Below are 57671 nucleotides of genomic sequence, written 5' to 3'. Positions count from 1 at the left end.
CAGGGCCGCGTTGACGGCTTCGTCAGCGTCGTCGGGTCCGGCGGCACCCTGGCGGGGATCGGGAGCTTCCTGAAGGAACGCAATCCGGCGATACAGACCGCCCTCGCCGATCCGGCCGGGGCCTCGCTCTACAGCTGGTTCACCCGCGGCGAGATGAAGTCAGAAGGCTCCTCGATCACCGAGGGCATCGGGGTGGGCCGGATCACCGGAAACCTCGAAGGCTTCACGCCGGATCACGCCTTCCGGATCGAGGACGCGGAATTCCTGCCGATCCTCTTCGACCTGATCCAGGAAGAGGGCCTCTCCCTGGGGGGATCGAGCGGCGTCAACCTGGTCGGCGCCGTGCGGCTGGCCCGGGAGCTCGGCCCCGGGAAGACCATCGTCACCCTGCTGTGCGACCCCGGCATCCGCTACGCCTCCCGGCTGTTCAATGTGGAATATCTGTCGGCGCGCGGTCTGCCCATCCCGAACTGGCTGAACCCGGATCGGACGCCCGTCTGATGGAAGAGTTCCTGCTATTCGCCGCCGTCGGCTTCGCCGCCCAGATCGTGGATGGGGCGCTGGGCATGGCCTTCGGGGTCATCTCCTCGACCCTGCTGCTCAGCCTGGGCACGCCGCCAGCCGTCGCCTCGGCCAGCGTCCACGCAGCCAAGGTGTTCACCGGAACCGCGTCCGGCCTGTCCCACCTCGCCCACGGCAACGTCCGCTGGTCGCTGTTCTGGCCTCTCGCCGTCGGCGGCGTGATCGGCGGCGTGATCGGCGGCGTCTTCCTGACCTCCATCGACGGCGCCCTGATCAAGCCCTGGGTGCTGGCGTGGCTGGCGCTGATGGGGGTGATCATCCTCGTCCGCGCCACCCGAGAGATCCGGCTCCGACATGCGCCGATCAAGGGCGCCGCCCCGCTCGGCGTGGTGGGCGGCTTTCTCGATGCGCTGGGCGGCGGAGGCTGGGGTCCGACGGTGACGACCACCCTGGTGAGCGTTGGGGAACCGCCGCGTCAGGCCGTCGGCACCGGCAACGCCGCCGAAGCCGTGGTCGCGGCGGCCGTCTCGACCACCTTCATCGTCGCCCTGGTCACGGGCCACTGGGAGGAGGTCGACGGGCTAAAGCAGTACGGGACCTCGGTCGCGGGCCTGATCGTCGGCGGCGTCATCGCCTCGCCCCTGGCCGCCTTCATCTCCCGTATCCTTCCGGTGCGGCCCTTCGCCTGGCTGATCGGGGTGCTGATCCTGGCGCTCGCAGGCTTCCAGCTCCTGGGACCGCTGCTCGGGCGCTGATCCGCCCGTTCTCAGTCGGGCGCGAGCAGGATCTGGAGGGTATCGGAACCGGTGCGAACGAAGCCCCGGGGCAGAAGGGCGGTCAACCGCGCCGGATCGATATCGGCCTTGTTCAGGCGAACGCAAAGTCGCCCCGCCTTGCGCTGGACGCTCTCGACATTGCCGGCGCCGCCCAGGGCCGCCAGGACGTCCGGCGCCAGGTCCGGCGTTCCTTCCGCGACGGCGGTAAGCGGGTCCTGCGGGCGTGGAGCATCCCCTGCGCCAACGACCGCCTTGATCTCGTCCGCAACGGCGTCGGCGATCGGCCCCAGCACGACCTGAAGCTGGTCCGGGGCCGGCGCGATGACGCCGCGCGCGCCCAGCCGCTTCAGCGCCGCCTCGTCCACCGCCTCACGCGTCCGGATATGCAGACGCAGGCGGGTGGTGCAAGCGGCGACGGAGGTCAGATTGCCCGCGCCGCCCAGGGCCGCGACGAAGCGCTCGGCCCGACTGCCCGCCACATCCGAGATCGGCGCAGCCGCCACAGGCTCGTCCTCCCGTCCGGGCGTCTTCAGGTTGAAGATCGAAATGGCGCCCCGGAACAGGCCGTAATAGAGGCCGCCGTAGACCAGTCCGACCGGCAGCAGCATCCAGGGCCGCGTCGCGCGGCCATAGTTCAGCACATAGTCGAACAGGCCCGCCGAGAAGGTGAAGCCCAGCCGCGATCCCAACAGGTCCATCGCCACCATCGACACCCCGGTCAGCACCGCGTGGATGGCGTAGAGGACCGGCGCCAGGAACATGAAGGTGAACTCGATCGGCTCGGTCACCCCGGTCAGGAAGGCGGTCAGCGCCAGGGAGAACAGCATGCCCCCGACCTCCTTTCGTCGGTCCGGGCGGGCGGCGTGGTACATGGCCAGGCAGGCGGCGGGCAGGCCGAACATCATGACGGGGAAGAAGCCGCTCATGAAGACGCCCGCGCTCGGGTCGCCGGCGAAGAAGCGGTTCAGGTCGCCGGTCGCCCCGTTGTAGTCGCCGACGATGAACCAGGCGACGTTGTTCAGGATGTGGTGAAGGCCGGTGACGATCAGCAGCCGGTTCAGGAAGCCGTAGACGAACAGGCCGATCTCGCCTGACCCGACCACGGCGCGGCTGAAGACGTCGATGGCGTGGTCGATGCCCGCGAAGGTCAGCCCGACGGCGGCGGCCACCACCAGGCCGGCCACGCCCGCGACGATGGGCACGAAGCGGCGACCGGCGAAGAAGCCCAGATAGTCCGGCAATTTGAACGTCGAGAAGCGGTTGTAGCAGGCTCCGGCGATCAGGCCGGCGACGATGCCGATGGGCACGCCCAGCCGCGACAGGGCCTGGTCCTTGAAGGCCTTCGACGCCGCATCGACGGCGTCGCCGCTGAGACCCGCGACCACCTCGGGCGGCACGCTCAGCAGGACCTTGGACGCCTCGACCGAGATCAGGAAGCAGACCACGCCCGCCAGGCCGGCGGCGCCGTTGTTGTCCTTGGCCAGGCCGACGGCCACGCCGACCGCGAACAGCAGGCCCAGGTTGGCGAAGATCGCCTGCCCCGCCGCCGAGATGAAGGCGATGTCCATGAGGTCCGGCTGGCCCAGACGCAGCAGCAGACCCGCGACCGGCAGGACGGCGATGGGCAGCATCAGGGCCCGGCCGAGCGGCTGCAGGCTGGACAGTCCGATCTTCATGCGACCGCTCCGACGACATGGGATTTGAGCAGGGCCGCCAGACGCTCGTCGGCCAGGGCGCGCACGGCCTCGGCGTTGTCCAGCGTCAGCGCCTGGGCTGCCAGTGCGCGACAGTCGGCCAAGGTCATGGACCGCACCACGGCCTTGATCTCGGCAACCATCGACGGCGTGGCCGACAGCTCGGTGACGCCGAGCCCGATCAGGATGGGCGCGGCCAGAACATCGGAGGCCAGTCCGCCGCAGACGCCGATCCAGCGGGTGTCTGCGGCCCCCGCCGCGGTCTGCGCGATCAGGCGCAGGACCGCCGGGTGCAGGCTGTCGAGCTGGGCCGCCAGATGGGCGTTCTGGCGATCCATGGCCAAGGCGTACTGGGTCAGGTCATTGGTGCCGACCGAGACGAAGTCGATGTGGGGCGCCAGCAGATCAGCGGTCATGGCCGCCGCCGGCGTCTCGATCATCACCCCCAGCAATGGCGTATGACCGCCGGTCTCGTTCGCAGCGATATCCAGCAGGGCGCGGACCTGACGCACCTCGGACGCCGAAGCGATCATCGGCAGCATGACGGCGACCGTTCCGGCCGAGCGCACCCGGCAGACGGCGCGCAGCTGGGTCAGCAGAAGGTCGGGCCGGTGCAAGCCCGCCCGGACGCCCCGCAGGCCCAGAGCCGGATTGTCCTCCTGCGGCATGGGCAGATAGGGCATGGGCTTGTCGCCCCCCGCATCGAGGGTGCGGATGACCAGAGGTCGTCCGTCCAAAGCGTCGGCGATGGCCTGATACTGGACCAGTTGCTCGTCTTCCGTCGGGGCGCTCTGGCGTTCGAGGAAGAGGAATTCGGTCCGCAGCAGGCCGCAACCCTCGGCGCCCCCGGCCACGGCGGGCGCGGCCTCGGTCACGGCGCCCAGATTGGCGAAGACTTCGATACGGACGCCGTCGGCGGTGCGGCAGTCTTCGGAGGCCAGGGCGTGCGCCTCGGCCCGCCGGCGGTCGCGGGCGGCGGCCCCGCTCTGGGCGCGCGCCTGACGGGCGGCGGAGGGGTTGGCGACCAGTCGCCGGCCGTCGGCGTCCAGCACCACCAGGGCCCCGTCCTCGACCCGGTCCAGACCCGGTCCCACGGCGACCAGGGCGGGCACGCCCATGGCCGCGGCCAGGATGGCGACGTGCGAGGTCGGTCCGCCGCGGGCGGTGCACAGCCCCGCCACCTTGACCGCGTCCAGCGCGATCAGTTGAGACGGCAGCAGGTCGTCGGCCAGGATGACCGATCCGGTCCCCAGCACCACGGGCGCCGGCGCGGCCTCGCCCGACAGTTCGATCAGGACCTGACGTTCCAGATCCATCAGATCGTCGGCGCGCTCAGCCGTGCGGGCGTCGCCCAGCGACCGGAACAGGGCCACTCCGCCCTGCGTCGCCTTGCGCCAGGCGAAACCGGCGCCGGCGCCCGCGTCGATGGCCTCCTGCGCCGCGGCGATCAGGCCGGGGTCATCAAGGAAGGCCAGATGGGCCGCCAGAATGGCGCGACGATGCGCGCCCCCGCCGGCCACAGAAGCCTCGATGCGGCCACGCACCGCGCTCAGCGCCTGTTGCAGGGCGGCCTGCTCCAGTTCGACGCCGCGCCCCTGTTCGGGCGTTTCAATCTCGGCCTGACGCAGACGAACGGCGCGGCCGATCGCCAGACCCGGCGCCGCCATGATGCCCGAGAAGATCAGTTCGCCGTCCTCGCCCGCGGCCGGACCGGCTGGAGCCTCAGGCGTTTCGGCGGCGTGGGCGACGGGCGCGCTCTCGCCGCCCTCACCCAGACCGGACAGGATCAGGGTGGCGATCGCCTCCAGCGCCGCCTCGGCCTGCGGACCGCTGGCGCTCAGGATCAGGTCGTCGCCATCCTTGAGCCCCAGGGTCATCATGGCCGTCAGGCTGGCGGCGTCAGCGCTGCGGTCGCCCAGGATCAGCCGGACCCGGGCATCGAAACCCTTGGCGGCGGCGGCGATGCGCGAGGCCGGGCGGGCGTGCAAGCCATGCGGCAGCGGCGCACGCACCGCTCGGGTCAGCGCTGCCTGTTCGTCGCCCGCCATCGCACCGAAGGCGGCCGCTGGACGCACCGCCATGATCGGCTCGCCCGCCACCACGAGACGGTTCAGGGGCAACAGGCGGACCTCGCCCTCATTAGCCAGCAGAACCGGCGAGATCAGGCTCTTCGCGCCTCCCACCACGACGTCCATGTCCAGCGACAGCAGGAGATCGCCGGTGCGCACCCGCGCGCCCTCCGCGACATGGGCGGTGAAGCCCGCGCCGTTCAGAGAGACCGTCTCCAGTCCCAGATGGATCAGGATTTCCGGCCCGTCGTCCGAACGCACGCTGACGGCGTGGCCGGTGCGGGCCAGGCTCGAGACTACGCCTTCGAAGGGCGCGCGGACCGTCAGGCCGGTCGGGTCGATGGCCAGTCCCTCGCCGACCATGCGCGCGGCGAAGGCGGCGTCCGGGACCTCGTCCAGTGAACAGACCCAGCCGTCGATCGGCGCGTGGACGATCAGTTCCGGCGTCATCATTCGTCCTCGGGCTTGGTCGGATCGGACAGACGCACCCAGTCGACGCCCCACATCGGATCCAAGTCTTTCTGCGTGAAGCGCAGGCACAGGTCGTGCGCGCCCGAGCGAACGGGCAGGAGTCCGGAGAGCGTGGTGATCCCGTCGTTCCCGGCGGCCGAGGCCAGGGGAATGATCAGCGCGGGTTCGCCCTCGCAGCCGTCGATGCGGACCTCCAGCTCGCCCTCCGGCGTGCGCGGGGTCCCCAGGCGGATCTTGTCGCGGTCAGCGCCGATCTGGAAGTTGAAGGGAACCTGGCCGACGGCGGCCTCGAAGCGCACGACATGGCGGAGGTCCGCCGACTGATAGATCCAGCAGGGATTGAGGATGTCCATCAGCAGGGCCGCGCGCTCGCCCTCCAGCGGGGCGTCATCGATCAGCGACAGCGGCAGGGCCGCACTGCACAGCTTCATCTGATGGTCGTAGCGGCGCTGGCCGTCGGCGGGCGGAACGGCGGCGGCCTCGGTCAGGCCGCTGGTCGCATAGTCGATGCCGAGCGTGCGATAGCGCGCCAGCTGCGGATCCAGCCGCGTGCGGAAGTCGGCGAAGTCCAGCCGCTCATGCGGGGTCCAGGCCATTTCGGCCAGGGCCGATAGACGCGGGAAGGCCTGGTATTCGACCCGCTCCTCATCGCGCATATGTTCGGTGAACAGGTTGGCCTGCACCCCGAGGACGCGGCGCGCCTGCTCCGGGGTCAGTTCGTCCGGTGTCGGATCAAAGGAATAGACGTCGCGCAGGGACGAGGTGAAGCCGCGGCCCGGCGCCCCGTCGTCGGCGCTCTGGCGGTTGTCCAGATAGAGGACCGGCGCCGGAGACATCACCGTGTCATGGCCCAGGCGCGCCGCCTCGATGGCTCCCTCGACGCCGCGCCAGGACATGACGCTGGCGTTCGGATTGATGCCGCCCTCGAGGATTTCGTCCCAGCCGATCATGCGCCGGCCGTGGTCGTTCAGTCGCTTTTCCAGACGGGCGACGAACCAGCTCTGCAGCTTCTCCTCGTCCGTCAGCCCGAGTTCCCGCATCCGCTCCTGAACGCGGGCCGAGGCCTTCCACTGATCCTTGACCGCCTCGTCGCCGCCGATGTGGACGTACTCGCCGGGGAACAGATCGACGACCTCGTCCATCACGTTCTCGAGGAAGACCAGCGTCGGCTCCTCGACGTTGAACAGGGTCGGATAGACGCCCCAGTCAGCGGGCACGACCGGTACGGAGCCGCCGGGCACGTCGGTCACACCCAGCTCGGGATAGGCGGCGACCGCCGCGCTGGCATGGCCGGGCACGTCGATCTCGGGCACCACCACGATATTACGGGCCGCCGCATAGGCGACGATGTCGCGTACCTGATCCTGTGTGTAGACGCCGCCGTAGAGGCGCGGGCGGCCAGTGGCCGGGTCGATGTCCTTCTGCGCCGCCGCGCCCGCATTGACGCGCCAGCCGCCGACCTCGGTCAGCCTGGGATAGCGTCTGATTTCCAGCCGCCAGGCCTGGTCGTCGGTCAGGTGCCAGTGGAAGACGTTGAGCTTGTGCAACGCCATCCAGTCGATGAATTCCTTGATGAACTCCGGCGACTGATAGTGGCGGGCGGAATCCAGCATGACGCCGCGCCAGCCGAAGCGAGGGGCGTCCTGGATGGCGACGGCGGGAATGGCCACCGGCCCCTGCCCCGCCTCGGCGGTGGCCAGCTGCCACAGGCTGACCGCGCCATACAGGAGGCCGCCGAAGTCGCCGGCGATGATCACCGCGCCCTGCGGAGTCACGTCCAGGCGATAGGCGTCAGCGGCCGATCCGGCGTCATGGCGGAAGACGACGGCGCCGGGCGCGGCCTCGCCTTCGCGCACCGTCAGGGTGAGGCCGCGCGTGCGCTGCATCAGCTCTGCGAAATGCGAAGCCGCCCGGGCGGCCTCGGCGTCGCCACGCGGCGTCAGGAGCGCCGTTCCCGCGGTGATCCGGAATGCACCGGGTATCGCCGTCACGGACTGGGGCCTGGGAATGATCGAGCCCGTCGTCATCTGCGCCAACGCCGGCGTCGCCGCCGCCAGAGTGCAGATCAGGGCGAACGCCGTCGCCGATCGCGCGATCAGGGTCATCGCAGTCTCGCAGCTGGAGAAAGGGCGCGCGGGACGTGGGACGCCCCGCGCCAGTCTGGCCTCAGGAGGAGACCTTGGCGACAGGCTTTTGCGAGGACGACGGATCATCGCCCTCGCAAAACCGGGTCCTAGAACTCGATCGCCAGGGTCGCCATCAGCTTGCGGCCCGTACGATAGACGCCGCGCGGCAGGTCCACCGTATTGGCGTAGGCGTAATACTCGCTGTCGAGCAGGTTCTGGCCGGACACGGTCAGGCTGACGCGGTCATTGAAGGCATAGCCCGCCGTGGCGTCCAGGGTGTCGACGTCACGCACATACATGGCGTCGCCGCGGTCCAGGCCGGTGAAGTACCGCGACCGCCACGTGTAGGTCACACGGGCCGAGAAGGCGCCGTTCTCATAGAAGGGGCTGAGATTGACCTGGTGCTTGGAGTTGAACGGAAGATCCTGGCCATTGTCCGCCTCGCCGTCGACCAGGGTGTAGTTGGCCAGCAGGCCGAAGCCGTAGGCGTAGTTCTGCTGATAGGCGAGCGACAGCCCCTTCAGTTCGGCCGAGCCCGCATTGGTCGGACGGCTGATCTGGTAGGTGGTGACGGCGTTCTGGGCCTGGTTGAAGTGCTGCTCAGGCGCGGTTTTCTGCAGGATGTAGTTGGAGATGTCCTTGACGAAGACTTCACCCGATAGGATGGCGTTCTCGCCGAAATACCATTCGGCCGCGACGTTCAGGTTGGTCGACTCGTACGGATCCAGGTCCGGATTGCCGCCGCCGCCGTTCAGGATCTGGTCCGACAGCCAGAAGTAGTTGGACATGTCGGCGTAGTTCGGACGGGCGATGACCCTGGACGCCGTCGCACGGATGAGCAAATCGTCCGAGACGGTGAACACCAGGTTCAGGCTGGGCAGGAAGTCGTCGTACTCCTTGGTCGTCACGTTCCAGGCCCAGTCGGCGGCGGTCGTTCCGCAGCCGGTGGCCGTCTGGTTGACGCAGATGTAGCCGCCACTGTCCGATTCCGTCCGGACGTAGCGCAGGCCGATGTTGCCCCGCACGAAGTCGTTTTCGAAGTTCGCCTGACCGTAGACGGCGTGGATCGTCTCCTGGACGTTCCAGTTCTGGGCCGTGAACTCGGCGTTGCCGAACACGGTCGGCGTCGGCGCGGCCTGCCACGGACGCAGGTAGCCGCCGGACTGGATGTAGTCCGCCAGGGCGCTGCCATCGATGCGGAAGCGGCCGGTCATCTGGCCGTTCACGCCGTCGAAGCCGTCCAGATAGTTGCCCGGCACCTGGCGCGGGTTGAACATCGCCGCGCTGTCCGGCGCGCCGAAGATCTGGACCGTCACGCCCGACATGCGCTGGTCGGTTTCGTGCTTGCGGTATTTGTAGCCGAACTGCAGGCGGTCGAAGAAGCCGTCGCGGTCCAGACCGAAATCGACCTGGCCGTAGGTCTCCTTGTCCGTGGTCGGCTTGGAAACGATGTTGCCGCCCCAGCCGGCGTTGTAGCCGGTCGGGCCGACGGACGGATCGCCCGCGCCCCAGCCGCCGTCGAACGAGAATTTCGAGGCGTTGGACAGCACGTCGTTGTTGGCCGGATTGGTATAGGTCAGGACGCCCGGCGAACCCGGCGCGCCCCGGAAATCAACGCTGTAGTCGGCCCAGTTCAGGAACTCTCCGAACAGCTGGCGCTGGGTGCCGCCGTCGGCCTTGCTGTAGCCGATGTCGCCGGACAGATCCCAGCCCTCGCCCTGCCACTTGCCGTCCAGGTGATAGGAGTCCGTCGTCAGGGCGGCCTCGCGGTACTGCACGTCCAGCACGCTCAGCGCGTTCTTGAAGGCGGCGTATTTGATGACGCCATCCTCGATCTGAATGTCGGTGAGGGCGCCCAGGCTGTTCCAGGTGTTGCCCTGGAAGGCGAACAGCGACTGGTTGGTGTTGTTGTAGGTCGCCTCGACGTGCAGCCAGTCGAAATTCAGGTCCAGCTGCTCGACCGGTCGCCATTGCAGGGCGACGGTATAGCTGTCGCGCTCACGGTCCTGCTCGAAGAAGTGGGTGCCGAACGAGTTCAGGCCGCGGGCGTTCGGATTGGCCAGCAGGGTCGAGGCGCAGGTCCCGGCGCAGTTGCCGTTGGTGATGGAGTTGGCGCCCGGGTTCTCCGGGTTGCCGCCGGCGTAGTAGTTGGCCGGGATGGTGCCGTAGGCTTCCAGACCGTCGCGGCGCAGGCCGTCCTTGGCGTGCTGATAGGAGACCAGGACGCCGAAGTTGCGGTCCTCGTTCCGCCAACCGGCCAGCAGCGAATACTGGGGATCGGACTCTTCGGACCGGTCATTGTAGAGCCAGGTCGCGGCGCCCGAGAGGGTCAGGCCGTTGCCCAGGTCCAGCGGACGGCGGGTCAGGACGTCGACCGTGCCGCCGATGCTGCCTTCGTCGATGCGGGCTTCCGACGACTTGAAGACCTCGACCCGGCCGACGATCTGCGGCGCCAGCAAGGCATAGTTGAAAGTCCGTCCCGGCTGATCGAGGATGAACCAGTCCGCCGAAGCGACCGTCTGGCCGTTCAGCAGGGTGCGGTTCAGGGCCGGGTCGGTGCCCAGGATCGAAACCTTCTCACCCTGGCCGAAGGCGCGGTCGATGGTGACGCCCGGAATGATGGTGATGGCTTCCGCCACGTTCGAGCTGGGGAATTTGCCCACGTCTTCGGCGGTGACGACATCGATGATGGCGTCCGCGTTGCGTTTGGTCTGCAGCGATTGCTGCAGCGAGGCGCGAATACCGGTGACGATCACATCGTCGATGACGGCGGGTTCCCCCGCGTCCTGTGCGGCGGCGGCGCCGGCGACAAGCGCCAGAGCGCTTACGGTTCCGGCCAGCAAGGCATGACGAAGACTCATGACGCCTATTCTCCCCTGATTGGACCTACCCCCGCAGGTCCAGAAAAGCCCAATTTAAGACCAATATGGTCCATTCCCCGACCGCGAATGCTGAATTGCGCCGCCGTTGACACGAGACTTTCATCAAACAATCACGACGCGCAAGACCAAAATGATAATTGGGCCTATTCTTTTATTATATTGGTACTTGATTGGTCGCATGACTTGCGTTCAGATGGGCGTATCAAACGGGCTGTTTGAATTGGACGGGGCGTAATGTCGTTTCTCGAAGCCATAGGCCCGCTGGACGCCCAGCGTCCGGCGCCGCTGTACCAGCAGCTGCAGCACGCCGTGCGCGAGGCGATCGAGCGTCACGCCCTGAAACCCGACGAGGCCCTGCCGCCCGAACGCGACCTCGCCTCGGGCCTGGCGGTGTCGCGCATCACGGTGCGCAAGGCGTTCGACGGCCTGGTCGCCGAGGGCCTGCTGACCCGCCGCCAGGGCGCCGGCACCTTCGTCGCCGCCCGGGTGGAGAAGAGCTTCTCCAAGCTGACGTCCTTCTCGGAAGACATGGCCGCGCGTGGCCGCAAGGCGACAAGTTCCTGGCTGAACCGCAGCGAAGGCGCCGTGACGCCCGAGGAATCGCTGACGTTGGGGCTCAGCCCCGGCACGCCGGTCTATCGCTTCAGCCGCATCCGCTACGCCGACGGCCTGCCGATGGCGCTGGAGTATTCGACCATCCCCGCGGCCTGCCTGCCCGGCCTCGATGCGGTCGGCGCCTCGCTGTACCGCGCCCTGGCCGACACCGGCTACCGCCCCAACCGCGCGCTTCAGCGCCTGCGGGCCGTCCTGTTCAACGACGAGCAGGCCGAACTGCTGGGCACGACCGCCGGGGCGGCCGGGCTGCTGATCGAGCGCCGCGCCTTCCACGCTGGTCAGGCGGTCGAGGTCACCCAGTCCTACTATCGCGGCGACGCCTATGACTTCGTCGCCGAACTGAACGACGGCCCCGCCTGATGCGCGCCGAAGGCACGAAAATGTTCGCCGAGGCCGCCGAGGCCCCGGCCGTGGTCGCCGCCCAGCTGCGTGACAACGCCGGGATCGTCGCCCGCGCCGCCGCCCATCTGCGCGCGCACCCGCCCACCGCCGCCCTGATCTGCGGCCGGGGCAGTTCGGACAACGCCGGGGTCTTCGCCCGCTATCTGATCGAGGCCGAGACCGGCGTCCTGACCAGTCCCACCCCTCTGGCTCTCAGCTCGGTCTACGGGCTCACGCCGCGCATTCCCGGCGGCGTCTGCTTCGCCGTCTCGCAGTCGGGCAAGAGCCCGGACCTGGTCGCCGCCGCCGCCGCCGCCAAGGCGGGCGGCGCCTTCGTCATCGCCCTGGTCAATGTTGAGGGCTCGCCCCTGTCGGACGTGGCCGACCTGACCGTTCCGCTGCGCGCGGGCCCGGAGCTGTCGGTGGCCGCGACCAAGAGCTTCATCGCCAGCCTCAGCGCCATCGCCCATCTGGTCGCGGAATGGAGCGGCGACCCCGACCTGTCCGCCGGACTGAAGGATCTGCCGCGACAGCTGGACGCCGCCTGGAAACAGGACTGGTCCGCCGCCCTGCCCGCCCTGACCGATGCGACCAGCCTCTATGTCGTCGGCCGCGGCGTCGGCTTCGGCGTGGCCCGCGAGGCGGCGCTGAAGCTGAAGGAGACCTGCGGCCTGCACGCCGAGGCGTTCAGCACCGCCGAGGTCCGTCACGGCCCGATGGCTCTGGTCAAGACCGGCTTCCCCGTCCTGCTGCTGCCCCAGTCGGACGCGACGCGCGACGACGCCGAGGATCTGGCCGCCGACTTCGCCCGGCGGGGCGCCCGGGTCTTCTTCGCCGGAGCCACGACCGCGCCCGGCGTCGTCGCCCTGCCCACCGTGCACAGCCATCCGTGGCTTGAGCCGATCCTGCTGATCCAGAGCTTCTATCGGCTGGCGGCGACGCTCTCGACGGCGCGCGGCTTCGATCCCGACCGACCGCCCTATCTCAACAAGGTGACCGAGACCGTTTGATGCCCATCCTGCTGTATAACGGGCGGATTCTGGCCGAGGACGCCTTTCACGAGGGCCTCGCCGTGGTCATTGACGGCGACCGCATCGCCGCCGTCGGACCGGAAGTCGCCGTGCGCGCCGCCTTCCCGGAGGCGACGGATCACGACCTGAACGGCGACAGGCTGGTTCCCGGCTACATCGACACCCAGGTCAACGGCGGCGGCGGCGTCCTGTTCAACGACGCCCCCACGGTCGAGACCATCGCCCGCATCGGCGCGGCCCACCGGCGCTTCGGCACCACCGGCTTCCTGCCGACCCTGATCAGCGACGACCTGTCGGTCATCGACCGGGCCATCGACGCGGTCGAACAGGCCATGGCCGAGGGCGTGCCCGGGGTGTTGGGCATCCACGTCGAGGGTCCGTTCCTGAACGTCGCCCGCAAGGGCATCCACGACCCCAACAAGTTCCGCACCCTGGACGCCGAGGCCGTACGCCTGCTGACCCGGATGAAGACGGGCCGGACCCTGATCACCCTGGCCCCGGAAATGACCTCGCCCGACATGATCGCGGCCCTGGTCGCGGGCGGCGCCGTGGTCGCCGCCGGCCATACGGACGCCGACCATGCGACGACCCGAACGGCGCTGGACGCCGGCGTGACCGGCTTCACCCACCTGTTCAACGCCATGTCGCCGCTGACCAGCCGCGAGCCCGGCGTGGTCGGGGCGGCGCTGGAGAATACTACCGCCTGGTGCGGGATCATCGTCGACGGCCACCACGTCGATCCGGTGGTGTTGGAGCTGGCGCTGCGCTGCCGTCCCGCCGACCGCTTCATGCTGGTCACCGACGCCATGCCCAGCGTCAATGCGGGCAGCGACCACTTCTACCTTCAGGGCCGCCGCATCTCGGTGAAGGACGGCGCCTGTCTGGACGAGCGCGGCGTGCTGGCGGGCTCCGACCTCGACATGGCCGCCGCTGTGCGCAACGCCCGCGACCTGCTGGACCTCGACCTGCCGACCGCCGTCATGATGGCCTCGGCCGCTCCGGCCGCCTTCCTGGGTCTGGAGCGCGAACGCGGCCGCATCGCGCCGGGGTTCGCCGCGGACCTTCTGATCCTCAACGAGGACCTGTCCGTTGCACAGAGCTGGATCGACGGCGCCCCGGTCCGTCACGTCTGACGCCGACGTCGGGCGACGCCCTTCGGTTCAACGCGCCAGCATTGTTCCGGAGATCGCATCGACCGAGGTCACCCCGGACAGGGCCATGGCGACGGTCATCTCGGCGGCCAGAAGCTCCAGGACGTGTGTCACGCCGGCTTCACCCCGCGCCGCCAGCGCATAGGCCCAGGCCCGTCCGATGAGGACGCCGTCGGCGCCGAGCGCGATCATCCGCACGACATCCAGCCCGCTGCGCACGCCGCCGTCCGCCAGGACCGTGACCTTCCCCTGAACCGCCTCCGCGATCGCCGGCAGCGCGCGCGCGGACGACAGGGCGCCGTCCAGCTGGCGGCCGCCGTGGTTGGACACCACAAGGCCATCGGCGCCCAGGTCCACCGCCGCCCGGGCGTCCTCGGGGTCGAGCAGCCCCTTGATGATCAGGGGGCCCTTCCACTGATCCCGCACCCATTCCAGATCGCTCCAGGTCACGGAGGGATCGAAATTGTTCCGCATCCAGGCGAAGAAGTCCTCCAGGCCGGAGCCGTCGCCCAAGACCGGGGCCACATTTCCAAGGGCGTGCGGGCGTCCGTTGATCCCCACGTCCCACGCCCAGGCCGACCGCTGCACCGCCTGCCAGATCCGCCTCACATCGCCCGCAAGCCCCGGCGCGCCGGCCAGGCCGGACCGAAGGTCGCGATAGCGCGATCCCGGCACCGGCATGTCGACCGTGAAGACCAGGGCGGGACATCCCGCCTCGGCCGCCCGCGTCAGAAGGTCCTTCATGAAGGCGCGGTCGCGGATCATGTAGAGCTGGAACCAGAACGGCGCCGGCGATCCTTTCGCCACCTCCCCGATCGGACAGGCCGAGACCGTCGACAGGGTGAAGGGCACGCCGAAGGCGGCCGCCGCCCGGGCCGCCTGAACCTCGCCGCGCCGGGCGTTCATCCCGGCCAGCCCGATCGGCGCCAGGGCGACCGGCAGGGCGCTCTTCTGGCCGAACAGGGTGGTCGACAGGTCGATGTTCGACACGTCGCGCAACACCCGCTGGCGCAGTGCGATGTCCTGCAGGTCCGACACGTTGCGGCGCAGGGTCGTCTCCGAATAAGAGCCGCCGTCGATGTACTCGAACAGGAAGCGCGGCAGTCGCCGCCGGGCGAGCTCGCGGTAGTCGCCGATGGATGCAGCCTTCATCGCCCGCGCCCTACTGGAAGTTCGCCAGGGCGCCACCATCGACCAGCAAGGCCGCGCCGGACATGTAGGACGCCATGTCCGAGGCCAGGAAGGCGACGACGCCGGCGATGTCCTCGGGGCGGCCCAGCCGGCCCAGGGGGATGCGGCCTTCCATGTAACGGCGCTTGTCCGGATCGGCGAGATCGTCCTTGTTGATGTCGGTCGCGACCGTTCCCGGCAGGACGGAGTTGCACCGGATGCCATGCCGGCCCAGGGCGACGGCGCAGGACTGCATCAGGCTGTGCACCCCGGCCTTGGTCGGCGTGTAGTGGGTCTGCATCTCGCCGCCCACCAAGGCGGAGATCGAGCTGATGGCGACGATGGAGCCGCCCCGGCCCTCGGCATCCCTGCCCTGCCTGACCATCTGGTTGGCCGCCGCCTGGACCATGAAATAGGCCCCGTGCAGATTGACCTCCATCGTCCGGCGCAGGGTCTCGACCGGCATGTCGAGGAAGGCGTGGAACGGGCAGATGCCGGCGTTGGAGACGAAGACGTCCACCCGCCCGAACGCCTCGACCGCCGCCGCCACGAAGGCCGGCGCGCTCTCGGGCAGGGCCACGTCGCCGTCGACCGCGATCGCCCGCCGCCCCAGAGCCTCAACCGCCGAGAGCACGGCGGCGGCTTCTTCGGCGTCGTTGAAGGTGTTGATGGCGACGTCCGCACCCTGCCGCGCCGCTTCGATCGCGGTCGCCCGGCCGATCCCGCGCGAGGCGCCGGTGACCAGCACCACCTTGTTTTCAAGCAGCATACGGACTCCGGCGGGGTTCAGGGTTTGGGCGACCAGCCGAGATCAAGGCTGATGGCGTTGGCGGCGTCCATGACCGTCACGGTCAGTTCGGCCATGCGGGCGTCGCTCATGTACTGGGCGGCGCTGGAGACGCTGATGGCGGCGATCACCTGGCCGTCCACCCCGCGCACGGGGGCTGCGACGCAGCGGATCTGGTCCTCGTTCTCCTCGAGGTCGAAGGCGTAGCCCTTGGCCGCATAGCCGCGCATCCGTTCCAGCCAGACGGCGCGGGCGGCGGAATCGAACGGCTGACCCTCCGGCGAATAGAAGTCCGTCCACTCCGCCTCGGTCTTGTCCAGGATCAAGGCCTTGCCCAGGCCCGTCGACGCGATCGGATGCCGCTCGCCCAGACGCGATCCGATGTTGATGCGCCGACGCCCGCCGACCTTGTCCAGGTAGAGGGCGTGGCGTCCGTCCAGCACGCCCAGATGCACGGTGTCCTCGGTGGCCGCCGACAGTTGCTCCAGCCATGGGCGGGCGATGCGCGGCAGATGCATCTGCTGGCTGGCCGCATGGCCGAGCTCCAGCAGCTTGGGTCCCAGGGTGTAGCCCTCGCGCGGGCGGAACGAGAGCAGGCGGCGATCCACCAGCGCCGACGCCAGGCGGTGGGTGGTGCTGCGCGTCAGCTGCAGGTGTTCCGACAGTTCGGCCAGCGACAGCGGGCCGTCGATCAGGGCGTCGATGACGTCCAGACCGCGCAGCAGCGTCTGGCTGCCGGAAGCCTTGGCGGCCTCCTCGGGCTCGCCCGTCTCGATTGACGCAGTTTGTCCCATCACGTAAGCACCTGTTTCAGAATGTAGCAAAACACGCAAGCAAAGCGGCGATTGAAAGCCAGTTTGACGTGGAGCACGGAGAAGCGCCAGTGCCATCCCGAAATATGGGAAACGATCACCGGAACCGCACCGCGTGAGCCGGCTGTCCAGGATCAAGGCCGTGCGCGCCTTCGTGGTGCGGGGCGGCGGCGCCGACTATCACGACCAGTCGGACGGCCACTGGATCGATGACCACATCGCCACGCCGATGTCGAAATATCCCGAGTATCGGCAGAGCCGCCGCAGCTTCGGCATCAATGTGCTGGGCACCCTGGTGGTCGAGATCGAGGCCGAGAACGGCGTCGTCGGCTTCGCGGTGACGACCGGCGGCGAACCGGCCGCCTATATCGTCGAGAAGCATCTGGCCCGCTTCCTTGAAGGCCGCGATCCCTCCGACGTCGAGACCATCTGGGACCAGATGTATCTCTCGACCCAGTACTATGGCCGCAAGGGTCTGGTCGTGAACGCCATCTCAGGCGTCGATCTGGCGCTGTGGGACCTGCTGGGCCGCCTGCGTCAGGAGCCGGTGTTCGCCATGCTGGGCGGACCGGTGCGCGACGAACTGACCTTCTACGCCACCGGCGCCCGCCCCGACCTGGCCAAGCAGATGGGCTTCATCGGCGGCAAGATGCCCCTGCACCACGGCCCGGCCGAGGGCGACGAGGGGTTCGCGAAGAACATCGCCGAGCTGGCCGAGATGCGGTCGCGTTGCGGCGACGACTTCTGGCTGATGTTCGACTGCTGGATGGCGCTGGACCTAGACTATGCGACCCGCCTCGCCCACGCCGCGAATGACCATGGACTGAAGTGGATCGAAGAGGCGCTGAGCCCCGACGACTACTGGGGCTATCAGGCGCTGAAGAAGGCCGCCCCTCCCGGCATGCTGGTCACCACGGGCGAGCACGAGGCCACGCGCTGGGGCTTCCGCATGCTGCTGGAGCTGGAGTGCTGCGACATCATCCAGCCGGACGTGGGCTGGTGCGGCGGCCTGACCGAGCTGATCAAGATCGCCGACATGGCCGACGCCCGGAAGGTGCTGACCATCCCCCACGGATCGTCCGTCTACAGCTACCATTTCGTGGTGACGCGCCATGACAGCCCGTTCGCCGAGTTCCTGATGATGGCGCCCAAGGCCGACGAGGTCGTGCCGATGTTCCATCCGCAGCTGATCGGCGAGCCCGTGCCCGTGAACGGCAAGCTCAAGGTTCCCGACCTCCCCGGGTTCGGCGTCGAGCTGAACCGGGACATCGCCCTTCACCGCCCCTACCCCCGCCAGGCGTCCTGATGAAATTGTTGCGTTACGGCCCCAAAGGCCTTGAGAAACCTGGCCTTCTGGACGGTGAAGGCCGCATCCGCGACCTGTCCGGCCTCGTCCCCGACATCACGCCGGACCTGCTGCACGGCGAAGGTCTGGCGAGGCTGAAGGCCGTCGATCCTGAAAGCATTCCGCTCGTCGAGGGCGAGCCCCGTCTGGGAACGCCGGTGAACGGCAGCCGGAAATTCATCGCCATCGGCCTGAATTTCGCCGACCACGCCGCCGAGTCCGGTCTGCCCGAACCGACCGAGCCGGTCGTGTTCACGAAGGCCATCACCTGCCTGACCGGTCCGAACGACGAGGTCATGATCCCGCGCGGCTCCGAGAAGACCGACTGGGAGGTCGAGCTGGGCATCGTCATCGGCAGGGCCGCTTCGTACGTCGAGCAGGCGCAGGCCCTGGATCACGTCGCCGGCTATGTGCTGATCAACGACGTCTCCGAGCGCGCCTTCCAGACGGAGCGCGGCGGCACCTGGGACAAGGGCAAGGGCTGCGACACCTTCGGACCCGTGGGGCCGTGGGTCGTGACCGCGGACGAGGTCGGCGATCCGCAGGACCTGGACATGTGGCTGGACCTGAACGGCAAGCGCATGCAGACCGGCAACACCCGCACCATGATCTTCGGCGTGGCCGAGATCGTGTCCTACGTCAGCCAGTTCATGACGCTGGAGCCCGGCGACCTGATCACCACGGGCACGCCTCCCGGCGTCGGCCTGGGCCAGAAGCCGGAGCCCTTCTACCTGAAGCCCGGCGACGTCATGACTCTGGGCATCGAGAAACTGGGCCAGCAACGGCAGACTGTCGTCGCCTGGCGCGCCGCCACCGAAGAGGCCGCCTGAATGTCCGTGTTTGAAGGCCGCTTTTCCGGTCGCCGCGCCATCGTCACCGGCGGCGCGTCGGGCCTGGGCAAGGCCGCCGCCGCCCGCATCGTCGCCGAAGGCGGCCAGGTCTCGCTCTGGGACCTGAACGCCGAGACCCTGTCCGCCGCCGCCGACGAGATCGGCGCGGCCCATACGGTCGCCCTGGATGTCTCTGACCCCGACGCGGTGGCTGACGCCGCCCGCGCCGCCAAAGAGGCACTGGGCGGCCTCGACATCCTGATCGCCTCGGCCGGAATCACGGGCGCAACCGTGCCGGTGAAGGACTTCCCGATCGACAGCTGGCGCCGGGTCATCGACATCAATCTGAACGGCGTCTTCTACTGCTGCCGCGCGGTCGTGCCCTATCTGCTCCAGAACGGCTACGGACGGATCGTCAACGTAGCCTCCGTCGCGGGCAAGGAGGGCAACCCCAACGCCTCCGCCTATTCCGCCTCCAAGGCCGGGGTGATCGGCCTGACCAAGTCGCTGGGCAAGGAGTTGGCCACCTCGGGCGTGATCGTCAACAGTTTGACGCCCGCCACCTTCGAGAGCCCCATCCTGGCCCAGATGCCGCAAAGCCAGGTCGATTACATGCGCTCCAAGATCCCCATGGGACGCCTGGGCGAGGTCGATGAGAGCGCCGCCATGGTCTGTTTCATGGCGTCCGAGGAATGCAGCTTCACGACCGCCTCGACCTTCGACACCTCCGGCGGCCGGACGACCTACTAGGGGCATGCAGCAGGTGGGCAAGGACATCCGCATCGTCGATCCGCATGTCCACCTGTGGGACCTGTCGCGCACGCACTACGCCTGGCTTCAGGAAGAGCCGCTGCCCCACAATCCGGCCGGCGACATGAGCCTGATCGCCCACCGCGACTACGGCCTGGCCGACTACAGTGCCGACACCGCCGGCTGGACAGTCGACAAGATCATCCATGTGGAATGCGGTCTGCCGCGCGGCGCGCAGCTGGCCGAGACGGACTGGCTGCAAACCCTCGCCGACGACAGCGGCTTCCCGCAGGGGATCGTCGCCGGCGCGGACCTGCTGGACCCCGATCTCGACGCCCTGCTGGAGGCGCACGCCGCCAGGCGCAATGTGCGCGGCGTCCGTCAGATCGTCTGCTGGCACGCTGATCCGGCCAAGACCTATACCGCCCGCGACCTGCTGCTGGACCCCGCGTGGGAGGCCGGCTTCGCCCGGTTGGCGCGGTACGGCCTGTCATTCGACCTTCAGCTCTATCCGTCGCAGATGGCCGCGGCGGCGGCGCTGGCCGACCGCCATCCGGACATTCCCCTCATCGTCAATCACGCCGGCCTGCCGACCGATCGCGACCCGGCGGGGATAGCGGCCTGGCGCGACGGCCTGCGCGGGCTCGCCGCCCGGCCGCAGGTCTCGATCAAGATCTCCGGCCTGGGCATCACCGACCGCGCCTGGACGACAGAGTCGATCCGGCCCGTGGCGCTGGAATGCATCGAGGCCTTCGGCGCCGGGCGCGCCATGTTCGCCAGCAACTTCCCGGTCGACAAGGTCCACGGCAGTTTCGACGCCGTATTCTCGGCCTTCGACGCCATCACCGCCGGCTTCAGCGACGACGAGCGGAAGCGGCTGTTCGCCGCCAACGCCGAGGCGACCTACCGCATCTGAAAAGCACACCAAGCCGCCGCGAAAGACGGGGCCGAGAGGGAGGATTTCATGGTCACCGAAACGGACGCGGCCCACACGCCGGGCGGACTGGCCCGACCGGGGGGAAGCCTGCGCGGCCCCCTGGCCTTCGCCATCGCCTGCTTCCTGATCTGGGGGTTGGCTTACGGCCTGCTGGACGTCCTGAACAAGCATTTCCAGGAAACCCTGAGCATCAGCCAGGCCGACAGCTCCTGGCTGCAGATCGCCTATTTCGGCGCCTATCTGCTGATCAGCTTCCCGGCCGGAATGCTGCTGCACGCCCGAGGCTACAAGATCGGAATCGTCTCGGGCCTGGTGGTGACCGCGTTCGGGGCGCTGCTGTTCATCCCGGCCGCGGCGGCCGGCGCCTTCCTGCCGTTCGTCGGATCGATGTTCGTCCTGGCCGCCGGCCTGTGCATCCTCGAGACCTCGGCCGACACCTACGTCAATGTGCTGGGAGACCCGGCCAAGGCGTCACAGCGGCTAAACCTGGCCCAGTCCTTCAACGCCCTGGGCGTTTTCTTCGGCCCGCTGATCGGCGGGGCGGTCTTCTTCAGCCCCAGCACCACGGCAGCCCTGGGCGGCGCGACCCGTTCGATCCAGACCGTGTATGGCCTGATCGCGGTGGCGGTGCTGGTCTTCGCCGTCGCCGTCTGGCGCGCCCGGCTGCCCGAGACGGGCCTGTCGGATCACGGCGACGCGGCCGCGGGCGACGCCCCTGCCCGCTCCCTCGCCCAACAGCCGCACTTCATCGCCGGCGTCGTCACCCAAGCCCTCTACATCGGCGCCCAGGTCGGCATCGGCGCCTATTTCATCAATCTGGTCACCCACACCTGGACGGGCCTGACGTCGCAGCAGGGCGCCTTCATGCTATCGCTGGCCGCCATCGGCTATCTGGTCGGGCGCTTCGCCGCGACGGCGCTGCTGCTGCGGGTCAAACCGCGCACCCTTCTGACCACCTACGGCCTGGTCAATGTGGCGCTGACCCTGGTGGTCGCGGCCGGGATCGAGCGGATCTCGCCCATCGCCCTGGTCGCGGTCTTCTTCTTCATGTCGACCATGTTCGCGACCATCTTCGCCCTGGGCACGACCGGACTGGGAAGCGGGACCAAGAAGGCCTCGTCGCTGATGGTCATGGCGATCGGGGGCGGCGTGCTGCTGCCCTGGCCCATGGGACGGATCGCCGACCTGTACGGCGCCAACGTCGCCTTCCTGCTGCCCGCGGCCTGTTTCGCCGTGGTGGCCTGGTACGGTTGGAAGGGCGCAGGACTGGGCCGGGCGCCGACCGCCGCCTGACCCTTGCCGCCGGCCTTCGGGGTTCGCGTCAGCGAACCTCGAAGGTGGTGTGCAGTTCGGCCCGGGAATCTCCGCCGATCCAGACGTCGAAGGCGCCGGGGTCCATCACCCAGCCGCGTTCCGCCGCGCTCCAGTAGCGGAGCTCGGCTTCGCCCAGGGTGAAGGTCACGGTGCGGCTTTCGCCGGGAGCCAGGGTGACGCGCTGGAAGCCCTTCAGCTCGCGAACGGGGCGCGTCGCCCGGCCCGCCTGCTGATGGATGTAGAGCTGAACGGTCTCGTCGCCCGTGCGGTCGCCGGTGTTGGTGACGACTGCCGAAACGGTGATGCGTCCGTCCCGCGCCACGACAGGCCGATCGATGGCGATGTCGGAGAAGCCGAACGTCGTATAGCTGAGCCCATAGCCGAACGGGTACAGCGGCGTGGACGCCTCATCCCAGTATCGGGTGGCGACGCCCGCGGGCTCCTTGGTCGCGTTGTGCGCGTAGTAGAGTGGGATCTGACCCGCTTCGCGCGGCCAGGTCACAGGCAGCTTGCCGCCGGGGTTCACGTCCCCGAACAGGACGTTGGCCACCGCCGCGCCGCCTTCGGACCCGGGATGCCATGCCTCCAGGATCGCGGGGACCTTGGCCTGGGCGTCGCGGATATCGAGCGGCCGACCGTTCATCATCACCATGACCACGGGCTTGCCCAGGGCGGCGACGGCGTCGATCAACGCCTGCTGGCGTCCCGGCAGGGACAGGGACACGCGCGAGGCCTGCTCGCCGCTCATGTAGAAGTCCTCGCCGACCACCAGCACGATCAGATCCGACCGACCGGCCAGTTCAACCGCCCGCGCGAACTCCTCGTCGGCCTGGGCTTCGGTCCAGCGTCGCGGCTGCGGCCTCAGGGCGGCGAACATCGACGCCGTCCCGCGCCGCAGCTGGACGCCAGGCGCGGTTTCGACCTCGGCCGCCCCGTTCAGTTCAGCTTTCACGCCCTCATAGAGGGTCACGGTCTCGTCCGGCTTGTCCGCGAATGACCACGGGCCGACGGTGTCGATGGGCGAGTCCGCCATCGGGCCGATCACGGCTACGCGCCGGTGCGCGCCGCGCTCGAGCGGCAGCAGGCCGCCGGTGTTCTGCAGCAGCACCATCGACCGTTCCGCCGCCACCCGCGCCAGATCGCGATGCGCGGGCGCCGACAGCACGCCCTCCGTCAGCGCGGGGTCGGTATAGGGCTGTTCGAACAGGCCCATCCGGAACTTGGCGACCAGCACCCGGCGCACGGCGCGATCAATGATCGCCTCCTCGAGCCGCCCCTGCCGGACCGCATCGACCAGCTGGCCGAAGGCGCCGGTCCCCAGCGACATCTCCATGTCGTTTCCGGCCCTGACCGACCGCACCGCGGCGTCCATCGGGTCCAGGGAGAAGTCCTGCGGGATCAGGCTGCGCACGGCGTTGGCGTCCGAGACCACGAAGCCCTCGAACCCCAGTTCGCCGCGCAACAGGTCGTTCAACAGCCAGTCGTTGGCCACCGCCGGAACGTCGTTCAGCTCCATATAGGCGCTCATGACATTGCCCGCGCCCGCCTCGATGGCGGCGACGAAGGGCGGCAGATAGACGTTGTACAGCTGGTTGTCGGACAGGTTGACGCTGTCATAGTCGCGCCCGCCTTCCGAGGCGCCGTAGCCGATGAAATGCTTGGGTCCGGCGATGACCCGACCGGGCGTTCCGATCGTCTCGCCCTGGAAGCCCCGCACCTGGGCGCGCGCCAGCACGGAGCCGAGATAGGGGTCCTCGCCCGGCCCTTCGACGATACGGCCCCAGCGCGGATCGCGGGTGATGTCCAGCATCGGGGCGAAGGTCCAGTGGATGCCCGTCGCGCGCGCCTCGGCGGCGGCGACCGCCTGCGACCGCTCGACCAGATCGGGGTCCCAGGTCGCGGCCATGCCCAGCGGGACCGGGAAGATGGTCCGGAAGCCGTGCACGACATCGTAGCCGAACAGCAGCGGGATCCCGAGCCGGGTCTCCTCCACCGCCATATGCTGCAGACGGTTGATGACGACGGGATCGCGCACGAACAACAGGGACCCCAGCCCGCCCGCCCGCACCCGCGCCTCGACCGGCGCGGCGCTGCCCAGCACGAACTGCTGGCTGATCTGGCCGACCTTCTCTTCCAGCGTCATGCGCGCGATCAGGGCGTCGGCCCGCGCCTCGGGAGACGCCAGGGGGACAGCGGCCTCGGACGCGGACGCCGGGACGGCCGAGGGCTGCGGCCCGGTCTGGGCCAGGACGCCGGTCCCGCTCCAGCTCACGATCGCGGCGCCGAGAAGAAGACGTTGGAGAAGTCGCGACCGCATCAGACACACACCAAAAAAATGGGCCGACGCGGAGGCTGATCCACGTCGGCCAGTCAAGTCGTCGCGGCCCGGGAGACCGCTCCGGCTCAGGATCAGAACGTCTTACGAATGCCCACCGAGATCATCCGCCCCAGGGTCGCACCGTTCGCCGTGCCGCCGGCCGCATTGTAGTACGGCGGCGTTTCGTCGAGCAGGTTGTCGAGATTGACGGTCAGCGTCGTGTCGCTCAGGACCCCGCCGAACGACAGGTCATAGGCGGAGAACAGATTGACCGTGGTGAAGCTGTCGATCTCGGTCTGGCCGACGATGCCCTGCACATCCGCCGCGGCGTTGTGATTGACCGTCAGTTCTACGGCGAACGCATCGATCGACACGCCCGCGGATCCGACCAGGGAATAGGGGCTGGATCCGTTGTTGAACTCGTCGGTCACCGGACCGCCGGCGATGGGGCGGCTGTCGCGGGTCAGGTTATAGGTCCCGGCCAGGCCGACGTGCCAGGCCCCGAAATCAGCGGGGCGGAAATACTGCAGATTGAAGTCGATGCCGTCGACATCGAGCGTGCCCAGATTGGTGCGGCGCGCGTCGATCAGGACGGCCGGCGTCAGGAAGCCGGTGTACAGGGCCGCGATGCTGGGTGCCCCCTCGACCCGCATTCCGGAAGTGGCCGCAAGCGCCTGGGCCTGGGTCGGATTGCGGATGAAGTAGGAGGCATAGGCGGGGTTGGCGAAGAAGGGCGCGCCGCTCAGGAACGGCGCCAAGCCGATCGCGTCGGTGAAGGCGACGTTGAAGTAGGTGACGCTGGCGCTAAAGCCGTCCAGCGCGCCCTCGGGCTTCCAGTCGAAGCCCAGCGACCAGGTGTCGGCCTCTTCCGGCTTCAGGTTGGGGTTGCCCCCCGCCAGAAGGATAGTGGGGCGGAACAGGTCGGTGAAGGGACTGCCGGCCGGCAGGAACGGACTGACGCTCAGGACCTGGGCGCGCGTATCGACCGCCTGGCCCATGTCCGCCAGGCTCGGCGCGTGGAACGAGGTCCCCCAGTTGCCGCGCACGGTCAGCGACGGAATGGGGCGGTAGTTGAACCCGATCTTGGGATTGGTCGTGTCGCCGACGTCGCTATAGGAATCGTAGCGCACCGAAGCGGACAGATCGAACGATCCCAGCGAGACGCTGTCGAACACCGGAACCAGCACTTCGCCGAAGACCGATTTGACGTCCCGCTTGGCGGAGGCTTCCCCCAGAACCAGGGCGGACGGCGCACCGGCCCCCTGCTCGGCGTCGATCGTCTCCTCGTGATACTCGGCGCCCAGGGCCACTTTCACGTCGCCGGCGGGCAGGCTCCACAGCACGCCGTCGGCGACGGCGCGCACTTCGCGGATTTCCTGGACCGAGTGCCCATAGCTCTGGAAGTTAATGATCCCGTCCAGCACCGCCCGGTTGGTGGCGCCGACATTGTAGGGATTGAGCGCGGTCGCGGTCGTCGTTCCCGCCAGCGCCGCGGCTTCCGCGGCGGTGTTGATCTGCCAGGTCCGCACCAGGTTGGTGCTCCGGCCCCAGTTCAGTGAACCGCGCAGGCGCCAGTCGTCGGTCAGCTGATAGGTCAGCGACGGCGTCAGACCGGCGGAGGTGAAGCGGCTGGTGTTCTCGGGCGCATCGACGCCCCAGGCCGCCGAATAGTTGAAGGCGACCGAGTGACCGAGCTCGCCCGCGACGGACTGGAAATAGGGGTTCGCCGCCGTGATTGTGCCGCTGCCCCGGATGCCGGTGCCTTCGGTGGCCGACATGCCCCGACGGGTGGTCTCGCGCTGGGCGTAATAACCGGTCGCTTCGAACACCAGACGGTCGCTTAGGTTATGAGTGACCGCGGCGAACAGGCTGTGACGCTCTTCTTCCGGATAGAAGTCGATGACATCGGCTTCGTCGCACAGGTTCGTCCCCGGCGTCCGGCTCGGCAGGGTGTAGTTCACGCCCGGCAGGAGCGGAGAGAAGGGATTGGGGGTCGTGATCGTGCCCGGCGAACAGGCGTTCGACCGCAGATCCGAGCCGCCCCGGCTGCGCAGGTCCTGGGTGAAATAGTCCCGGTCGGCGCCGATGATGTTGCTGTGCCGGGCGTAGGCGTAGGAGATGATGGCCGAACCGCCGGTCCAGTCGTGGCCCGCCGTCAGGTTCAGGTCGGACTGGTCGTAGCCGTCGGCGACGCCGTAGCGGCCGGTCAGCTCGACGCCGTCGAAGCGCTTGCGGGTGATGAAGTTGACCACGCCGCCGATGGCGTCGGAGCCGTAGATGGACGACCCGCCGTCAGGGATGACCTCGACGCGTTCGATCATGCCCGGCGGGATGATGCTCGGGTCCGGCGAGGTCTGCAGGACCCCGGCGCCGACCAGGCGGTTCCCGTTCAGCAGGACCAGCGTCGTCGAGCCGCCCGAGGCGCCAAGGTTACGGATGTTGGGCCGGTTGATCGGCAGGGCGATCGTGCCGCCGGGCTGGGGCGCGCCGTTGAACGAGTTCGAAATCTGCGGAATCCGCGCCAGCAAATCATTGGAAGACGCCACGCCGGTCCGGGTGATGTCCTCGCGATCGACGCTGACCACATTGGTGCCCGTCGGCGCGACGCCGCGCAGCAGAGTGCCGGTCACCACGACATCATCGATCGCGACCGGCTCGTCCTCGGGCGCGCTCGACGGAGAGGGCGCGACCTGCGCCGCCGCGGCTCCGGCCGCACTGACGCCGAGAACGACGAGAGCGGTCGTCGCCAGCAGTCTCATGGTCAAGGTCGCATTTCGCATATGTCATCCCCCCAGGCCTCGTGGACCTGTCCGCCTCGGCGGTTGTTTCCGGACATCGGCGCGACCGAGAAACGGGGGGCCGACTAATCACTCCCAGCGACAGTTGAACCTGTCGTCCCAGATTGTGAGCGGAGGTTCCGTTATTTCAAAAGTGTCGTCAACAATTATTTGAGCGATTGCATAACCAAACAGCGCGGGGCTAGCTATCCCGTGTCGCCGTCCGCACACGGACGCTCCGAAGGGCGAGATGATCGCCGCCGTCGCCGCCCAGGAGGTCTGTCCCATGTCGTCCCCGATCACCCGTCTCGGACTCATGTTCGCCGCCTGCCTGGCCCTCGCCCTCCCCGCCCGGGCCCAGTCGCCCGCGTTCGACGTCTGGCCGGGCGCGGCCCCGGGATCGGAACATGCGACTCAGGTCGAGGTGGTCAGCCCCTTCCCCACCGGCGCCTTCCAGGTGGTGCGCAACGTCACCCGGCCGACCTTGCAGGTCTTCCAACCCGCGCCCGGGACCGCGACCGGCGCCGCCGTCATCGTCGCGCCGGGCGGCGGCTTCCGCTTTTTGACCATGCAGGCCGAGGGCGTGGACGTCGCCCGGGCGCTGACCGCTCACGGCGTCACGGTCTTCGTGCTGAAGTACCGGACCATCGAGACGCCGGTCGACGACCACCAGCTCTGGCGCGAATTCTTCGTCTTCATGGCCCAGGCGAGCGCGCGCGGCGGCGAGCTGAACCTGGACGACGCCGCTGCACCCGGCGTCGAGGACGGCCTCCAGGCCCTGGCCCTGGTGCGCAGCCGCGCGGCGGACTGGGGCGTCGATCCGGCCAAGGTCGGCATGATCGGCTTCTCGGCCGGAGCGAGAGTGACCGCCGGCGCCCTGCTGACCCCGGACGCGGCCGCCCGTCCCGCCTTCGCCGGCCTGATCTACGGCGCCGCGTTCAACGACGCGCCCGTGCCCACGGACCTGCCTCCGGTGTTCCTGGCCGTCGCCGGTGACGACAAACTGGCCGCCCCGACGGTCCTGCGCTTCTACCAGGCCGCCTCGCGCGGGACCCGGCAGCCCGAACTGCACGTCTACGCCAAGGGCGGGCACGGCTTCGGCATGAACCATCAGGGAACCAGCAGCGACTTCTGGATCGACGACCTGCTCAACTGGCTGACGGTCCAGGACCTCGCCAGGCCCTGACGGGACTCAGCGGGCCGCCAGGTCGGCCAGCGCGGTCTTCAACACCTTGCCCAGGGCGTTGCGCGGCAGTTCGTCCAGGCGGATGACGGCGGACAGGCGCTGAACCGGCCCAAGCCGCTCATTGGCCCAGGCCCGGACGGCCTCAACATCAACATCCGACGCGCCGACCACGAACCCCACCGGGGTTTCGCCCCATTTTTCGTCCGGCACGCCCACGACGGCGGACTCGGTCACCGCCGGATGCTGATCCAGCTGCTTCTCAAGATCGACCGGGTAGATGTTGAATCCGCCCGAGATAATCATGTCCTTCTTGCGCCCGACGATCTCCAGGAAGCCGTCTTCATCGAACCGCCCCAGATCGCCGGTGCGGATAAAGGCCCGACCGTCCGCGGCCTCCCAGCGCCCGGCCGCGGTCGCCTCGGGACGATTGTGATAGCCGGCCATCATCATCTGTTCGGAGTAGCTGACGATCTCGCCGACCTCCCCGACCGCCAGTTCGAGGCCGACGTCGTCGATGATCCGCATGTCGGCGCCCGGTGCGGGCATGCCGACGGTGTGGAGCTTGTGCGGGAACAGATGGGCGGGCAGCAGACAGACGCCGCCGCCCTCGGTCATGCCGAACAGCTCCAGAAGGCCGCCAGGCCAGCGCCGCAGCACCTCGGACTTCAGCTCGACCGAGAACGGCGCGCTGGTGCATAGCTTCAGCAGGAACGCCGACAGGTCCGCGCCGTCGAACAGGGGGCTCGCCATCAGCCGCTGGTACTGCACCGGAACCAGCATGGTGTGGGTCGCCGCGTGCTGTTCCGCCAGGCGCAGGAATTCGCCCACATCGAATTTGCGCATCAGGACGACCGTGCCGCCCGACAGCAGGGCCGGCAGCAGGGTGACCAGCGTCGTGTTCGAATACATCGGCGTCGTCAGCAGGGTGACGGCCTGGGAACCGAACAGGCCGGCCAAGGCGCCCATCTGACGCTCGCGCATGGCGTGGGAGTGGATGATGCCCTTGGGGACCCCCGTGGTGCCCGATGAATAGATCAGGTTGAACGCCGCGCCCGGCGCGATCTCGACGGCGGTCGGCGCCGCGCCGGACGGCGCCAGCCAGGCCGGCCAGGCCCCTTCGTCCTCGCCGTCGCCGTCGAGGATGACGACCAGGGGGCCGCCTTCGGATGTCTCGATCCGGCCGAACTGGGCGCTGTCAGCGAACACCAGCGCGGGCCGGGCGTCGCCCAGCATGGCGGCCAGCACTTCGGCCGTGACGCCGGTCGCCAGCGGAACGGGCGTCATCCCGGCCCGCACGGCGCCGAGGAAGGCGACGGCGTAGGCCAGTCCCGGCTCACCCAGCAGGGCGACGCGATCCCCGACCGACAGCCCGTCCCGTTGCAGCGCGGCGGCGGTCCGGTCCATCAGCTGATCCAGGGCGGCGTAGCTCAGGACCGTCCCGCCTTGGATCAGCGCTGCACGGTCGCCCGCTTCCCCGGCGTGGTGGGTGATGGCCCCGGAAAGGGACGATGGTGCTGACATGTCCGGCGCGTCTCAGTTCGGCGTGAAGGTGAAGGTCGTGGCCCCGGAGCCCACCGCATAGACCGCGTGGCCGTCCTGGACCCGCAGGTAGCGCGCGCCGCGGGGCTGGCGAGCCAGGCGCTCGCCGCCGTTGGGCAGCCAGATCTCCGCCCGGGTCGCTCCGGGGACGACCACGTCGAGCACGGCCTGGGTCCCGTCACGGCGCCAAGCCGACCGGATCTGTCCACGCGGCGCGTCGATCGCGGCGGCGGCGTGATCCAGCCCCGACGGCAAGGCCGGGCGAATGACCAGATCGGCATAGCCGGGCGACGCGGGCCGGATGCCGGCGAGCCCCTCGTAGAACCAGTCGCTGATCGACGCGAAATAGTGGTGGTTCCAGGATCGGGAGGTCAGTCCCCACCCCTCCAGCATCGAGTTGATGTCGTTCTCCAGCCAGAAGCCCCAGCTGGGCTGGGTCGTGCGCGTGGCCGTCCGGTAGACGGTGTCCGCATGGCCGTGGTCGGTCAGCAGGGTCATGGCGTAGCGCAGCGGGTAGACGCCCATGGTCAGGGTCAGGTCGTTCGCTTCCAGATCGGCGGCCACTGCATCGGCGACGGCCTGCGCCTCACCGTCCGGAACCAGGCCGAACGCCAGCGGCAGGATGTTCTGGGTCTGGCTGAACGGCGGCGTCGGACCGTTCGCGACCGGCGGCGTCAGATAGCGCCGGGCCGCCGCATTCCAGTATTTCCGATTGTAGGCCTCGCGAACGCGCCCAGCGAGCTCGCCGTACCGCGCCGCGTCCTCCGCCTTGCCCAGCGCCGCCGCGTTGCGCGCCAGCATCGACACCATGTGGAAATAATAGGCCGAGGACGTCGCATCGACCGGACCGAAGGGCCCCTTCCCGGCATAGTCGCCCAAGCCTCGGGCATAGGTGAAGTCGGGCGCGGTGATGAGCGTGCCGGTGTAGTCGACCAGCCGCTTCTGGTCCTCGTACATCGCCGCCAGGATGGTCTCGTCGCCGTAGTGGCGCACCAGCTCGTCCGGGATCACGAACATCGCCGCATCCCAGGCGGGCGTCGGTCCCCAGATGAAGGACCAGCCTGGCGTCTGCTCGAAGCCGTAGAACGAGGTCGAGGGCACGATCTCGGGCAGCTCCCCGCTGGACGCCTGGGCGTCGCGGAAGTCGGCCAGCCATTTGGTCCAGACCCGCGCCATCCCGAAATTCACGCCCGCGGCGGCCGACGACGCCTGGGCGTCTCCGGTCCAGCCGTTCTTCTCCAGGCTGGGCGTGTCGGTCATCAGCCCGTGCATGTTGTTCAGCAGGGCGTTCTGCGACGCCTGCTGGATTCGGTTCAGCAAGGAATTGCCGCTCTCGAAGGCGCCGATCCGGGGCACATCGGAATGGATGATCTCGGCGACTACGAAGTCGTCGGCCGGCGGCGCGTCCAGGCCCTCGACCTGGATATAGCGGAACCCGGCATAGCTGAAACGCGGAGCCCAACGTTCCGTCCCTGCACCGGAGAAGGTGTAGCGCAGCGTCTGCAGCTGGGCGTCGATCAGGCCGCTGGCCACCAGAGCGGTTCCGTCCTCGGCCTTCTTCTCGGTCAGGACCAGGCTGACCGTCCGTCCGTTCGCTCCCGACATCGTCAGGCGGGGCCGCCCGGTCAGGATGCGTCCGAAATCGAACACCCAGACGCCCGGACGGACCTCGGTGCGTGCGACCGGGCGCAGGTCCTCGATCGGACGGATCGGCTCGGCCGCGGCGGCGACGAGGGCGCCGCGCGGGCCTGCCGCTTCCATCGCCGGCGTCCAGTCGTTCGCAGCGAACGCGGCGGTCCTCCAGCCCCGCGGCTCCAGCCGGGCGTCATAGCGTTCGCCGGCGTAGATGGAGTCGTGGCGGGTCGGCCCGTCGGCGGTCTTCCAGTTCCGGTCGGAGGCGATCACCTGACGGCGTCCGTCGGCGAAGACGATCTCCAGCTGCGCGCGCAAGGCCGGTTCGGCATGCCATGCCGCCTGATGGAAATACCATTCATTGGGCTCGGTGACGCCGTACCAGCCCCGCCCCAGTTCGGCCGCCAGCACGTTCCGCCCTCGCGCCAGCAGCGGCGCGACATCATAGGCCTGATACAGGACCCGATGATCGTAGTCGGTCCACCCCGGCGCCATCGGCAGTTCCGATAGCGGCGTGCCGTTCATCGTCATGTCGGCCCAGCCGCCGACGGCGACGTACAGCCGGGCGGAAGCGATCTCGCCCGCTTCCAGATCGAAGTCCCGCCGCAGCAGGGGCGCGGGATTGGACAGGGGCAGGACGATGTCCTTGGTCGGCACCCCCGAAGGCAGCAGCAGGCCGTCCGCGCCGACGCTCCCGCCGCTCAGGGGATTCTCGCCCCGCTCGAACCGGGTCTCGAAGGCCGGGGCGTCGGAGGCCGACGCCGGCGCGATCGAAAGGCCGTGGATCACGGCCGCATCGGCGGCCGGAGCCAGGAAGCCGACCGTACCCCGCGTCTGGCTGGCGTCGCGGAGCTCGTCGACCTGACGTCCGTCCAGGCGGGTGACGATCCGGTCGCCCACGGCCTCGATGGTCAGGACATGGCGTCCCTGGCGCAGCGCCGCGGCCGAAACGCCCAAAGGTACAGTCTTCAGGGCGGTCTGATTGACCATCGAGCGGCTGCCGCCCGGATAATCGCGGACCTGGGCGATCAGGACGGCGGCGCCGCCCTCGTCCTCGGAGATGCGCCAGGCGTAGGCCTCGCCATAGGTCTTGCCGACCGGGCTGGCCCGGAAGAGCACATCGAACATGCGCCCCCGCAGCGTGAAGTCGACGGTGATGACCGCGTCGGACCAGCCGGTCGGGGCCGTCGCGTTGCGCTGGATCCAGCGCCCCTGCCAATCGCCCGGCTGGAGCAGCCCGGCCTCCCAGGACGCCGGCGTGCTCCAGGGCGTGGCGCGGCCACGTTCATCCCACAGGCGGACCTGCCACACGCGCCGTTCCCGGGACGCCGCCACGGGGCCGTCATAGGTCGCGGCGGCGGCGGTCGGCGACGCCGTCCGACCGCTGTCCCACAGCAGCCGTCCCTCGCCCAGGTCGCGTTCGGACGCCGCGACGCGCACCTGCCAGGCGGTCTGCCCGCGAACCGGCGGCCGCCATGACAACCGGGGCCGGGGCGTATCCACGCCGATCGGATCGACGGCCCCGTTGGTTCTCAAGGCGACGGGCCGGTCCGTCGGTTCCCCCTCGGCGCGAACGGCGCCGACCGACAACAGAAGGCAGGCCAGGGCCGCCATGACCAGCTTGAGCATCGACATGGCGCAATTCTCCCTCGCCGCCGCGACGGGCGGTTGCTGACGACGGTCTGGCCGCCCCTTCGGTCGGCTATGGCTTACTGGGTCGGCGGAGTCGCCGGGATGGCGGCCAGCGCGGCGTCCAGCTCGGCCAGGGCCGCGTCGTCCAGATTGGCCTGCGGGAACTCAGCCAGCTGGCGCGGCGTCAGGCCGGCGATCATCTCGCTGATGCTGGCGGTTTCTTCCGGCGTCATCGGCGGCTGGCCGGCGGCGATCCGGCGCCGTTCGAAGAAGGCGCCGACCACCACCCGCGCCTGGGGGTCGGCGGTCAGGTCGGCCATGGTCATGTCGATCGAGAATTTCGGCTTGGCCGGCGCTTCGGCGGCGGGCGCCGGAGCGGTCTGGGCCAGGGCCGGCGCGGCTCCGGCGAGGGACAGGGCGGCGACGAAGGCGATGCGGCGGATCATGGGAGTGTTCCTGTTCTGGATCATGTGAGCGTCCGGACTATCGGACAAGAACCTGTGTCAGCGCCTCGATATGCGCCTCGATGACGTCCGGGTCGGACGGGTCGATATTCCACACGCGGCGAACCTCGGGCGCCAGGGTGTAGAAGGTCTGGGCGGCGCCGACGAAGATGTAGACCAGCGCCGGCGTGGAAACGTTCGGCAGTATGCCTTCCCGTTTGCACATTTCGATGAACCGGGCCGAGACCTTGCTGATGTCGGCGATGAAGCTGTCGGTGGCCCAGTGCAGGCGCTCGCTGTCGCGCATGCTCTCCTGCATCATCAGCCGGGCGTGTTCGGGATGCTTGGCCGAATAGACGACGACGGCGCGGATCACCGCCTTGGCGTAGGCCCGGAAATCGGCGTGGACAGGATCGTCCGGCCTCGGCAGCGCCAGCTCCTTGGCCTGCCGTTCGAACAGGAAGGCGACCGCGGCTCGCCAGAGGGCGTCCTTGCTGGAGAAGTGGTATTTGATCAGGGCGTTGTGCGCGCCGGCCAGGGCCGCGATCTCTCGCGTCGAGGCGCCGTCGAAGCCCTTTTCGGAGAAGACCTCCAGCGCCGCCTGAAGCAGGCTCGCCTGGGTCGCTTCTCTTTGCTGGACTCTGAGGTTCACCCGCGTTTCCAAGACAACTCGCCCGAAATCCTTCGTTTCCTGAGTGCCGTCCTTGCCGGTGAAGCGTTCGACTCTGTGTTCGAAATCCGCGCCGCCGAAGGTCACTCGACATTCGTTATGCATCTGCATAGCGTGATGCGCAAGTGATCTGGCTTCAGGGGCGGAACTGTACTCCGTCGGCCGATCCGGGAGAAATCTCAGATGGATCAGACACGTCGACCGCGGAGCATGCGCGCCGCCTGGACCGCCGCCTGCCTGGGCCTGACGCTGGCGGCCGGCTCGGCCTGCGCCCAGACGCCGCCGTCCACGACTCCGGGGACCCCGGTCACCGCCCGGATCCCGCAAGGCGCGCTGGTCGGGGTGGACGAAGGCGACGTCCGGTCGTTCAAGGGCATTCCCTACGCCGCCCCGCCGGTCGGCGACCTGCGCTGGCGGGCGCCTCGGCCCGCGGCCGCCTGGACGGGCGTGCGCGACGCCTCGGCCTTCGGCGCCGACTGCATCCAGCCCCGCCCCGGCTGGGACGACACCCAGTCGAAGCAGCCGACCAGCGAGGACTGCCTGACCCTGAACGTCTGGGCCCCGGAGACACGGACGGCGGAGCCCCTCCCCGTCATCGTCTGGATCCACGGCGGCGGCTTCATCATGGGCTCCGGCAGCCAACCGCTCTTCGACGGCGCCCGGCTGGCTTCGCGCGGCGTCGTGGTGGTGACCTTCAACTACCGGCTCGGCCGTTTCGGCTTCTTCGCCCATCCCGCCCTGACGGCGGAAGCGGGCGACGCGCCGACGGCCAACTACGGCCTGATGGACCAAGTCGCGGCGCTGCGCTGGGTGCACGACAACATCAACGCCCTGGGCGGCGACCCCGAGCGGGTCACCATCATGGGCCAGTCGGCCGGCGGCGGCTCGGTCCTGCAGTTGATGACCATGACCGAGGCCCGGGGTCTGTTCCGGGGGGCCGTCGTCCAGTCCGGCGGCGGCCGCGACCACCTGCCGCCCCTCACGGCGCCGGCCGGCCAGCGATCGGGCGAAAGCGTCGGCGAGGCCTTCGCCGCCTCGGTCAATCTCAGGAACGCCACGGCGGCTGACCTCCGGGCCCTTCCGGCCGAGCGGGTGCGCGGGCGGCTGGACCTGTTGAACCCTGAGCGGAACACATTCACCGGCCCGATCATCGACGGGCGGCTGGTCACCACCCAGACCCTCGACGCCTTCACGCGCGGGGAGCAAGCTCCCGTACCCCTGATCATCGGCGCCACCAATTTCGAGCTCGGCTCGATCCCGTCCTTCCTGCGCGGAATGGTCGCCGACCGCACGCTGGAGGACGTCGAGGTCTCCAAGCCGGACCTGATGACCATCTACGGAACCTCCGACACCCTCAACCGGGCCATGCCGTCCGAGCTCACCTTCGTCGAACCGGCCCGGCGGCTGGCCGCATTCGACGCGGCCGCGGGCCATCCGGTCTGGCTTTACAGCTTCGGCTATGTCGCCGAGAGCAAGCGACGCGAATGGTCGGGAGCGCCGCACGCCTCGGACCTCGGCTACGGCTTCGACACCCTGGGCCGGCTCAAGGGCGACTATTCCGAGGCCGACCAGCGCATCGCCACGGCCATGGCCGACTACTGGGCGGCGTTCGCGCGGGATGGTCGGCCGGACGCCGCGGGCCAGCCCGAATGGCCCCGGTACAACCCGGACAGCGACCGGGCTCTGCTGGTCGGCGAGACCGGCGTCTCCGTCGGCCCGTCGCCCGAGGCCGCCCGCCTCGACGCCCTGGGCCGGTTGCGCGACGCTGCCCGGGCTGTCTCCCCCTAGCTCAAGGGCCTTTATTCCCGGGGCGTCAGCACGATCTGCAGAGCCCCCGCGCCGGACGCCGTGACGCGGACGACCTGTGCGGTCCGATCATGCTCCCAGACGGCGTCCGCGCCGGAAAGAGCGGCGTCCACGCCCTCAGGGAAGCGCCAGTCCGGCACGAAGATCTCGGTCGGGGCGCCGATGGCGGGATCGGCCTCGACGGTCACCGTGAAGCGGCGCGCATCGGCCTCGAACGCCATGGCCGTGATCACGCCCTGCGCGCTCCGGGCATAGGGTCGCGAGAAGCCGGCCAGCCCGCGGGCGCCCGACGCCGGATCGTCCTCGGCGGTCGCCTGGTCGACGGAATAGATCGACAGGTCCTCCTGGTTCCACCCGTCCCCGACCCGCAGGTCGTTGCGGTTGGTCGCCGTATAGTTCCACTGGGTTGAGGACAGCAGAAGCGTGTCGAGAGTGTCGTACATCAGCCCCAGCGCGGTCGCATGGGCGCTCCAGACCTCGTCGCCGCGCTCGCCCGACGCCCAGCGGTCGAAAGCCTCGCCATGGTTGAGGTCGTAGGGAATGCCGAATTCGCCGACCAGGGTCGGCGCGCCCCCTTCCCTCATCGTCAGCCCCATCGCCCGGATATAGCTCAGCTGGAACGCATAGCGCTGGCGGCGGGCGTCCAGATCGGACTGCGGGTCGAACAGTTTTGAGCCCAGGATCTCGACGTCATACCAATGGCTGGCGTTCACCGTCCGGGCCGGCATAGGGCTGGGGAAGGTCTTTCCCTGCAGCATGAGATAGGGGCACATCTCGCCGAACAGCAGCCAGTCCGGGCGGACGTCGCGGATCGCCGCGGCCACCCTGCCGAAGAACGGCCGCATGAAGTCTCGCTCGTGATCCAGCTTCTCGCCGTCCCGGACACGGAGGAAGTCCTCGTCCACGACCACCGCGGCGTCGCCGTGAAGCGCCCACGCCCCGGCCGTCTCGAAGGGGTCGGGTCCGTCGTCCAGCCAAATCGATGCGCGGTCGGGGTTGACCACCGTCTCGCCGACCTCGGCCATCTCGAATCCCTGACGGCGCTCGAGCACCGGCAGGCGAACGACCTGTCCCCGGGCGGCCTTCAGGCTGTCCAGCGGCGTCCACGACGGTCCCGGCCACAGCGGCGTGGCGTTGTCCGCATCCGGTCCGGTCCGGCGCTGCGACACCTTCTGCCCGACCCAGCCCTGACCGGGCTCGTTCAGGCTGTCGAAGCCGATCACATTGTTCAGGGACTTCACCCGGTCCGCGACCGCCCGCATGGCGCCCAGATAGGCGCCCTGAAGGAAGTCCTGCACATTGACGCCGCCGACCTTCCAGTCGGGTGTCAGGGTCGCCCCCGCGAAGAAGGCGGTCCACATGATCCCGTTGACCGGCATCTGGTAGTTTCGAGGCCAGCTCATCATCGGATAGCGATCCTCCTGCCGCGCATCCGGAGAGGCGTAGTCGTAGCGCTGCTGCATCACGTGGACGGCGTCGGCGGCGTCGAACGCCGCCAGGTTCAGCCCGACCGCCTCGAACACCCATCCGGGCGCGCCGTCGCCGCCGCTCATCCGGCTCCAGACGTCCTGGTGGAAGTCGATGAACACCGCCAGCCCATGCTCGCCGGCCTTGGCGCAGACCGCCGCGAGATAGTCGAGATAGGCTTCGTCATACTGGCCGTGCCCGGCATGCTCGACCGCTTCCCAGCAGGTCAGCAGCCGCAGGACGTTGAAACCCCAGCCCCGGATGCGGCCCAGATGCTCGTCCGCCTCCTCCAGTGGGAAGGGCCGCCCGATGAAGCTGACGCTGCGGTGATCGGCGAAATCGCGCGGCGGAACGGGACCGGCGTGGGACAACGGGATCTTGCTGTCTCCCCCCAGATTGACGCCCCTCAGAATGGCGTGCCGCCCCTGCGTATCGACGAACCGGGGGCCGTCGATGTCAAACATCAGTTGCTGCATTCGCCCTATCGACCTCACACGAAACTCGTTATACAGTTGGACAATAAGAATAGGTCTGGGCCCAGTCCAGCCGGAAAAACATGGGGGCGGAGAACGTGGCTAAGGACCAGGCGGCCGTGTCCGGACGCATATCGCCGTTGCGCAAACTGGCGATCGGCGTGGGCGATTTCGGGTGCAATCTGTATTGGCAGACGACCCAGCTCTATCTGCTGTTCTTCTACACCGACGTGGTCGGCCTCTCGGCCAGCACGGCCGGCCTGATCTATATGGCGGCCCTGATCTGGGACGCGGCCATGGACCCGATCGTCGGCCTGATCGCCGACCGCACCCGCAGCCGCTGGGGCCGTTATCGCCCCTATCTGGTGATCGGCGGGCCGCTGCTGGCCCCGGCCTTCGTGGTCCTGTTCGTCGGCCCGGGCAGCCATGTCGCGGGGGCGATCGCCTTCGCCCTGATCAGCCAGCTGCTGTTCCGCACCCTCTACGCCCTGGTCGCCATTCCCTACGCCTCCCTGTTCGCCCGGGTGACCAGCGACAGCGCCCAGCGTGGCGACCTGGCCGGGTTCCGCATGGTCTTCGGCGCCCTGGCCGCCATCCTCGTCGCGGCCCTGACCCTGCCCTTCGCCTCGGCCCTCGGCGACGAGGCTGGCGGGCGTCAGGGCTGGATCATCATCGGCGTCGCCTACGGCCTGATCGCCACCGGCTGCCTGATGCTGACGGCCTGGGGCAGCCGTGGACTGGATACGCCCAATGCGCCGGCGGAACCGCGTCGTCCCCCGGCCGCCGTCTGGCGCAGCCTGGCGTCGAACCGCGCCCTGCACCTGCTACTGGGCGCCATCGTGATCACTTCATTCTCGACCACGATGTTCTCCAAGAACCTTCTGTATTATTTCAAGTATGTCGTCGGCGATGCCGACATGGGCAGCCTCGGCCTGGGCGCCATCGCTCTGACTGTGGTGGTCACGACGCCGCTCTGGGCCATCGCGCTGCGCGTGATCGGCAAGCGCAACACCTGGCTGGTCGGCGCCGTGCCCAGCGTGCTGGGGCTGACGCTGTGGCATTTCGCCGACGGCCAGACCCTGGGCGTCCTGTTCGCCGCCCTGGTGCTTCAGGGCGTGGGCATAGCCGCCGGGGTCGTCTGCTTCTGGTCCATGTTGCCGGACACGGTCGAGTACGGCGAATGGCGCAGCGGCGTGCGCACTGAATCCCTCGTCTTCGGCCTGACCGTGCTGGGTCAGAAGGTGGCCCTCGGCCTCGGCGCCGGCGCGCTCGGCATAGCCCTGACCCAGTTCGGCTATGTCCCCAATGTCGCGCAGTCCCCGCAGACCTTGGCCGACATCAAGGGGCTGATGTTCTGGGCGCCGCTGGCGGGAACGCTCGCCGCCGCCGCCCTGATCTGTTTCTACCCGATCAACCGGCGGACCCACGCCGCGATGGTCGAGGAGATCTCGGCCCGGAACGGCGCCGCGGACGCCGCCCCCTCCCCGCCCCAAGCCAGCTGAGTGACCGCATGATCCTTCGATCCAGCCTCGCCGCCGCCGTCGCTTTCGGAGCACTTGCCGTCGCGTCCTCCGCCCACGCCCAGTCGGCCGATCCCGCCTGCGACGGCCTGACCGCGCTGCGTCTGGCCAATACCCGGATCGACGCCGCCATCGCGGTGAAGTCCGGCGACCGCCAGCCGATCGAGGCCTTCGGCCTGCCGTCGCTGACCGCCAGCACCGCCTACTGCCGGGTCTCGGTAACCCTGACCCCGGTCCCCGGCTCGGAGATCCACTCCGAGATCTGGCTGCCGACGCCGGCCGCCTGGAACGGCAAGTTCGCGGCCATGGGCAACGCCGGCTTCGGCGGCGCCCTGGGACCGCCCCGGTTGTCCATGCGGCCCGCCCTGAGCCGCGGCTACGCCGTCGCCGGGACTGACATGGGTCACACCGAGGCCGGCGCCGACGGCAAGAACGCCAGTTGGGCGCTGAACCAGCCCGAGCGGATCATCGACTTCGGCCACCGCGCGAACCACGTCACGGCGGTCGCCGCCAAGGCGCTGGTCGAAGCCTATTACGGCCGGCGGCCCGACCGCTCCTACTTCCAGGGCTGCTCCGACGGCGGTCGCGAGGCGCTGATGGCGGCGCAGCGCTATCCCGACGATTTCGACGGAATCATCGCCGGCGGCCCTGCCAATGCCTGGACCCATCTGATGGCCTCCTTCGCCTGGTCCTGGAAGGCCGCGCACCAGTCTGCGGACAGCATGCTGAAGGCGCCCAACCTGGCGCGCATCCAGGCCGCCACCCTGGCCGCCTGCGACGACCTGGACGGCGTCAGGGACGGGGTCATCGAGGATCCGCGCATCTGCCGCTTCGATCCGGCGACGATCCGCTGCGATGTCGATGCGACCGACGGCTGCCTGACCGCGCCCCAGCTCGACGCGCTCAAGGCCCTCTACGCCGGCCCCCGGCGCGGCGTGACGGGCGCCTCCCTGTTCCCCGGCTTCTCGCCCGGCGGAGAGGCGGTCCGCAACGGCTGGGACCTGTGGATCACCGACGCGGCGGCGCAGCAGCCGGACTTCGCCCGCTCCTTCTTCGCCAACTTCGTCTTCAATGACGCGGACTGGCGGCTGGACCAGTTCGACTTCGACAAGGACTTCGACCGGGCCCAAGCCGCGATGGCGGGCATCCTCGATTCCGACAATCCCGACATGTCCGCCTTCAGGGCGTCGGGCGGCAAGCTGCTGATGTACCACGGCTGGAGCGATGCGGCCCTGCCGGCCGAGGGCACGATCCGCTATTTCGAGGCCGTGCGCGGCGCCATGGGCGCCGAGGCGGTGGACGACTTCGCCCGCCTGTTCATGGTGCCCGCCATGGGTCACTGCTTCGGCGGCCCCGGTCCCAACACCTTCGACATGCTGGGCGAACTGGACGCCTGGGTAGAGGGCGCCCCGGCGCCGGAGCGGATCGTGGCCAGCAAATACGCCAACGACCTGGCCCAGTTGCTGAACATGCCGGCGGGTCAGCCGCAGAGCACCCGTCCGCTCTGCGCGTATCCGAAGGTGGCGCGCTGGAAGGGCGAAGGCGCGACGACCGACGAGGCCAATTTCGAATGCGTCGTCCAGACGCCGCGTGCGAACGACTGAGCCCGACCATGGACAGCCACGTTCAAGGCCCGACCGAGCCGGCGCTGCTGCCCCACACCATCGGCGCGGCGCTGGCGCAGGCGGCGCGGCTCTGGGGCGAGCGCGAGGCGGTCGTCTTCCCGGCGCAGGGCGTCCGCCTGACCTGGGCGGAGCTGCATCGCCGGGCCGGCGATTTCGCGGCCGGTCTGCTGGCCCACGGCCTTCTGCCCGGGGACCGGATCGGGATCTGGTCGTTGAACCGGGTCGAATGGATCATCACCCAGTTCGCCGCGGCCCGCGCCGGCCTGATCCTGACCACGGTCAACCCGGCCTATCGTCTCGACGAGCTGGAGTTCGCGCTCAACAAGGTCGGCTGCAGGGCGCTGATCCTGTCGCCACCGTTCAAGAGCAGCGACTATCCGGCGCTGATCCGCGCCCTGGCGCCGGAACTGGATCAGGCGGTCGTCGGCGACCTGACCGCGGCCCGCCTGCCCCATCTGAAACTGGTCATCCAGATGGAGGCCCCGACCCTGGCCGGGGCGGCCGGTTTCGCCACGGTCGAAGCCGCCGGCCGGACCGCGGGCCCGGAAGCCCTGCATGCGGTCGAAGCCGGCCTGTCCTGCGACGACGCGATCAACATCCAGTTCACCAGCGGCACGACCGGACGGCCCAAGGGCGTCACCCTGAGCCACCGCAACATCCTGAACAACGGCTACATGGCCGGGATGACCATGGCCGTCACGCCGGACGATCGCATCTGCATTCCCGTGCCTCTGTACCACTGCTTCGGCATGGTGCTCGGGGTCATGGTCGGCGTGGCGCACGGCTCCGCCATGGTCTTCCCCGGCGAGGGCTTCGATCCCCTGGTCACGCTTCAGGCCGCCGCGGCCGAGCGCTGCACGGCGCTCTACGGCGTACCGACCATGTTCATCGCCGAGCTGGAGCACCCGCGCTTCGCCGAGTTCGACCTGTCGTCGCTGCGCACCGGCATCATGGCCGGATCGCCCTGCCCCATCGAGATCATGCGCAAGGTGATCGACCGCATGCACATGCGCGACATCACCATCGGCTACGGCATGACCGAGACCAGCCCGCTCAGCTTCCAGAGCGCGCTGGACGATCCGCTGGAGCAGCGGGTCTCGACGGTCGGCCGCGTCCACCCCCACGTCGAATGCAAGATCGTCGACGCCGACGGCGTCGTCGTGCCTACCGGCGTTCCGGGCGAGCTCTGCACCCGGGGCTATTCCGTGATGATCGGCTATTGGGACGAGCCCGAACAGACGGCCGACGCCAAGGACGCTGAAGGCTGGATGCACAGCGGCGATCTCGCGACCTTCGACGACGCCGGCTACTGCCGGATCGTCGGGCGGCTGAAGGACATGATCATCCGCGGCGGAGAGAACCTCTACCCGCGCGAGATCGAGGAATATCTCTATCGCCACCCGAAGATTCAGGACGTGCAGGTCTTCGGCGTTCCGGACGAACGCTATGGCGAACAGGTCTGCGCCTGGGTGGTGCTGACCGACGGCGAGACCATGGACGAGGCCGAACTGCTGGCCTTCTGCCACGGCGAAATCGCGCACCAGAAGCTGCCGCGCCACGTCCGCTTCGTTCGCGAATTCCCGCTCACCGTCACCGGCAAGATTCAGAAATTCGTCATGCGCGACATGATGATGCGCGAACTCGGCATCCAGGACTGACCGCGCCTCGCCGCCGCAGGTTGGCCGGCTGACCCGCCGGCCCTGGCTGTCCGGCGCGCATCAGGCAATCATTGACCGCGCGCCTGACCGGCGGATCGCCGGACATAGGTGTCAAGGAACCGGAGATAGGCTTCCTGGGCCGCGATCCGATTGTCGCGCTTGCGGAACCCATGCCCCTCATCCGGGAAGACGATGTACTCGACCGGCACATTGTTGGCGCGGACGGCGGCGACCATTTCATCGCTTTCGACCTGAAGCACGCGCGGGTCGTTGGCCCCCTGCACGACCAGCAGGGGCCGCACGATCCTCTCCGCATGGAAGAGGGGCGAAATGCGACGATGGCGCTCGGCGTCGGTCGCCGGATCACCCATCTCATCGAACAGGGACGCGCGTTGCGCCCCCCACCAGGCGGGGACCGATTCCAGCGTCCGCACCCAGTTGGTGACGCCGAAGATGTCGATGCCCGCTTCGAAGGCCTCGGGGTGGAAGGCCAGGGCCGCGACGGTCAGATAGCCGCCATAGGAGCCGCCCATGACCGCGACCTGGTCGTCGGCGATCCAGTCTTGAGCGCGCAGCCAGTCGCCCCCGGCGACGATGTCGCGCAGGTCCGCCTCGCCGTGACGCCGGTCGTCCATGTGCAGGAAGGTCTTGCCGTAGCCTGAGCTGCCCCGATTGTTGGCGGCCAGCACGGCGTAGCCGTGGTTCACCAGGTGCTGGACCATGGCGGAATAGCCGCGACGGCTCTGCCCGCCCGGCCCCCCGTGCACAAGCACGACCGCCGGAGCGGGGTTCGCGGCGGAGGCGCCGTGCGGGCGGTACAGGACGGCGGGGATCATCACGCCTCCCTCCCCGCGGTACCGGACGACCGTGGCCTCGACTAGGTCGTCTTCCCGCATCGCCGGGTTCAGGGCGGTCGTCAGCCGACGGGCCTGACCCGTGGTCAGATCGGCGACGAAGATGTCGTTGGGCGAGGTGTCGGACGCGACGGTGAAGGCCATGCGCCGCTCATCATCGCTGAACCGCACCGTGCCGATGTCGCCCTCCGGAACGCCGGCCAGCGCCACGGCCCGTCCAGTGGTCGTGTCCAGCACGGTCAGCTCGGTTCGCGCATCGACGTTGAAGGCCGAGATCCGATAACGGCCTGACGGCGAATAGCTCAACGCCGTGAGATCCCAATCACCCTTCAAGTCGTCGATCGTCTCGCCGCTCGCCAGATCATGGCGATAGCCTCGACCGAACTCCCCGACGGCGTCGCTGCCGAACAGCAGGGCCCGGGAATCCGGCGTGAAGTCGAACACTCGATACTTCACCGATCCGGTGTGCGGCGTGATCAATCGCGGCTCTCCGCCGACCCACAGATCGACGAGATAGAGATTGCCGTCGCCGCTGCCGAGTTGCTCCTCCAGCACGACCCAACGCCCGTCCGCGGAGACGGCCCCCAGCGTCATCCCCGGGTTCTCGAACAGCAGCCGGCTGTCATAGGTGGCGGGATCGATCGCGACGATGTCGAACACCTTCGGATCGCGGGCGTTGGAGGCGACCCAGATCTCCGACCGGTCGCCCTTCCACCCGATCAGATTGGCCTTCACGGCGTCGCCGGGCGTCAGGTCCCGCAACGTACCGTCCCGCTCGCGCACATAGACGTGGCTGCGCTCGTTGCCGCCGCCGTCCGCGGCGACCAGGATCCGGTCGTCGTTCGGGAAGTAGCTTTCCGCATAGGTCGCATTGGTGGTCGAGGCGGTCAGGGGCACGGCCGTCCCGCCGGCCACGGGCAGGGCGTAGGCGTTGAAGACGCCCGAGGCGTCGCTGGACACCAGCACCGACGCGCCGTCCGGCGAGAAGGCCAGCCCGGCCCCGCTGGCCAGGCCGAAGCTGGTGGTCTGGAAGAACTCCGCGGCGCTGTACGTCCGGGTCATGCTCCGGGTCTGCTGGGTCGATCGGTCCTGCCGGGCGTGGGCGGTCAGCGGCGCGGCCGCCGCCATAAGGGCGATCGCCGAAACGAGGCCGGCGCGGGTCAGCTTGAAGGTGTGTGACATGCTCGAGGGTTCCAGGCGTTCGAAAGGACAGGGAGCTATGAAGGGGCGCGCTACGCCGGTCGGCGGGCGCTGAACGTGAGGTCCTGAAGCCGGTCCTTCAGAAGCGGCTCCAGGGTCAGGACGATGCCGATCAGGAGGACGGCGACGGCGGCCAGGAGGTGCAGCATCTCCCGCGACAGCCCCGCCAGGCCGCCGCCGGCGAGATATCCGGGCGCCAGCATGACCGGAACCCAGACCAGGGCCGACGCGACATTGGCGACCTGGAACCGGAGGCGCGTCATGCGGGTGATGCCGGCGACAAGCGGAACGAAGGCCTGGATCGGGCCCATGAACCGGCCGGCGAAGATGGCGACGACGCCGTAGCGGCTGAAGTACAGCCGGGCCCGGGCGATCGACCGGCGATGGCGGCGCAGGACTGGCGCACGAACGAACGACCATCCGGCCCGCCGTCCGAGGCCGTACGACGCCGCCTCGCCCAGGACCGCGCCCGCCACGCACCAGGCCAGAACGGCCCAGAGCGGAAGAACCCCGGCCGCCACCAATCCTCCGGCCATCAGCATCAGGACCGTGGCCGGCACGAAGGCGCCCACGACCGCGAGGGATTCGCCGAAGGTCAGCATCCCCAGCAAGGGACCGGCCCAGATGGCGTTTCGCGCGATGAAGGCGGCGGTGTCCTGAGTGAAGCCTTCCATCAGTTCCGCTCCCGGTGCCGGGCGGAGGCCAGGCCCAGCAGGGTCAGGCCCAGGCCGATCCAGAACAGCAGGGCCAGCGCCCAACGACCGACCGCGGGCGGATCGACCACCGTCGCCGGACCGGCGCTTTCGACCTGTTCGCGCCACATCCCGACGCCGCCGGTCAGGGCCGTGTCCAGACCCAGCGCGCCCTCGCCGAGCACTTCCGTGACCGCCGAAACCAGTCGGTCCGGTCCCATGTCGGCCCCGATGAAGAACACCAGCGCCAGGACCACGAACCAACGCACCGGATAGCGAAGGCCGACCACCAGCACCGATCCCGCCAGATAGGCCACCAGCGCCGCGCCGAAGGGCACGAGATAGAACCAGATCCCCCCCACGCCCCACCCGACAGCCAATCCGCCCGAAACCGCCGCCAGGACGCTGAACCACGCCACCACCAGACCCGTCAGGCCCAGGACCCAGACGGCGCCCGCCGCGCCCCGGATCAGCACGTGCTTCTGTCGCTCGACCGGCAGGGTCCAGAAATCGCTGCGGTCGAACAGGCGCTGCGTCGACCACAGCCTGAGCGGCAGGACAAAAGCGGTGAGCGGAACCAGCATCATCAGCTCATGCGGGTAGTCCACGGCGTCGCCCTGAAGGATGACGAAGCTGAGCCCCATGAAGGTCACGAGCCCCAGCACCACGGCCAGCGCGATGAACTCGGGGCGTAGCGCGCGCCCGATGAACCGCACCTGGGCGCGCAGGACGGCGCTTACATCGGGGGTTGCTGCAATCCGGGCCTCGGTCATGCCGGATCCTTTCCACGCATCAGGGTGACGACGGCGTCATGGAGATTGAGCGGAGCCACGTTGCGAACCTGTCCGCCGGACGCGGCGATGCGGGCCACGATGTCGGCCTCCTCGCCCTGGACGGTCCACTGGATGTCCCGACCGAACCGCCCCTTGTGGAGCACGCCCGCCAGATCCGGCGGCCCGGCCCAGCCGTCCGGCCCTCCCGCGGAATAGACCTTCAAGGTCCGGTGCAACGTCTCGCGTGAGCCCTGGAACATCAGGCGGCCCGCCGCCAGGACGCCGACATGATCGGTCAGGCCGTCGATTTCGTGAATCTGGTGCGACGAGACCAGGACCGTACAGCCGGTGTCGGCCAAATGATCGGACACCAGGCCCAGGAAGGCGTCCTTCGCCACCGGATCCAGTCCATCGATGGGCTCGTCGAGCACCAGCAGGGCCGGCCGATGGGCCAGCGCCGCCGCGAGCTGCACACGCCGGGCCTGCCCCTTGGACAGTTGACCCAGCTTCCGGCCGCGATCGATCTCAAGCCGCCGGCACAGGGCGTCCAGATAGCCGGCGTCCCAGGCCGGATAGTAGGCGGAGCGCTGCTCCAGCCACAGGCCCGCGCTCATCCAGCCGGGTCCGGTGTCGAAGCGATCCGGGACATAGCCCAGCTGCGCGCGCACGGCCGGACCCTGGCGTCGGGGGTCCAGCCCTCCGACGCGGATCTCGCCGCTGTCGGCGCGTTCCAGGTTCAGGAGGATCCGCAACAGGGTCGTCTTGCCGGCCCCGTTCGCCCCCGCAAGCATGTAGACCGCGCCCGCCGGCGCCGTCAGAGCGACATCCGTGAGCGCGGCTTCGCGCCGGTAGGTCTTCGAGAGCCGTCGCGTCGTGATGGACAGGCCGCCCCGCGTTTCGGGCGCAGCCCCGTCGAGATCGGGCGTCGGGATGAGGTCTGGGATTGTCATTCTGATGAAGTCCTCGTCGGGGCGGCGCCCGCGGCGGCGTCCCGGATCGCGTCGATGAATTCGTCCACCCCCAGGCCGTGACGGTGCGCTTCGATCAGGGCTCGCTGCGCGACCTCGGCCAGAAGGGCGCGGCGGTCGTCCTCAAGCGGCCGGGCCGAACCGACGAACGTCCCCTGCCCCCGCTGGACGTAGACCAGGCCGTCCCGCTCCATCTCGCGATAGGCCTGGGACACAGTGTTCGGATTGACGCGCAGATCGCCGGCCAGCTGGCGGACCGACGGCAGCGGATCGTCCGGCGCGAAGGCGCCGACGACGATGGCGCGCCGGATCTCGTCCATGATCTGGACGTAGATCGGTCGGCTGTCTGAAGGATCGATCGTAAAGGGCAAAGGGGCTCACCTCTAGTGTACTAGTTCACTAATACACCTAGAGCACGGACGTCAAGCGGCGGTGTCGCGGGCGATCACGGATCGCTCAAACAGCCGTTGCTTTTTGCCTCGCGGAATCTAGCTTCCGGCGCTCAATTCGGGGGGTATCGAATGCGTCTGCGGCAGTGGGGATTGTGTACGGCGGTGATGGCGCTTCTGGCGCCGCCGGTCTGGGCGCAGCAGGCGCAGCCGGAATGGATGACCTCTCCCCGCGACTGGTCCGCGACGCTGAAGGGCGATGTCGACGCCCTGGGCCGCATCATCGAAGAGACGCACCCCGGCCTGTATGACGACCGCAATCCGGCCTTCCGCCAACGGGTCGAGGCGGGCTTGGCCGAGGCGCGTCAACGGGCGGAAACGACGACGGACGCCGGCGGCTGGTGGTGGGCCATGCGCGGCCTGATCGCCGGGTTCGAGGACGGCCATGTGGACATCGGCCTGACCAACCAGGGCGGCTTCCCGACGCGTTGGCCGGGCTTCCTGACCGTCTATCAGGGCGCCGACCAGGTGGTCGCCAGCCGGGACGAGGCCGACCGCGACAGCCCTCCCCTGGGCGCCAGGCTGATCGCCTGCGACGGCGTGGACGCCGCGACCCTGGCCGAGCGCCGCGTCGGCGCCTTCCGCGGACGCTGGGTCCTTGAAGCGCAGAAGGTCCAGTTCGGCGACTGGGTCTTCATGAGTCCGAGCAATCCGTGGATCCCGGAGATGTCGGAGTGTCGCTTCGAGACCCAGGGCGTCGCGCGATCCTACCGCCTGAACTGGCGCGCGATCGAAGCCCAGGACCTCGGCGCCCGCCGCACCGCCCTCGCCCAACGGGTTTCACCCGGCTTCGGCATGAAAACGCTGGACGACGGCGGCGTGTGGCTGTCGATGCCCTCCTTCAACGGCGACCCCACGTCCGAAGCCTATGCCGCCCTCACGACCCTGCTAACGCAGGCGACGGAAAGCCAGGCCCGTCTGCGCGCCGCGCCCTATGTGGTTCTGGACGTCCGCGACAACGGCGGCGGGTCTTCGCACTGGAGCGCGCGTCTGGCGCTGACCCTCTGGGGCGGAGACTGGGCCACGACCCATCCCCTGGCCCCGATCGAAAGCGTCGACTGGCGGGCGTCCGAAGCCAATATCGCGGGTCTCAAGGCGTTCCGCGATCAGCTGACCGTGGCCAATGGCGACCCCCAGATGATCGCCTGGGCGGACAACGCCATCGCGGGAATGCAGAACGCGATAGCCGTCGGCGAACCGTTGTGGCGGGATCAGAACACGCCGGAGACCCCACCCACCTACCCCGTTCCGCCGGAAAATCCGATGAAGGGGACAGTTTACGTCCTGACCGACTTCCGTTGCGGCTCGGCCTGCCTGGACGCCGTCGATCTGTGGAAGACGCTGGGCGCCGTCCAGATCGGTCGCGAGACCAATGCCGACACCGTCTATATGGAGCTGCGCGAAGCCGCCCTGCCCAGCGGCTTGGCCAGGGTGTGGATCCCGATGAAGGTCTATCGCGGCCGGGCCCGGGGCAACAACGAACCGCAGATTCCGGCGCACGCCTATGCCGGAAACATGGCCGACGAGCAGGCGCTCCAGGCCTGGGTGCGGGAACTGCAGGCGGCGGACTAGGCCCCCGAAAATGAGAAGGCCAGATCGGTCTCGCCCATGATCTGGCCGCCCGCGTCGAAGCGGCGTTCCAGGATGCGTCCCCGCCCCTCGGCGTCGATCGCCACCACCGTCCCGCAGCGGGTGCCGTAGACCGGCCCGCGGATGAAGACGGACGAGTTGCGCGGCTCGAACGGAACGTCGGACGGCTGCGCGGGGATCGAACCGTCCACGCCCAGTCGTTCGTCCTGAAGGCCGTCGAGCAGCATCTCGGGGTGGTCCGCCGCGCCCTCCAGCCAGCCCGCCAGGGTCGCCTTGAGGTGAAGGGTCTTCGGCCAGGGTTCATCCAGTTCGCCGTTGGAAAGACCATAGAGGCCCGGCGTCAGCGGGCGGCGAACCGGCGCGGGTTGATTGGTCCAGAAGACCGCCTCGTCCTTCTCGACGCGGATCAGGTTGAACGGGCTGAAGGTCTCCAGCACGGCGTCGGACGGGTTCTGGAAGTCGCCCCCGCCCCGCAACATGTCGCTGAGCAACAGACCACGGGACGGAGCGTCGGTCTTCGGTCCGCCGAAACCTCGCAGGTTGGTCACCACGGCAAGCCGGCCCTGTTCGGACACGCCCAGCCAGGTTCCGCCCGAAAGCCGGTCACGCCCCGCCAGGACGTGATCCGCGCCCGGCCATCTCGCCAACGGATCGGCGGGCCGCGTATGCAGTTCGTCGCGATTGCCGGCGAGAACGAGGCGCCAGCGAGGATGGGCGCGCCAGGCGAAGGCTAGAACGCACATGCGAGCTCCTGTTCGAGGCTGGCCGACATCCCGCTGGCTTAGGCGAGGCCCGACCGCACGTCACCCCCGATGTTGGAGACGCGCCCTGTGCGCGGCGCTACGTCCCGTAATAGGCGTCCCCGGCCTGGACGGCGTTCCACCGGCGTTGCGAGACGGCGTCGACCTTGTCGGGCCAGGAGCGGCGTCCCGGCTTCAGCTCCGATGCGCGAACCACGACCGCGGGCCAGGCCGCCTGGCCGCCTGGCCGCCTTCGTCCCGAAGTTCGAACCGCACCGTGGGATCCTCGGCGGTGAGATCGAAGTCGACCACGCCGAAATTCACGCCCGCGGAGAAGGCCTGGCGGACGCGCAGGACCGGCCGAACAACCCCGGTATGTCGGCCAGACGACAGTTTCACATCAAGAGCGGGCGGCGCTCCCCTCGGGGAAACAAGCCACGCCCGAGCCGGACCTAGGTGTCCGCAGGGGCGGACTCCACACGCGCCTTCGGCTTCTTCGAGGCCTTGGCCGGCGCCGGAGCGGCGGTCCGCGCGGTCTGCAGGGTCAGGAGCGCGGAGAACCGGTCAAGTGACGATAGATGGAAATGCACCAGCGCGAGCCATCCCCTGCGATGCCAATCCAGCACGACGTCGTCGGCCAGCCCCGCGAACTTCCCGGCGTCGACGATCTGGAAGCCTTCGAGGCCCAGCTTGCGGCCGTCCGGCAACGTTGCGTCGGCGCGGCGATCAATCAGCAGGTCCTGCGCCTTCAAGGCTTCGACGAACGCCGTGGTCGCCGCGACTTCCGACTGGAAGACCTCGCAGAACGCCAGGGCCTGCCGGGTCGTTGCGCTGGGTTTGACGTCCTCGTCGAACAGCGCGACGCCGTCTCCCCCCGTCCGCACGACCCGGTCCGAGGCCCCGTCGATCGCCAGCGCGAACCGCTCCGGGTTGGCCGTGGCGATGAAGCCGAACGGATAACGACGGACATAGGCCGGAAGATAGGCGTCTTGGGCCCAGGCCCCGTTGGTGACGAACAGATTGGCCCGTTCGAGACCCAGCACCGCGATCGGCTGGGCGTTGCCGGCCGCGAAGACGATCGGATAGGACCGCGCGGAGGCCGCCAGTTCGCCGACGACGATCGGCACGAAAGGCGTGTCCGCGGCGAACGACACGTCGCCGTCCTTCAGCCGCCAGGCGCCGTGGACGGCCGCCGAGAGCGGCTCCGGCGCGCGATAGAACAGCGGAAGGCCGGACAGGGGCGCGGGCGCGCCCGGGGCCTTGGGTTCGGAAGACATGCATCTACTCCTTGGAGGGGATAGCGGCGCGGACGCCGGTCGTGGTTGCGGGTCCTGCATGCTCTCGCCGAAGCCCGGGCCTGATCGTCGCCGCCAAGACCTTCAGACCTCCGGCGAGCCGCCGTTCGCGACCCGCCGGAAGGACAGAGAACCGCCTGAGCGCTGGATCAGGCAAGAGCACTCAATGGGACGGGCGCTCCTCCGGATTCTGCCCCTGCCCGGCGTCGGACACGATCAGATCGGGTGACGGGTCCTGGTCAAGCGCGAAGACCGGGGTTTCGCCGATGGCGCGCAGCATCTGCAGGCTCTGGATCCCGCCCGCGGGCGGGATCTGGATGACGAACTCGCCCGGCGTGAAGGTCACGACGTAGTTGGACGACGCCGCCAGATCACCCTGCTGGATGACGTAGGCGCCGGCGATCTCACCGGCGGTGCGCGCCAGGCCGCCCGTCAGAACGTCGCCCTGGACGAGGCCGCTCCCGCCGACGACATAGGTCAGGGTGGGATCCACCTGGCCGAAGCGCTTGGTCTGGTTGTTCGCCGTGACGCTGATCGCCCGGCGCAGGATGTCTGCGATCCCGCTCGCGACGCCGGTCAGGGTGTAGTTGCCTGCGTCAGCCCCGGACAGGCTGGCGTTGGTGGCGTTCACCGTCCGGCCGACGCCGGCGTTGCGATTGTCAAACGTCAGCGTTCCGCTGGCCCCGACGGTGTCGCCCGCGATGACGCCGGTCAGGTTGATCGACCCGGTGGCCCCGGTGGTTCCGTCGTAGACCCTGTTGTCCGCGACGACCGTTCCGTCGATCGAGCGGCGCAGGATGTCCGCCACGCCGGATATCGGCCCCAGATCATAGTTGCCCGCGTCGGCCCCGGACAGGACCAGGCCGCTGGCGGTGACCACCTTGCCCACGCCCGCGTTCCTGTCCGCGAAGTTGAAGGTCCCGCTGGCGGTGACCGTATCGCCGGCCACGACCCCCGTCAGGCCAATGGAGCCTGTGGTGGTCGTCGTCCCGTCGTAGACCTTGTTGTTCGCCGTCAGCACGCCGGTCAGGCTGCGCCGCAGGATGTCGGCGATCCCGCTCGTGACGCCGGCCAGCGTGTAGTTGCCGGCGTCAGCCCCGGACAGGGTGGCGTTGGTGGCGTTCACGGTCCGGCCGAGCCCGGCGTTGCGGTTGTCGAACGTCAGCGTCCCGCTGGCCCCGACGTTATCGCCCGCAACCACGCCCGTCAGACCGATGGAGCCCGTGGCCCCGGTGGTTCCGTCATAGACCCTGTTGTCGGCGATGACCCTTCCGGTCAGGGCTCTGGGGTCGATGATCAGCGTGCCGGAGCCGAACGAGAAGGCGTAGTTCATGTCCGACAGCAACGAGCCGAGCGAGGCGGACAGCCCGTAGGTCCCGGCGTTCCGGCTGGTGGCCCCCGAAAGCAGCGGGGCGCCGGACCAGGCGTCCGCCGCCAGATCGCCGTTGATGAGCCCGGAGATGAGCGCGCTCAACGTCGGAATCTGGCCATTGTAGGTGACCCGCTGATTGATCGGCGTCACCGTAAGCGTGGGCTGATAGGCGTAGACGAACCTGTTGCCCGCATTGGGCGCGCCGCTGAAAGCGCCGGAGCCGAAGTCGTAGGCCGAGCCGTAGTAGCTTCTGCCCCCCAGACCGCCGAAATTGTTGCCCGAAGTGGACCCGCCGGGATTCCCAGCGGCCTGGCTGTAGATCAGCCAGCGGCCGTTCGCCACCTGCACCGCGTCAGCGCCGCTGTCGTTGGTGAAGACGCCGTTCGAGGCCAGGATGACCGCATCTCCCGAACCGGCGGAACGGATCGTGCCGGTGGAGTCGATGGTCATCGGTCCCGATTGGATCCGGAGCGCGGCGGCGCTGTCCACCGTGCCGACGACGCTCAGCGCTCCGTCGATGTTCAGGAAGAAGCCCCCGCCGGTCGCGACGAAGTCGCCCAGCTGGTCGATCCGGTTGGCCGCACCCAGACTGGCTCCGCCGTCGGCGGATCCAGTCAACCGCCCGGCGACGATGACCCCCGCGCCCGATTGGGTCAGAGGGCCGTTCTCCGCGCGCAGGTCCACCGCCTGGCCGGCGGCGTTGATCGCCCCGACGATCTCGACTCCGCCCACGCGAACGCTGCGATAGGCGAAGCCGCCGCTCGCGACGTCGACCGCACCGAGGGTCGCGATGTCGTTGAGACCGAGCAGGCTGACGGCGTCACCGGCGTCGACGGTCAGGCTGGCGGCCGTGAAGCTGGCGTCGCTGGCCTGCGAGATGCTCCCGCCGGCGCTCAGCGAGGCGTCGCCGGCGGCGGCGATCCGGCCCGTTCCCAGGAAGCGGATGTCGCCGCTGGCGTCCACGATCAGGTCTTCGCCGACGGCGCCGGACGTGAGGGTGATGTCGGCGCCGACGATCTGGGCGCCCAACGCGGCGTTGAAGGCCCCGATCGTCAGTTCGCCCGTCGGTCCTTCGACGTCGACACGGCCGCCAACGGCCATGACCGACCCGAGGGTGAAGTCGCCGTTGCGGACGACGACGCCGACATTCCGGCTCGCGAAGACCGAACTCACGGCGTCCGCCCTGTCCAGGTGGACGAAGGCGTCGCCGCCGGTGCTGGAGATGTCGGCCGTCGTTGTCGATCCCGCGGAGCTGAACCGGTTCGCGGCCGTGACGCCGCCCGTCAGGACGCTGCCGAACACCGCGTTCCCCGATCCGCCGTCCACGTGCACGCGGAGCTGGTTGGCGCCCGCGCCGAGCAGCGCGGCCGCCCCGAGAACGGCGTCGCCGCTGGAGCTGTAGATGTAGATCGAATCCCTGGCCGTGGCCGAGGCGACCGTGACGCCGGCGGCGCCGTAGCCGTAGGCGTCGACCGTGCCGTTCGCGGCCGACAGCGCGCCGCTGTCGATACCCACGCCGCCCTGGATCAGGATGTCGCCGTTGTCGCTGGTGACGTCGCCGCCGACCACAAGCCCGACCGACTGGATATTGATGTCGCCGCCGTAGCGAAGAGTCGCGCCGGAATAGTCCAGGTCGCCGAAGGTGTCGGTGATGTTCAGGTCGCCGGTCCTGGCCCCCAGAGGGCTCAGGGCGGCGGTCGAGAAGTCCCGGCCGACAAGCGTATAGTTCCTGCCGACCGTGACGCGGGTCGCGACGTTTACGGCTCCCGCGCTCGCATCCAGATCGAGGTCGCGACCGGCGGTGATGACGTCGGCCTGGATCGCCCCCGCGGTGACGGTCACGTCGCCATCGGCCGCCAGCTGGGCGTCGCCGGTCAACGCGCCCGCGCCGCGGACCTCGATCCGGATATCGCCCTGGGCCGCGATGTTGACGCCGGTCATGTCCAGTCCGCCGAGCGTATCGACGATGGTGTAGTTCCGCAGCGTCGACGGGGCGCCGAACTCGTCCTGCAGAAGCGGGTTGAGGACGTCGCCGAGGAAGTCCTGGGCCGTGATGCTGTAGCTGCCCCCGGTGACGTTGGCGCCGATGGGCGAGCCCCCCGCCCCGGTCTCGATGGAGCCGGCGGAGACCTCGACGGTGATGTTGCGGCCCGACAGCTCGCCGATGGTCAGATCGCCGTGCAGCAGGTTGACGTTGACGTTGCCCGTGATGGCGCTGATCGCCGCGAAATCGCCGAAGACGCTGTCGAGGTTGACGTTGACGTCGCCGGACATCGAGGCGACCACGATGCCGCCGCAGCCGCAGGCGCCGATCACGCCCCGGTTGTCGGCGGTGATCAGGGCCTTGGTGTCAGCTCCGAAAGTGGCGGTACGGGCCGCGAACACGCCGATGCCGTCGCCGGCTTCCGCACCGCGAAGGGTGGCGTTCCCCGAGATGGAGCCGACCTGCAGCAGGCCGCCCGCGTTCGCGAACTCGACGTAGGCGTCGCCGTCCGTGGCCGCCACGGTGATATCCCCGTCGGCCGAGATCGCGTTCAGCAGCACATCGCCGCCGGACAGGTTCAGATCGCCGCCCGTCGTGATCGACACGGCCTGGCTGCCGTCCAGGAGGCCGTCGGTCTGCGCGATGACCTCGGACGCGCCGAAGACGCTGCCGAGCAGGGTCAGGCCGCCGCCCGCCGCATAGAACGAGACCCCGCCATTGGCGGCGGTGGCGTCTCCGATCGTGAGGGCGCCGTCCAGGGTCTCGACATAGACGTCGCCGTTCAGCGCGGTGAGCGTGTCGAACGCCGCGGAGCCCGAGGCGATCGTGACATCGACGTTGGCGCCCTGAAGCAGGTTCAGGGCGGTGTTGGTGGTATCGAGATAGACCCGCGCATCGCCGTTCGCGGCGGTGACCGTGACGCTTCCCGTGCCGCCGGCGGCGCGGGTCAGAACGTTGTCCGTACTGATGCTGGTATGGTCGACGGCCCCCAGGGTCGCGTCGCCGTCGGTCGCCGAGACGAGCAGGTCGCCCGTCAGGCCTGTGAGGGAGGCGGCGCCGAGGCGGGCCGAACCGCTCGTCGCCAGCACGGTGATGTCGCCCCCAGCCGTGGCCGCGCCGATGTCTGCCGCGCCGTTGGTGGCCGTCACCAGGACATTTCCGGACGCGTCGGCGTAGCCTGCGACGGTCACCGAGGCGCCGGTCAGGTTGATGCTTCCGCCGTAAGCCGTCGCGGAGCCCGCGGTCAGGGCCCCGGCCGAGGTGACGGTGACATCGTGGGCGGCGTACAGGCCGTCGATGTCGATGTCGGCGGGACCGCCGATCCGCACCGATCCGAGGATCGACTGCACGAGGCCGCCGGTGATGACGTCCGCGGCGTTGATCTCGATGTCGCCGTTGTAGGTCAGCGTCAGGCCAGTGAAGTCGAACCCGCCGGTGTCGGTCAGCGTCCAGGTTCCGGCCATCGCGCCGATGGGGCTCAGCGCGCCGGCGGAGAAGGATCCGCCGCTCAGCCTGTAGTCGTTCATCACGACCAGCGTGCCGACGTCGATATGACCCGACCCGGCGTCCAGGGTGACGTCGCCGTCAGCGCCGATGGCGCTGGCGACGATGCCGGTGGCCAGGATGCTCAGGTTCCCCTGCCCCGCCGCGTCCGCCCCGGCGACCAGCGCCCGGCCGCCGAGAACATCGCCGACGGCGTTGATCGTCAGGTGGCGCTGCGCCGTCATATCGGCGTTCAGGGTCAGAGCCCCGGCGGTGTCGGTGATCGAGATATCGCGCGCCGTGCCGGTGAACCCGAATGCGCCCGACAGGAAGTCCCGGCCGGTCAGGGTGTAGTCGCCGCCGCCGATGCTGACGGCGTCCGGGTCGACGTCGCCGTCGGCGGCCTTCAGCACGACGTTGTGCCCGGTCACCGTCCCGGCGCGGATGTCGCCGGTACTCGCGACGATCGTGGCCGTGCCGGTCGCGCCGCCTGCGGTGAGCGTATCGATCCTTGAGCCGATGGAGGTCAGGAAGACCCCGGCGTCCCCGCCGCTCGAGATGACGCTGATCGTCCCCACCCCGCCCGAGCGGTTCAGATCGCTGGCGTAGAGGCCGATGCCGGCCTCGTCCCGGGCGCCCAGGAAGGCGTCGCCCGAGGCCGAGATCAAGACATTCTGCCCCGTACCTTCGCCGTCGCTGGCGCCGGTCAGGATCAGGTTCCAGAGCTGCGCGCCGCCGTCGGCGGCGATCACCGTGACGTCGTCGCCGGCGATGATGTTCCGGATCTCGATGTCGCCCGCGGATGCGGACACATCGACATCCCCGTCCGTGGTGAGCGTCCCGCCGGCGAAGACGCCGCCCGCGCCGGCCAGGCGGATCAGCCCGCCGGTCGTGACGTCGTTCAGGGTCAGCAGGCCGGTGCTGGTGCTGATGGTCACGTCGCCCGTGCTCGTCGCACCCAGCACGGTCAGCGCTCGGGCGTTGGAGAAGACGACCGCGCCGGTCGCGCCGTTGGCGATGGTCACCTTGTCGACCATGTTGGCGCCGCTGAGGTCCAGGCCGGTCGCGGCGTCGAGATTCAGATCGTGCGCGGTGATGACGCCGCCGGTCTGGGTGATCGCGCCGCCGTTCGACCGCAGCCCGACATGGCCGCCGATGCTGCTGATGGTGATGTCGCCGGTCAGGGCGAAATCGTTGTCGTCAGCGAAGGTGAAGTTGGACCCGGTGCCGACCACGCCCAGACGATCGATGTCGTTACCCTGGGCCCCGTCCAGGGCGATCCCGGTCACGGCGCTCAGGTTCAGGGTTCCGGTCTCGATACGGCCGATGCCGTGCCAGATGCCGCCGCCGCTGCTCAGCAGGCTGACGCTGTTGGCGCGCCCCGTCTGCAGAAGGCCGAACAGGGTGATGTCGCCGGTGTTGCTGATGTCGATATCGCCGGCGGAGCTGGCGATATTGCCGAGAGCGCCGGTGAAGCTGGTCAGCGTGAAGTCCCCGGCCGCCGAGCCATGCACCACATAGGCGTCGATCTCACCGGCGATCTGATTGACCGCGCCGCTGTTGGACGTCAGCGAAAGCGCGCCCAGGGGGCCCGTCACCGAGATGTCGCCCGTGATGTCCAGGTCGCCGTCATTGACGACGGTGAACGCCGAGCCGCCGGACGACGAGGCGCCCAGCACGTCGATCCGGTTCAGCTCACCCAGAACGATGTCGCCGCCCGCGCTGACGATCAGGGTCCCGGCGCGCAGTCCGGCGCCGGTCTGGCTGATGCCGCCGGTAGAGCCGGCCCTCAGGGTCATCGTCCCCGTGGTCCAGATGTCGCCGTAGACCGTGGGATCGAACGAGAAGCCGTCGATGTCGCTGT

The 57671-nt window shown here is 69.1% G+C and carries 38 protein-coding genes (2 of these 38 only partly in view); 16 read left to right on the top strand and 22 right to left on the bottom strand.

The annotated features are described in order from the left end of the window. Window positions 1-501, top strand: the final stretch of a protein-coding gene (locus AC07NB_RS02155) for a cysteine synthase A (RefSeq protein ID WP_494571579.1). The gene continues 519 nt to the left of window position 1, outside the view; 501 of the gene's 1020 nt are visible here — the last part of the coding sequence; the start codon falls outside the window, past its left edge; the stop codon is at window positions 499-501. Next, complete coding sequence (locus AC07NB_RS02150) at window positions 501-1277, top strand: sulfite exporter TauE/SafE family protein (protein ID WP_494571578.1); 777 nt, start codon at window positions 501-503, stop codon at window positions 1275-1277. Before AC07NB_RS02155 ends, AC07NB_RS02150 begins: the two co-directional genes overlap by 1 nt. A gap of 11 nt (window positions 1278-1288) precedes the next feature. Here AC07NB_RS02150 and nagE read toward each other — a convergent pair whose 3' ends face one another. The 4 genes from nagE to AC07NB_RS02130 all read right to left on the bottom strand — a co-directional run bounded on the left by nagE (window position 1289) and on the right by AC07NB_RS02130 (window position 10519). Next, window positions 1289-2974, bottom strand: coding sequence for an N-acetylglucosamine-specific PTS transporter subunit IIBC (gene nagE, locus AC07NB_RS02145; protein WP_494571577.1), 1686 nt, complete (start codon window positions 2972-2974; stop codon window positions 1289-1291). Continuing rightward, window positions 2971-5511 carry a phosphoenolpyruvate--protein phosphotransferase gene (gene ptsP, locus AC07NB_RS02140; RefSeq protein ID WP_494571576.1) on the bottom strand — a complete coding sequence of 847 codons (2541 nt, stop codon included), beginning with the start codon at window positions 5509-5511 and terminating at the stop codon, window positions 2971-2973. The genes nagE and ptsP overlap by 4 nt, the downstream gene beginning before the upstream one ends. Next, entirely contained in the window at window positions 5511-7637 is a 2127-nt protein-coding gene (locus AC07NB_RS02135) for a family 20 glycosylhydrolase (RefSeq protein WP_494571575.1), read from the bottom strand. Before AC07NB_RS02135 ends, ptsP begins: the two co-directional genes overlap by 1 nt. 128 nt (window positions 7638-7765) lie before the next feature. Beyond that, window positions 7766-10519: a TonB-dependent receptor gene (locus AC07NB_RS02130; RefSeq protein WP_494571574.1), complete on the bottom strand. Its 2754-nt coding sequence runs from the start codon at window positions 10517-10519 to the stop codon at window positions 7766-7768. 255 nt (window positions 10520-10774) lie between these two features. On the opposite strand from AC07NB_RS02130, the gene AC07NB_RS02125 reads away from it, so the two are divergent. From AC07NB_RS02125 to nagA, 3 genes are read left to right on the top strand one after another with little or no spacing between them, the layout of a single operon-like run. Beyond that, a complete protein-coding gene (locus tag AC07NB_RS02125) occupies window positions 10775-11515 on the top strand; it encodes a GntR family transcriptional regulator (RefSeq protein WP_291835833.1) in 741 nt (246 codons plus the stop codon). Between the two features lie 20 nt (window positions 11516-11535). Further along, a complete protein-coding gene (locus AC07NB_RS02120; RefSeq protein WP_494571573.1) occupies window positions 11536-12546 on the top strand; it encodes an SIS domain-containing protein in 1011 nt (336 codons plus the stop codon). Beyond that, window positions 12546-13700 (top strand): N-acetylglucosamine-6-phosphate deacetylase, encoded by a 1155-nt coding sequence (gene nagA / locus AC07NB_RS02115; RefSeq protein WP_494571572.1) that lies wholly within the window; start codon window positions 12546-12548, stop codon window positions 13698-13700. The genes AC07NB_RS02120 and nagA overlap by 1 nt, the downstream gene beginning before the upstream one ends. Window positions 13701-13727: 27 nt before the next feature. On the opposite strand, the gene lldD is transcribed toward nagA, so the two are convergent. The 3 genes from lldD to AC07NB_RS02100 are packed head-to-tail and all read right to left on the bottom strand — an operon-like array spanning window position 13728 to window position 16469. Beyond that, window positions 13728-14870 carry an FMN-dependent L-lactate dehydrogenase LldD gene (lldD, locus tag AC07NB_RS02110; RefSeq protein WP_494571571.1) on the bottom strand — a complete coding sequence of 381 codons (1143 nt, stop codon included), beginning with the start codon at window positions 14868-14870 and terminating at the stop codon, window positions 13728-13730. Between the two features lie 10 nt (window positions 14871-14880). Next, window positions 14881-15657, bottom strand: coding sequence for an L-rhamnose 1-dehydrogenase Lra1 (lra1, locus tag AC07NB_RS02105; protein ID WP_494571570.1), 777 nt, complete (start codon window positions 15655-15657; stop codon window positions 14881-14883). Between the two features lie 17 nt (window positions 15658-15674). Continuing rightward, the gene (locus AC07NB_RS02100) at window positions 15675-16469 is read right to left on the bottom strand and encodes an IclR family transcriptional regulator (protein WP_492313607.1); all 795 of its coding nucleotides are present in this window, start codon (window positions 16467-16469) and stop codon (window positions 15675-15677) included. Window positions 16470-16602: 133 nt separating this feature from the next. On the opposite strand from AC07NB_RS02100, the gene rhmD reads away from it, so the two are divergent. The 5 genes from rhmD to AC07NB_RS02075 are packed head-to-tail and all read left to right on the top strand — an operon-like array spanning window position 16603 to window position 21642. Further along, a complete protein-coding gene (gene rhmD, locus AC07NB_RS02095; RefSeq protein WP_494571569.1) occupies window positions 16603-17793 on the top strand; it encodes an L-rhamnonate dehydratase in 1191 nt (396 codons plus the stop codon). Beyond that, entirely contained in the window at window positions 17793-18662 is an 870-nt protein-coding gene (locus AC07NB_RS02090) for a 2,4-didehydro-3-deoxy-L-rhamnonate hydrolase (protein ID WP_494571568.1), read from the top strand. The genes rhmD and AC07NB_RS02090 overlap by 1 nt, the downstream gene beginning before the upstream one ends. Continuing rightward, window positions 18663-19412, top strand: a complete 750-nt coding sequence (locus AC07NB_RS02085) for an SDR family NAD(P)-dependent oxidoreductase (RefSeq protein ID WP_494571567.1) — start codon at window positions 18663-18665, stop codon at window positions 19410-19412. Window positions 19413-19416: 4 nt separating this feature from the next. Continuing rightward, the gene (locus AC07NB_RS02080; protein ID WP_494571566.1) at window positions 19417-20328 is read left to right on the top strand and encodes an amidohydrolase family protein; all 912 of its coding nucleotides are present in this window, start codon (window positions 19417-19419) and stop codon (window positions 20326-20328) included. Window positions 20329-20376: 48 nt separating this feature from the next. After that, the gene (locus AC07NB_RS02075; protein ID WP_494571565.1) at window positions 20377-21642 is read left to right on the top strand and encodes an MFS transporter; all 1266 of its coding nucleotides are present in this window, start codon (window positions 20377-20379) and stop codon (window positions 21640-21642) included. Window positions 21643-21670: 28 nt separating this feature from the next. Here AC07NB_RS02075 and bglX read toward each other — a convergent pair whose 3' ends face one another. After that, entirely contained in the window at window positions 21671-23935 is a 2265-nt protein-coding gene (gene bglX / locus AC07NB_RS02070; protein WP_494571564.1) for a beta-glucosidase BglX, read from the bottom strand. Window positions 23936-24072: 137 nt separating this feature from the next. Next, window positions 24073-26739 (bottom strand): TonB-dependent receptor, encoded by a 2667-nt coding sequence (locus tag AC07NB_RS02065; protein ID WP_494571641.1) that lies wholly within the window; start codon window positions 26737-26739, stop codon window positions 24073-24075. Between the two features lie 268 nt (window positions 26740-27007). On the opposite strand from AC07NB_RS02065, the gene AC07NB_RS02060 reads away from it, so the two are divergent. Beyond that, entirely contained in the window at window positions 27008-27943 is a 936-nt protein-coding gene (locus AC07NB_RS02060) for an alpha/beta hydrolase (RefSeq protein ID WP_494571563.1), read from the top strand. Window positions 27944-27949: 6 nt separating this feature from the next. Here the strand turns inward: AC07NB_RS02060 and AC07NB_RS02055 are convergent, their stop codons facing one another. From AC07NB_RS02055 to AC07NB_RS02040, 4 genes are all read right to left on the bottom strand, one after another. Next, window positions 27950-29464, bottom strand: a complete 1515-nt coding sequence (locus AC07NB_RS02055; RefSeq protein ID WP_494571562.1) for a class I adenylate-forming enzyme family protein — start codon at window positions 29462-29464, stop codon at window positions 27950-27952. A gap of 12 nt (window positions 29465-29476) precedes the next feature. Further along, window positions 29477-32749 (bottom strand): family 78 glycoside hydrolase catalytic domain, encoded by a 3273-nt coding sequence (locus AC07NB_RS02050; protein ID WP_494571561.1) that lies wholly within the window; start codon window positions 32747-32749, stop codon window positions 29477-29479. 74 nt (window positions 32750-32823) lie between these two features. After that, window positions 32824-33192: a hypothetical protein gene (locus AC07NB_RS02045; RefSeq protein ID WP_492313287.1), complete on the bottom strand. Its 369-nt coding sequence runs from the start codon at window positions 33190-33192 to the stop codon at window positions 32824-32826. A 37-nt stretch (window positions 33193-33229) separates the two neighbouring features. Next, window positions 33230-33841 carry a TetR/AcrR family transcriptional regulator gene (locus AC07NB_RS02040; protein WP_291833561.1) on the bottom strand — a complete coding sequence of 204 codons (612 nt, stop codon included), beginning with the start codon at window positions 33839-33841 and terminating at the stop codon, window positions 33230-33232. Between the two features lie 201 nt (window positions 33842-34042). On the opposite strand from AC07NB_RS02040, the gene AC07NB_RS02035 reads away from it, so the two are divergent. After that, window positions 34043-35647, top strand: coding sequence for a carboxylesterase/lipase family protein (locus AC07NB_RS02035; protein WP_494571560.1), 1605 nt, complete (start codon window positions 34043-34045; stop codon window positions 35645-35647). Between the two features lie 11 nt (window positions 35648-35658). Here the strand turns inward: AC07NB_RS02035 and AC07NB_RS02030 are convergent, their stop codons facing one another. Beyond that, window positions 35659-37596 carry a cellulase family glycosylhydrolase gene (locus tag AC07NB_RS02030; protein WP_494571559.1) on the bottom strand — a complete coding sequence of 646 codons (1938 nt, stop codon included), beginning with the start codon at window positions 37594-37596 and terminating at the stop codon, window positions 35659-35661. A 128-nt stretch (window positions 37597-37724) separates the two neighbouring features. On the opposite strand from AC07NB_RS02030, the gene AC07NB_RS02025 reads away from it, so the two are divergent. The 3 genes from AC07NB_RS02025 to AC07NB_RS02015 are packed head-to-tail and all read left to right on the top strand — an operon-like array spanning window position 37725 to window position 42408. Then, window positions 37725-39107, top strand: coding sequence for an MFS transporter (locus tag AC07NB_RS02025; RefSeq protein WP_494571558.1), 1383 nt, complete (start codon window positions 37725-37727; stop codon window positions 39105-39107). 8 nt (window positions 39108-39115) lie between these two features. Continuing rightward, complete coding sequence (locus AC07NB_RS02020; protein ID WP_494571557.1) at window positions 39116-40729, top strand: tannase/feruloyl esterase family alpha/beta hydrolase; 1614 nt, start codon at window positions 39116-39118, stop codon at window positions 40727-40729. Window positions 40730-40737: 8 nt separating this feature from the next. Beyond that, window positions 40738-42408 carry an AMP-binding protein gene (locus AC07NB_RS02015; protein WP_494571556.1) on the top strand — a complete coding sequence of 557 codons (1671 nt, stop codon included), beginning with the start codon at window positions 40738-40740 and terminating at the stop codon, window positions 42406-42408. A 68-nt stretch (window positions 42409-42476) separates the two neighbouring features. Here the strand turns inward: AC07NB_RS02015 and AC07NB_RS02010 are convergent, their stop codons facing one another. From AC07NB_RS02010 to AC07NB_RS01990, 5 genes are read right to left on the bottom strand one after another with little or no spacing between them, the layout of a single operon-like run. Further along, window positions 42477-44444, bottom strand: a complete 1968-nt coding sequence (locus AC07NB_RS02010) for a S9 family peptidase (RefSeq protein ID WP_291834273.1) — start codon at window positions 44442-44444, stop codon at window positions 42477-42479. 50 nt (window positions 44445-44494) lie between these two features. Then, window positions 44495-45136, bottom strand: a complete 642-nt coding sequence (locus tag AC07NB_RS02005) for a DedA family protein (protein ID WP_494571555.1) — start codon at window positions 45134-45136, stop codon at window positions 44495-44497. Then, window positions 45136-45927, bottom strand: coding sequence for a hypothetical protein (locus AC07NB_RS02000; protein ID WP_492313295.1), 792 nt, complete (start codon window positions 45925-45927; stop codon window positions 45136-45138). Before AC07NB_RS02000 ends, AC07NB_RS02005 begins: the two co-directional genes overlap by 1 nt. Continuing rightward, window positions 45924-46877 (bottom strand): ABC transporter ATP-binding protein, encoded by a 954-nt coding sequence (locus tag AC07NB_RS01995; RefSeq protein WP_494571554.1) that lies wholly within the window; start codon window positions 46875-46877, stop codon window positions 45924-45926. The genes AC07NB_RS02000 and AC07NB_RS01995 overlap by 4 nt, the downstream gene beginning before the upstream one ends. After that, the gene (locus AC07NB_RS01990) at window positions 46874-47266 is read right to left on the bottom strand and encodes a GntR family transcriptional regulator (RefSeq protein ID WP_494571553.1); all 393 of its coding nucleotides are present in this window, start codon (window positions 47264-47266) and stop codon (window positions 46874-46876) included. Before AC07NB_RS01990 ends, AC07NB_RS01995 begins: the two co-directional genes overlap by 4 nt. Window positions 47267-47416: 150 nt before the next feature. Here AC07NB_RS01990 and AC07NB_RS01985 point away from each other — a divergent pair, with 150 nt between their 5' ends. Continuing rightward, window positions 47417-48916 (top strand): S41 family peptidase, encoded by a 1500-nt coding sequence (locus AC07NB_RS01985; protein ID WP_494571552.1) that lies wholly within the window; start codon window positions 47417-47419, stop codon window positions 48914-48916. Here the strand turns inward: AC07NB_RS01985 and AC07NB_RS01980 are convergent. The 3 genes from AC07NB_RS01980 to AC07NB_RS01970 all read right to left on the bottom strand — a co-directional run. Then, window positions 48913-49677 carry an NRDE family protein gene (locus tag AC07NB_RS01980; protein WP_494571551.1) on the bottom strand — a complete coding sequence of 255 codons (765 nt, stop codon included), beginning with the start codon at window positions 49675-49677 and terminating at the stop codon, window positions 48913-48915. The genes AC07NB_RS01985 and AC07NB_RS01980 overlap by 4 nt on opposite strands. Window positions 49678-50126: 449 nt before the next feature. Continuing rightward, entirely contained in the window at window positions 50127-50951 is an 825-nt protein-coding gene (locus AC07NB_RS01975; protein WP_494571550.1) for a SapC family protein, read from the bottom strand. 181 nt (window positions 50952-51132) lie between these two features. After that, a protein-coding gene (locus AC07NB_RS01970) for a YDG domain-containing protein (RefSeq protein ID WP_494571549.1) crosses the window boundary here: on the bottom strand, window positions 51133-57671 show its final stretch. Its footprint extends 8164 nt past the window's final position; only the last 6539 of its 14703 coding nucleotides appear in the window; its start codon lies off the right edge, out of view — the gene reads right to left on this strand; its stop codon occupies window positions 51133-51135.

The sequence above is a fragment of the Brevundimonas sp. GW821-FHT09G01 genome (genome assembly GCF_059416065.1).
This window is presented reverse-complemented; position numbering and strand designations above follow the sequence as displayed.

Coding starts and splice junctions, on each gene's coding strand:
- AC07NB_RS02150 (WP_494571578.1), top strand. CDS start 501: ATGGAAGAGTTCCTGCTATTCGCCGCCGTCGGCTTCGCCGCCCAGATC.
- nagE (WP_494571577.1), bottom strand. CDS start 2,974: ATGAAGATCGGACTGTCCAGCCTGCAGCCGCTCGGCCGGGCCCTGATG.
- ptsP (WP_494571576.1), bottom strand. CDS start 5,511: ATGACGCCGGAACTGATCGTCCACGCGCCGATCGACGGCTGGGTCTGT.
- AC07NB_RS02135 (WP_494571575.1), bottom strand. CDS start 7,637: ATGACCCTGATCGCGCGATCGGCGACGGCGTTCGCCCTGATCTGCACT.
- AC07NB_RS02130 (WP_494571574.1), bottom strand. CDS start 10,519: ATGAGTCTTCGTCATGCCTTGCTGGCCGGAACCGTAAGCGCTCTGGCG.
- AC07NB_RS02125 (WP_291835833.1), top strand. CDS start 10,775: ATGTCGTTTCTCGAAGCCATAGGCCCGCTGGACGCCCAGCGTCCGGCG.
- AC07NB_RS02120 (WP_494571573.1), top strand. CDS start 11,536: ATGTTCGCCGAGGCCGCCGAGGCCCCGGCCGTGGTCGCCGCCCAGCTG.
- nagA (WP_494571572.1), top strand. CDS start 12,546: ATGCCCATCCTGCTGTATAACGGGCGGATTCTGGCCGAGGACGCCTTT.
- lldD (WP_494571571.1), bottom strand. CDS start 14,870: ATGAAGGCTGCATCCATCGGCGACTACCGCGAGCTCGCCCGGCGGCGA.
- lra1 (WP_494571570.1), bottom strand. CDS start 15,657: ATGCTGCTTGAAAACAAGGTGGTGCTGGTCACCGGCGCCTCGCGCGGG.
- AC07NB_RS02100 (WP_492313607.1), bottom strand. CDS start 16,469: ATGGGACAAACTGCGTCAATCGAGACGGGCGAGCCCGAGGAGGCCGCC.
- AC07NB_RS02090 (WP_494571568.1), top strand. CDS start 17,793: ATGAAATTGTTGCGTTACGGCCCCAAAGGCCTTGAGAAACCTGGCCTT.
- AC07NB_RS02085 (WP_494571567.1), top strand. CDS start 18,663: ATGTCCGTGTTTGAAGGCCGCTTTTCCGGTCGCCGCGCCATCGTCACC.
- AC07NB_RS02080 (WP_494571566.1), top strand. CDS start 19,417: ATGCAGCAGGTGGGCAAGGACATCCGCATCGTCGATCCGCATGTCCAC.
- AC07NB_RS02075 (WP_494571565.1), top strand. CDS start 20,377: ATGGTCACCGAAACGGACGCGGCCCACACGCCGGGCGGACTGGCCCGA.
- AC07NB_RS02065 (WP_494571641.1), bottom strand. CDS start 26,739: ATGAGACTGCTGGCGACGACCGCTCTCGTCGTTCTCGGCGTCAGTGCG.
- AC07NB_RS02060 (WP_494571563.1), top strand. CDS start 27,008: ATGATCGCCGCCGTCGCCGCCCAGGAGGTCTGTCCCATGTCGTCCCCG.
- AC07NB_RS02055 (WP_494571562.1), bottom strand. CDS start 29,464: ATGTCAGCACCATCGTCCCTTTCCGGGGCCATCACCCACCACGCCGGG.
- AC07NB_RS02050 (WP_494571561.1), bottom strand. CDS start 32,749: ATGTCGATGCTCAAGCTGGTCATGGCGGCCCTGGCCTGCCTTCTGTTG.
- AC07NB_RS02045 (WP_492313287.1), bottom strand. CDS start 33,192: ATGATCCGCCGCATCGCCTTCGTCGCCGCCCTGTCCCTCGCCGGAGCC.
- AC07NB_RS02035 (WP_494571560.1), top strand. CDS start 34,043: ATGGATCAGACACGTCGACCGCGGAGCATGCGCGCCGCCTGGACCGCC.
- AC07NB_RS02030 (WP_494571559.1), bottom strand. CDS start 37,596: ATGTTTGACATCGACGGCCCCCGGTTCGTCGATACGCAGGGGCGGCAC.
- AC07NB_RS02020 (WP_494571557.1), top strand. CDS start 39,116: ATGATCCTTCGATCCAGCCTCGCCGCCGCCGTCGCTTTCGGAGCACTT.
- AC07NB_RS02015 (WP_494571556.1), top strand. CDS start 40,738: ATGGACAGCCACGTTCAAGGCCCGACCGAGCCGGCGCTGCTGCCCCAC.
- AC07NB_RS02010 (WP_291834273.1), bottom strand. CDS start 44,444: ATGTCACACACCTTCAAGCTGACCCGCGCCGGCCTCGTTTCGGCGATC.
- AC07NB_RS02005 (WP_494571555.1), bottom strand. CDS start 45,136: ATGGAAGGCTTCACTCAGGACACCGCCGCCTTCATCGCGCGAAACGCC.
- AC07NB_RS02000 (WP_492313295.1), bottom strand. CDS start 45,927: ATGACCGAGGCCCGGATTGCAGCAACCCCCGATGTAAGCGCCGTCCTG.
- AC07NB_RS01995 (WP_494571554.1), bottom strand. CDS start 46,877: ATGACAATCCCAGACCTCATCCCGACGCCCGATCTCGACGGGGCTGCG.
- AC07NB_RS01985 (WP_494571552.1), top strand. CDS start 47,417: ATGCGTCTGCGGCAGTGGGGATTGTGTACGGCGGTGATGGCGCTTCTG.
- AC07NB_RS01980 (WP_494571551.1), bottom strand. CDS start 49,677: ATGTGCGTTCTAGCCTTCGCCTGGCGCGCCCATCCTCGCTGGCGCCTC.
- AC07NB_RS01975 (WP_494571550.1), bottom strand. CDS start 50,951: ATGTCTTCCGAACCCAAGGCCCCGGGCGCGCCCGCGCCCCTGTCCGGC.